The organism is Microbacterium sp. NPDC079176, from assembly GCF_040686675.1.
Taxonomy (GTDB): Bacteria; Actinomycetota; Actinomycetes; order Actinomycetales; family Microbacteriaceae; genus Microbacterium.
In genome coordinates this window covers 444,169-500,954 of the sequence record NZ_JBFBLM010000003.1, presented here as the reverse complement: position 1 = coordinate 500,954, position 56,786 = coordinate 444,169, and the positions used below count along the sequence as shown (strand labels likewise).

50 protein-coding genes and 1 tRNA gene (2 of these 51 only partly in view) are annotated in these 56,786 nt (G+C 68.1%); 13 read left to right on the top strand and 38 right to left on the bottom strand.

From position 1 onward, the window contains the following. Positions 1 to 1,043 carry the 3' portion of an NADP-dependent phosphogluconate dehydrogenase gene (gene gndA, locus AB0P11_RS09835; RefSeq protein ID WP_053097041.1) on the top strand. It extends 406 nt beyond the left edge of the window, so 1,043 of the gene's 1,449 nt are visible here — the last part of the coding sequence; the start codon falls outside the window, past its left edge; the stop codon is at positions 1,041 to 1,043. A 56-nt stretch (positions 1,044 to 1,099) separates the two neighbouring features. Here the strand turns inward: gndA and AB0P11_RS09830 are convergent, their stop codons facing one another. Together AB0P11_RS09830 and AB0P11_RS09825 are read right to left on the bottom strand one after the other, a co-directional pair. Beyond that, positions 1,100 to 1,825, bottom strand: a complete 726-nt coding sequence (locus AB0P11_RS09830) for an ABC transporter ATP-binding protein (protein ID WP_082586682.1) — start codon at positions 1,823 to 1,825, stop codon at positions 1,100 to 1,102. Positions 1,826 to 1,865: 40 nt separating this feature from the next. Continuing rightward, positions 1,866 to 3,338, bottom strand: a complete 1,473-nt coding sequence (locus AB0P11_RS09825; RefSeq protein WP_363521573.1) for an FtsX-like permease family protein — start codon at positions 3,336 to 3,338, stop codon at positions 1,866 to 1,868. Between the two features lie 163 nt (positions 3,339 to 3,501). On the opposite strand from AB0P11_RS09825, the gene AB0P11_RS09820 reads away from it, so the two are divergent. The 3 genes from AB0P11_RS09820 to AB0P11_RS09810 all read left to right on the top strand — a co-directional run bounded on the left by AB0P11_RS09820 (position 3,502) and on the right by AB0P11_RS09810 (position 7,021). Next, positions 3,502 to 4,230 (top strand): response regulator transcription factor, encoded by a 729-nt coding sequence (locus tag AB0P11_RS09820; protein WP_056280043.1) that lies wholly within the window; start codon positions 3,502 to 3,504, stop codon positions 4,228 to 4,230. Positions 4,231 to 4,277: 47 nt separating this feature from the next. After that, a complete protein-coding gene (locus AB0P11_RS09815; protein ID WP_230100332.1) occupies positions 4,278 to 5,726 on the top strand; it encodes an ATP-binding protein in 1,449 nt (482 codons plus the stop codon). 461 nt (positions 5,727 to 6,187) lie between these two features. Next, on the top strand, positions 6,188 to 7,021 hold the full coding sequence (locus tag AB0P11_RS09810) for a type IV toxin-antitoxin system AbiEi family antitoxin domain-containing protein (RefSeq protein WP_363521570.1): 834 nt from the start codon (positions 6,188 to 6,190) through the stop codon (positions 7,019 to 7,021). Positions 7,022 to 7,268: 247 nt separating this feature from the next. On the opposite strand, the gene AB0P11_RS09805 is transcribed toward AB0P11_RS09810, so the two are convergent. The 6 genes from AB0P11_RS09805 to AB0P11_RS09780 all read right to left on the bottom strand — a co-directional run bounded on the left by AB0P11_RS09805 (position 7,269) and on the right by AB0P11_RS09780 (position 12,846). Continuing rightward, a complete protein-coding gene (locus AB0P11_RS09805) occupies positions 7,269 to 8,843 on the bottom strand; it encodes a flavodoxin reductase (RefSeq protein ID WP_363521567.1) in 1,575 nt (524 codons plus the stop codon). Positions 8,844 to 8,870: 27 nt separating this feature from the next. Next, entirely contained in the window at positions 8,871 to 9,728 is an 858-nt protein-coding gene (locus AB0P11_RS09800) for an FAD:protein FMN transferase (RefSeq protein WP_056280036.1), read from the bottom strand. Between the two features lie 15 nt (positions 9,729 to 9,743). Beyond that, on the bottom strand, positions 9,744 to 10,214 hold the full coding sequence (locus tag AB0P11_RS09795; protein ID WP_363521564.1) for an FMN-binding protein: 471 nt from the start codon (positions 10,212 to 10,214) through the stop codon (positions 9,744 to 9,746). Between the two features lie 85 nt (positions 10,215 to 10,299). Beyond that, a complete protein-coding gene (locus tag AB0P11_RS09790; protein WP_053097056.1) occupies positions 10,300 to 11,334 on the bottom strand; it encodes a ribose-phosphate diphosphokinase in 1,035 nt (344 codons plus the stop codon). Between the two features lie 8 nt (positions 11,335 to 11,342). Next, on the bottom strand, positions 11,343 to 12,773 hold the full coding sequence (gene glmU / locus AB0P11_RS09785; protein ID WP_072591547.1) for a bifunctional UDP-N-acetylglucosamine diphosphorylase/glucosamine-1-phosphate N-acetyltransferase GlmU: 1,431 nt from the start codon (positions 12,771 to 12,773) through the stop codon (positions 11,343 to 11,345). Position 12,774: 1 nt separating this feature from the next. Continuing rightward, positions 12,775 to 12,846: transfer RNA gene (locus AB0P11_RS09780), tRNA-Gln, on the bottom strand. Positions 12,847 to 12,917: 71 nt separating this feature from the next. On the opposite strand from AB0P11_RS09780, the gene AB0P11_RS09775 reads away from it, so the two are divergent. After that, positions 12,918 to 13,412 carry a MarR family transcriptional regulator gene (locus tag AB0P11_RS09775; RefSeq protein ID WP_363521559.1) on the top strand — a complete coding sequence of 165 codons (495 nt, stop codon included), beginning with the start codon at positions 12,918 to 12,920 and terminating at the stop codon, positions 13,410 to 13,412. Between the two features lie 17 nt (positions 13,413 to 13,429). After that, positions 13,430 to 14,353, top strand: coding sequence for a pseudouridine synthase (locus AB0P11_RS09770; RefSeq protein ID WP_363521783.1), 924 nt, complete (start codon positions 13,430 to 13,432; stop codon positions 14,351 to 14,353). On the opposite strand, the gene AB0P11_RS09765 is transcribed toward AB0P11_RS09770, so the two are convergent. The 6 genes from AB0P11_RS09765 to AB0P11_RS09740 all read right to left on the bottom strand — a co-directional run bounded on the left by AB0P11_RS09765 (position 14,340) and on the right by AB0P11_RS09740 (position 21,695). Continuing rightward, complete coding sequence (locus tag AB0P11_RS09765) at positions 14,340 to 14,999, bottom strand: methionine ABC transporter permease (protein WP_053097064.1); 660 nt, start codon at positions 14,997 to 14,999, stop codon at positions 14,340 to 14,342. The genes AB0P11_RS09770 and AB0P11_RS09765 overlap by 14 nt on opposite strands. Then, positions 14,999 to 16,042 carry a methionine ABC transporter ATP-binding protein gene (locus AB0P11_RS09760; RefSeq protein WP_363521555.1) on the bottom strand — a complete coding sequence of 348 codons (1,044 nt, stop codon included), beginning with the start codon at positions 16,040 to 16,042 and terminating at the stop codon, positions 14,999 to 15,001. The genes AB0P11_RS09765 and AB0P11_RS09760 overlap by 1 nt, the downstream gene beginning before the upstream one ends. A 104-nt stretch (positions 16,043 to 16,146) precedes the next feature. Next, the gene (locus AB0P11_RS09755; RefSeq protein WP_053097067.1) at positions 16,147 to 17,061 is read right to left on the bottom strand and encodes a MetQ/NlpA family ABC transporter substrate-binding protein; all 915 of its coding nucleotides are present in this window, start codon (positions 17,059 to 17,061) and stop codon (positions 16,147 to 16,149) included. A gap of 91 nt (positions 17,062 to 17,152) precedes the next feature. Beyond that, positions 17,153 to 18,955: a Na+/H+ antiporter gene (locus tag AB0P11_RS09750; RefSeq protein ID WP_363521551.1), complete on the bottom strand. Its 1,803-nt coding sequence runs from the start codon at positions 18,953 to 18,955 to the stop codon at positions 17,153 to 17,155. Between the two features lie 123 nt (positions 18,956 to 19,078). Continuing rightward, positions 19,079 to 20,890 (bottom strand): ABC-F family ATP-binding cassette domain-containing protein, encoded by a 1,812-nt coding sequence (locus AB0P11_RS09745; protein ID WP_363521548.1) that lies wholly within the window; start codon positions 20,888 to 20,890, stop codon positions 19,079 to 19,081. 64 nt (positions 20,891 to 20,954) lie between these two features. Beyond that, positions 20,955 to 21,695, bottom strand: coding sequence for an alpha/beta hydrolase (locus AB0P11_RS09740; protein ID WP_053097073.1), 741 nt, complete (start codon positions 21,693 to 21,695; stop codon positions 20,955 to 20,957). 180 nt (positions 21,696 to 21,875) lie between these two features. On the opposite strand from AB0P11_RS09740, the gene AB0P11_RS09735 reads away from it, so the two are divergent. The 4 genes from AB0P11_RS09735 to AB0P11_RS09720 all read left to right on the top strand — a co-directional run bounded on the left by AB0P11_RS09735 (position 21,876) and on the right by AB0P11_RS09720 (position 25,776). After that, entirely contained in the window at positions 21,876 to 23,126 is a 1,251-nt protein-coding gene (locus AB0P11_RS09735) for a DUF222 domain-containing protein (RefSeq protein ID WP_363521545.1), read from the top strand. A 99-nt stretch (positions 23,127 to 23,225) separates the two neighbouring features. Further along, positions 23,226 to 23,801, top strand: coding sequence for a hypothetical protein (locus AB0P11_RS09730; RefSeq protein ID WP_363521542.1), 576 nt, complete (start codon positions 23,226 to 23,228; stop codon positions 23,799 to 23,801). Positions 23,802 to 23,872: 71 nt separating this feature from the next. Then, positions 23,873 to 24,643 (top strand): hypothetical protein, encoded by a 771-nt coding sequence (locus AB0P11_RS09725; RefSeq protein WP_363521539.1) that lies wholly within the window; start codon positions 23,873 to 23,875, stop codon positions 24,641 to 24,643. Between the two features lie 302 nt (positions 24,644 to 24,945). Continuing rightward, the gene (locus tag AB0P11_RS09720; RefSeq protein WP_157538293.1) at positions 24,946 to 25,776 is read left to right on the top strand and encodes a hypothetical protein; all 831 of its coding nucleotides are present in this window, start codon (positions 24,946 to 24,948) and stop codon (positions 25,774 to 25,776) included. 145 nt (positions 25,777 to 25,921) lie between these two features. Here the strand turns inward: AB0P11_RS09720 and AB0P11_RS09715 are convergent, their stop codons facing one another. The 7 genes from AB0P11_RS09715 to rsmA all read right to left on the bottom strand — a co-directional run bounded on the left by AB0P11_RS09715 (position 25,922) and on the right by rsmA (position 34,141). Next, entirely contained in the window at positions 25,922 to 27,043 is a 1,122-nt protein-coding gene (locus AB0P11_RS09715) for a sugar-binding protein (RefSeq protein WP_053097082.1), read from the bottom strand. 60 nt (positions 27,044 to 27,103) lie between these two features. Beyond that, positions 27,104 to 28,462, bottom strand: a complete 1,359-nt coding sequence (gene mmsB, locus AB0P11_RS09710; RefSeq protein WP_363521535.1) for a multiple monosaccharide ABC transporter permease — start codon at positions 28,460 to 28,462, stop codon at positions 27,104 to 27,106. Then, positions 28,459 to 29,979 carry a multiple monosaccharide ABC transporter ATP-binding protein gene (gene mmsA, locus AB0P11_RS09705; RefSeq protein ID WP_222839478.1) on the bottom strand — a complete coding sequence of 507 codons (1,521 nt, stop codon included), beginning with the start codon at positions 29,977 to 29,979 and terminating at the stop codon, positions 28,459 to 28,461. Before mmsA ends, mmsB begins: the two co-directional genes overlap by 4 nt. A gap of 155 nt (positions 29,980 to 30,134) precedes the next feature. Continuing rightward, positions 30,135 to 31,148 carry a LacI family DNA-binding transcriptional regulator gene (locus tag AB0P11_RS09700; protein WP_053097086.1) on the bottom strand — a complete coding sequence of 338 codons (1,014 nt, stop codon included), beginning with the start codon at positions 31,146 to 31,148 and terminating at the stop codon, positions 30,135 to 30,137. A gap of 100 nt (positions 31,149 to 31,248) precedes the next feature. After that, positions 31,249 to 32,181, bottom strand: a complete 933-nt coding sequence (locus AB0P11_RS09695) for a 4-(cytidine 5'-diphospho)-2-C-methyl-D-erythritol kinase (protein WP_056280016.1) — start codon at positions 32,179 to 32,181, stop codon at positions 31,249 to 31,251. Positions 32,182 to 32,194: 13 nt separating this feature from the next. Then, on the bottom strand, positions 32,195 to 33,262 hold the full coding sequence (gene mgrA, locus AB0P11_RS09690) for an L-glyceraldehyde 3-phosphate reductase (RefSeq protein WP_295105049.1): 1,068 nt from the start codon (positions 33,260 to 33,262) through the stop codon (positions 32,195 to 32,197). A gap of 9 nt (positions 33,263 to 33,271) precedes the next feature. Further along, positions 33,272 to 34,141: a 16S rRNA (adenine(1518)-N(6)/adenine(1519)-N(6))-dimethyltransferase RsmA gene (gene rsmA, locus AB0P11_RS09685; RefSeq protein ID WP_320489962.1), complete on the bottom strand. Its 870-nt coding sequence runs from the start codon at positions 34,139 to 34,141 to the stop codon at positions 33,272 to 33,274. A gap of 55 nt (positions 34,142 to 34,196) precedes the next feature. Here rsmA and AB0P11_RS09680 point away from each other — a divergent pair, with 55 nt between their 5' ends. Beyond that, the gene (locus tag AB0P11_RS09680) at positions 34,197 to 35,456 is read left to right on the top strand and encodes an MFS transporter (RefSeq protein ID WP_072591556.1); all 1,260 of its coding nucleotides are present in this window, start codon (positions 34,197 to 34,199) and stop codon (positions 35,454 to 35,456) included. Here AB0P11_RS09680 and AB0P11_RS09675 read toward each other — a convergent pair. From AB0P11_RS09675 to AB0P11_RS09635, 9 genes are all read right to left on the bottom strand, one after another. After that, on the bottom strand, positions 35,435 to 36,307 hold the full coding sequence (locus AB0P11_RS09675; protein ID WP_295102096.1) for a TatD family hydrolase: 873 nt from the start codon (positions 36,305 to 36,307) through the stop codon (positions 35,435 to 35,437). The two genes, AB0P11_RS09680 and AB0P11_RS09675, sit on opposite strands and share 22 nt — an antisense overlap. A gap of 2 nt (positions 36,308 to 36,309) precedes the next feature. Beyond that, positions 36,310 to 37,887 (bottom strand): methionine--tRNA ligase, encoded by a 1,578-nt coding sequence (gene metG, locus AB0P11_RS09670; RefSeq protein WP_056280006.1) that lies wholly within the window; start codon positions 37,885 to 37,887, stop codon positions 36,310 to 36,312. 38 nt (positions 37,888 to 37,925) lie between these two features. Continuing rightward, the gene (locus AB0P11_RS09665; RefSeq protein WP_363521528.1) at positions 37,926 to 39,467 is read right to left on the bottom strand and encodes a molybdopterin-dependent oxidoreductase; all 1,542 of its coding nucleotides are present in this window, start codon (positions 39,465 to 39,467) and stop codon (positions 37,926 to 37,928) included. Between the two features lie 43 nt (positions 39,468 to 39,510). After that, positions 39,511 to 40,680, bottom strand: coding sequence for a family 1 glycosylhydrolase (locus tag AB0P11_RS09660; RefSeq protein WP_363521525.1), 1,170 nt, complete (start codon positions 40,678 to 40,680; stop codon positions 39,511 to 39,513). A 12-nt stretch (positions 40,681 to 40,692) separates the two neighbouring features. After that, positions 40,693 to 42,417 (bottom strand): ABC transporter ATP-binding protein, encoded by a 1,725-nt coding sequence (locus tag AB0P11_RS09655; protein ID WP_363521522.1) that lies wholly within the window; start codon positions 42,415 to 42,417, stop codon positions 40,693 to 40,695. Beyond that, entirely contained in the window at positions 42,414 to 43,328 is a 915-nt protein-coding gene (locus AB0P11_RS09650; RefSeq protein WP_053097105.1) for an ABC transporter permease, read from the bottom strand. The genes AB0P11_RS09655 and AB0P11_RS09650 overlap by 4 nt, the downstream gene beginning before the upstream one ends. After that, the gene (locus AB0P11_RS09645; RefSeq protein WP_056280002.1) at positions 43,325 to 44,305 is read right to left on the bottom strand and encodes an ABC transporter permease; all 981 of its coding nucleotides are present in this window, start codon (positions 44,303 to 44,305) and stop codon (positions 43,325 to 43,327) included. Before AB0P11_RS09645 ends, AB0P11_RS09650 begins: the two co-directional genes overlap by 4 nt. Next, positions 44,302 to 45,966 carry an ABC transporter substrate-binding protein gene (locus tag AB0P11_RS09640; RefSeq protein ID WP_232224459.1) on the bottom strand — a complete coding sequence of 555 codons (1,665 nt, stop codon included), beginning with the start codon at positions 45,964 to 45,966 and terminating at the stop codon, positions 44,302 to 44,304. Before AB0P11_RS09640 ends, AB0P11_RS09645 begins: the two co-directional genes overlap by 4 nt. A gap of 178 nt (positions 45,967 to 46,144) precedes the next feature. Next, positions 46,145 to 46,597, bottom strand: coding sequence for a MarR family transcriptional regulator (locus AB0P11_RS09635; RefSeq protein ID WP_363521517.1), 453 nt, complete (start codon positions 46,595 to 46,597; stop codon positions 46,145 to 46,147). Positions 46,598 to 46,661: 64 nt separating this feature from the next. Here AB0P11_RS09635 and AB0P11_RS09630 point away from each other — a divergent pair, with 64 nt between their 5' ends. Next, positions 46,662 to 47,030, top strand: a complete 369-nt coding sequence (locus AB0P11_RS09630) for a VOC family protein (protein WP_053097114.1) — start codon at positions 46,662 to 46,664, stop codon at positions 47,028 to 47,030. A gap of 14 nt (positions 47,031 to 47,044) precedes the next feature. Here the strand turns inward: AB0P11_RS09630 and AB0P11_RS09625 are convergent, their stop codons facing one another. Genes AB0P11_RS09625 through rsmI form a run of 3 tightly spaced genes read right to left on the bottom strand, consistent with a single transcriptional unit; the run spans position 47,045 to position 49,639 of the window. Further along, entirely contained in the window at positions 47,045 to 48,151 is a 1,107-nt protein-coding gene (locus AB0P11_RS09625) for a LacI family DNA-binding transcriptional regulator (protein ID WP_363521514.1), read from the bottom strand. Between the two features lie 49 nt (positions 48,152 to 48,200). After that, positions 48,201 to 48,821 carry a class I SAM-dependent methyltransferase gene (locus AB0P11_RS09620; RefSeq protein ID WP_363521511.1) on the bottom strand — a complete coding sequence of 207 codons (621 nt, stop codon included), beginning with the start codon at positions 48,819 to 48,821 and terminating at the stop codon, positions 48,201 to 48,203. Continuing rightward, on the bottom strand, positions 48,821 to 49,639 hold the full coding sequence (gene rsmI, locus AB0P11_RS09615) for a 16S rRNA (cytidine(1402)-2'-O)-methyltransferase (protein ID WP_056279993.1): 819 nt from the start codon (positions 49,637 to 49,639) through the stop codon (positions 48,821 to 48,823). Before rsmI ends, AB0P11_RS09620 begins: the two co-directional genes overlap by 1 nt. 48 nt (positions 49,640 to 49,687) lie before the next feature. Here rsmI and AB0P11_RS09610 point away from each other — a divergent pair, with 48 nt between their 5' ends. Next, a complete protein-coding gene (locus tag AB0P11_RS09610) occupies positions 49,688 to 51,253 on the top strand; it encodes a phospholipid carrier-dependent glycosyltransferase (RefSeq protein ID WP_363521507.1) in 1,566 nt (521 codons plus the stop codon). Between the two features lie 28 nt (positions 51,254 to 51,281). Here AB0P11_RS09610 and AB0P11_RS09605 read toward each other — a convergent pair whose 3' ends face one another. The 5 genes from AB0P11_RS09605 to AB0P11_RS09585 all read right to left on the bottom strand — a co-directional run. After that, entirely contained in the window at positions 51,282 to 52,691 is a 1,410-nt protein-coding gene (locus AB0P11_RS09605) for an amino acid permease (protein WP_363521504.1), read from the bottom strand. 78 nt (positions 52,692 to 52,769) lie between these two features. Further along, complete coding sequence (locus tag AB0P11_RS09600; RefSeq protein WP_363521501.1) at positions 52,770 to 54,569, bottom strand: DUF255 domain-containing protein; 1,800 nt, start codon at positions 54,567 to 54,569, stop codon at positions 52,770 to 52,772. Between the two features lie 37 nt (positions 54,570 to 54,606). Next, positions 54,607 to 55,176 carry an FMN reductase gene (msuE, locus tag AB0P11_RS09595; protein WP_363521498.1) on the bottom strand — a complete coding sequence of 190 codons (570 nt, stop codon included), beginning with the start codon at positions 55,174 to 55,176 and terminating at the stop codon, positions 54,607 to 54,609. Between the two features lie 76 nt (positions 55,177 to 55,252). Next, complete coding sequence (locus AB0P11_RS09590) at positions 55,253 to 56,089, bottom strand: aldo/keto reductase (protein ID WP_363521495.1); 837 nt, start codon at positions 56,087 to 56,089, stop codon at positions 55,253 to 55,255. Then, positions 56,086 to 56,786: the 3' portion of a heparan-alpha-glucosaminide N-acetyltransferase domain-containing protein gene (locus AB0P11_RS09585; RefSeq protein WP_363521492.1), read on the bottom strand. The gene runs 487 nt beyond the window's last position; 701 of the gene's 1,188 nt are visible here — the last part of the coding sequence; its start codon lies beyond the right edge, outside the window; its stop codon occupies positions 56,086 to 56,088. The genes AB0P11_RS09590 and AB0P11_RS09585 overlap by 4 nt, the downstream gene beginning before the upstream one ends.

Below are 56,786 nucleotides of genomic sequence, written 5' to 3'. Positions count from 1 at the left end.
GCGCACTCACGGGCCCGTCGATCATGCCCGGCGGCTCGGACGAGTCGTGGATCACCCTCGGCCCGATCCTCAAGTCGATCGCCGCGATCGCCGAGGGCGAGCCGTGCGTCACGCACGTCGGACACGACGGTGCCGGACACTTCGTCAAGATGGTGCACAACGGCATCGAGTACGCCGACATGCAGCTCATCGCCGAGGCCTATGACCTCATCCGCCGCGGCACGGGCAAGTCGCCCGCCGAGATCGCCGAGATCTTCGCCGAATGGAACAAGGGCGAGCTCGAGTCGTACCTGATCGAGATCACCGCAGAGGTGCTGCGCCAGGTCGATGCCGAGACCGGCAAGCCGCTCGTCGACGTCATCCTCGACCAGGCCGGAGCCAAGGGCACCGGAGCGTGGACCGTCCAGACCGCGCTGTCGCTCGGCGTTCCCGTCTCCGGCATCGCCGAGGCCACGTTCGCCCGCTCGCTGTCGTCGCACCCCGAGCAGCGCGAGGTCGCCGGAGCCCTCCCGGGCCCGGACGAGGAGTTCGTCGTCGCCGACGAGGCCGCTTTCATCGAGGACGTCCGTCTCGCGCTCTACGCATCGAAGATCGTCGCGTACTCGCAGGGCTTCGACGAGATCCGCGCGGGCGCTGCCGAATACGGCTGGAACATCGACCTGGGCGCCATCAGCAAGATCTGGCGCGGCGGCTGCATCATCCGTGCGCAGTTCCTCAACCGCATCGCCGACGCATACGCGGCAGAGCCCGGTCTTCCCGTGCTGCTGACGGCTCCGTACTTCACCGAGGCGATCACGCGCGCTCAGGCGCCGTGGCGTCGCGTCGTGGTCGCGGCGGCACAGGCCGGCATCCCGGCTCCGGCGTTCTCGTCGTCGCTGTCGTACTACGACGGCATCCGCGCCGACCGCCTCCCCGCAGCCCTCGTGCAGGGCCAGCGCGACTTCTTCGGGGCGCACACCTACAAGCGCATCGACAAGCCGGGCACCTTCCACACGCAGTGGTCGGGCGACCGCACCGAGATCGAAGCCGAAGACACGCACTGAGCGCGTCGCAGACATGACGAAGGCCCCGGCGATTCCGCCGGGGCCTTCGTCATGTCTCACCGGGTGATGTCCTGCACCGTGCCCTTCGCCAGCCGAAGGCGTCTGGTGGCCCGGCGCGCCACCGCCGAGTCGTGAGTGACGACGATCATGGTGATCCCTTCCGCGCACAGCCCCTGGAGCAGCGTTAGGATCTCATCACGCATGCTCTCGTCGAGGTTGCCTGTGGGCTCGTCCGCGAGCAGCACGCGGGGTCGCTTCACGATCGCCCGCGCGATCGCCACACGCTGCTGCTGACCGCCCGACAGCTCGGTGGGCAGGTGGTCGCCGCGGTCGGCGAGCCCGACGTGAGCGAGAGCCTCGGCGACGCGAGCCGTCCGTTCGGTCCGGCTCAGGTCGGTGGGCTCGAGGGCCATGTCCACGTTCTCGGCCGCCGTCAGCGTGGGGATGAGGTTGAACCCTTGGAACACGAAGCCGATCTCTTGGGCACGGATGCGGCTGAGCTCCCTCGCGGATGCTGACGCCAGCTCGATGTCACCGAGCTTCAACGAGCCGGAGGAGGGCTTGTCGAGCGCGCCCAGCATCTGCAGGAGAGTCGACTTGCCCCCTCCGGTCGGCCCCTGGATGGTGACGAACTCACCGGGAAGGATCGTGAGGTCGACCCCCGTGAGCGCCTTCACCGTGCGTCCCTTCTGCGTGTACGTGCGAGTGACACCCTGCGCGCGGTACAGCGGCGCCGCGGCATCCGTGCCGCTCGCGGAAGGGGCGATGTCTGCGATGGTCATGTCGTATCTCCTTGTCGTGCGGTGGGTGATCGAGGGTCCGTCAGGCGACGGAGTGCAGTGCCTCTGCCGGGCTGAGGCGGGCCGCGCGCCAGCCTCCGAATGCTCCTGCCACGAGACCGCCGAGCACGGCGAGGCCGACCGCGGCGACCAGCACCCACGGTGTGAACGGTGCGTGCAGCACGATGTCGGCCGCCTGTTGCGTCTGGAACATGTCGCCACCTCCGGTGGGCCCGCCGCCCATCCCGCCGGGGCCACCTTCCGCGGTGCTCGCGGCAGCAGCCGCGACGGTCGGCTTCACGAGATCGACCACAACGATGCCGGCGATGCCGAGTGCGAGCCCCACGACGCCACCGATCAGCCCCTGGACCATCGACTCGCCCGCGACCTGGCGCACGACGCGACCGTTCGACCAGCCGATCGCCTTGAGCGTGCCGAACTCGCGGGTGCGGCGCGAGACGCCGGACAGCGTCAGCAGCACCGAGAGCAGCACGGCCACGGCGAGCACGATGATCGACAGCCAGGTGCCGAGGTTCGTGATCAGCGACGTGGCACTGGACAGCGAACCGGAGACGGTGGCGGCGAGCTCGGACTGCGAGGTGATCGTCGCGTCGGGCAGCTCTTCTGCGAGGGCCGCCTGCACCGCGTCGATCGACGATGCGGACTCGGCCTGCACGTACACCGTGGAGACGATGTCTCCGGCTGCGGAGAGATCCTGCGCCGTGTCGAGGGGCAGATAGACGTCGGCAGCGGTGTCGGCGGAGTCCGCGGTGGAAGCCACGATCCCCACGATCTCCACATCGGAGCCTGCGACGTCGATGGTGTCGCCGACGGCGATCTCGTTCGTGGTCGCGTACGTCGCGTCGACGAGCGCGACGAGTGCCCCGGCGTCTTCCGTGTCGAGAGCCCGGCCATCGCCGACCTCGACCGAGGCGAGCGGACCCACTGACGTCACGGCCGGGTCGATGCCGAGCACGGTGAATGAATCGACGCCGAACGAGCCGCCACCCGTGCCACCCGCTCCACCTTGCGGCGGCGCCTGACCCTCGGCCGGCGCAGTGCCCTCTGTCGTGGCGTCCTGCTCGCCGAACCCGCCGCTGGGCAGCTCGCCCGAGAACGTCGAGTTCGTGAGGCTGAGAGCAGCGGATGCCGCCATCACGCCATCCGTCGAGGTCACCGTGTCGAGCACGGACGCGTCGAGCGTGCCGCGCATGAAGTCCGTCATGAGAGTCGACTGGCTCAGTGTGGTCGTGTCGCCCTCGGTCGCGCCGTCCTCCGAGCCGAAGTCGAAGCGCTGCCCGCCGCCCTCCCCCGGTTCCGCCGCGGCACCGGTGACCGTGAGGTCGGTGCCCACGCCGTACACCGATTCCAGCGCCTGCGCCTGCGCATCCCGAACTCCTGCCGTGAGGGCGTTCACGATGATCACCAGGGCGATCGAGATCGCGAGCCCGATCGCGACGATCATGGTCTGCTTCTTGCGGCCCGCCAACTCGCGCCGCAGATATGTCCCGTACATGTGTCTCCTTCTGCCGCGCCGTTCGCGGGGCCGATGTCGACGCTAAAGACCGGACTTTTGCGATATCGAGGGACCGATGATGAGAAGGCTATGGGTGCTTTCTCACAGGCGACGCATAGCGCACTCCATAGAAACCCCATAGGTGATTCCGCAGAATGTACTCATGAGCACTGATCTTCCCGAACTGCGCCGCCCCGACGGCTCCCCCCTGCGCATCCTCGCCGTCGACGACGAGCAGATGCTCACCGACCTGCTCGCGATGGCTCTGCGGATGGAGGGCTGGGAGGTGCGCACGGCGTCGTCCGGCCTCGAAGCTCTGCAGGTCGCGCGCGAGTTCGAACCCGACGCTCTCGTACTCGACATCATGATGCCCGACCTCGACGGCATGGCCGTGCTGCGGCGCCTCCGCGAGTCGGGCAGCCTCGTGCCCGTGCTGTTCCTGACCGCGAAGGATGCCGTGGGCGACCGCGTCGCCGGCCTCACCGCCGGCGGCGACGACTATGTCACCAAGCCGTTCAGTCTCGAAGAGGTCATCGCACGTCTGCGCGCGATCATCCGTCGCACGGGACACGCGACCGCCGACGACGGTCAGTCGATCCTCCGCGTCGCCGACCTCACCCTCAATGAGGACAGCCACGAGGTCATGCGCGATGGCACCGAGATCGAGCTGACCGCGACCGAGTTCGAGCTGCTCCGCTACCTCATGCGCAACGAGCGCAGAGTGCTGTCGAAGGCGCAGATCCTCGATCGCGTGTGGAGCTACGACTTCGGCGGCAAGTCCTCGGTCGTCGAGCTGTACATCTCGTACCTCCGCAAGAAGATCGACGCCGGACGCACCCCGCTGCTGCACACCGTGCGCGGTGTCGGCTACATGATCAAGGCGCCTCAGTGAGCAGCACGGGGATGGCCAGACGGCCGATGAGTCTGCAGACACGGCTGATGACAGCCGTGATCGGCTTCGTCTCGCTCATCCTCGTGATCGTCGCCGTGATCACCAGTGCGCTGCTCGGCAGCACGCTCGAACGGCAGCTCGAGGATCGCCTGCACAGCTACTCGAATCAGGTGACGCAGTGGGTCAGCCGGGTACCGGCCCAGTTCGCGAACATGGACAACATCCTCGAGATCAACGATGCGCGGGTTCCGGGACTCCTGCTGGCGGTGTCCAGCACGGAGGGTGGCACCAGCGGCGTGCTCTTCCCCGACACCAAGGACGAGTGGGGCGGCGTCCCGCAGAAGTTGACCAGCGCGGACCTCGAACGGATCGACGCGGCACTTGCCGGCCAGCCCAGCGCCACCGTCGCCCTGGACGACTTCGGTTCGTACATGGTCTTCGCGAAGCAGGCGCCCAACGGTGTGAATGTGGTCACCGGTCTCCCCCGGACCGAGATCCAGAATCAGCTGGCCACACTGCTCACCGTGATCGCCCTCGCAACGATCGGCGGTCTGATCCTCCTCGCGCTCACGACGGCGATCACGATCCGCGTCGGGCTGAGACCGCTGCGTGCGGTCGCCGCGACGGCGACGCGGGTGGCGAACCAGCCCCTCGACCGCGGAGAGGTGCAGATCACAGAGCGGGTGCCTGCCGCGGAGGCCGATCCGCGGACCGAGACGGGTCTCGTCGGCTCCTCCCTCAACAAGCTGCTCGACCATGTCAACGCCTCTCTCGCCTCCCGTCAGAAGAATGAAGAGCGGATGCGTCGGTTCGTCGCCGACGCGAGCCACGAGCTGCGCACACCTCTGTCGTCGATCCGCGGCTACTCCGAGCTCTCTCTGCGTGCGCTGAAGCAGCAGGGCGGAGAGGCGGCCGTCGAGAGCACCACGACGTCGCTCGAGCGCATCCAGGCCCAGTCCCTGCGCATGACGCGTCTGGTGGAGGATCTGCTGCTGCTCGCCCGTCTCGACGAGGGGCGAGAACTCGTCTACGGCACCGTCGATCTGACACAGCTCGCGCTGGAGGGGCTCTCCGATGCGCGCCCGACCGCAGCCGACCACCACTGGAACATCGAGGCGCCGGACGAGCCCATCGTCATCGTCGGCGATGCGGGCCGCATGCACCAGGTCGTCGCGAACCTGCTCGCGAATGCGCGGACGCACACGCCTGCCGGTACGTCGATCACCCTCAGCGTGGCCCGCGAAGGCGACGAGGCCGTGCTGCGCGTGCACGACAACGGCCCGGGCATCGACCCCGGGGTGCGGGACGAGCTCTTCGCACGCTTCGCCCGCGGTGACAGCTCCCGCGCCCGCCAGACCGGCGGCACGGGGCTCGGACTGGCCATCGCGAAGGCGATCGTCGAAGGACACGGCGGTCACCTCACGGTCGACAGCGAGCCCGGAGACACGACCTTCAGCGTGCGGCTCCCGATCAACCCGGCGGCCGCCTCGGACTGACCGCGCCTTCGTCTCCCCTCGGTCCCGCAGAGCCGTCTGCGGGACCGAGGCACTTCTGCAAGGCGAACCGACGACTTCGGTCCTGCAACCGTGCTCTCATCCTGCAGACGGAACACGCCCCTCTCTGTGCCGGCCCTCCCCCCGGGCCGGTTGCGGGGGGACGGCACGCTTGCAGGACGAACCGACGACTTTGATCCTGCAACCGTGCTCTCATCCTGCAGACGGAACACGCTCCCCTCTGCGCCGGCCCTCCCCCAGGGCCGGTTGCGGGGCCGCGGCACGTTCGCAGGACGAACCGACGACTTCGATCCTGCAACCGTGCTCTCATCCTCCAGACGGTGAAGCAGACGACCGCACGGACCCACGATTTCTCTTCTGCACAGGTCGGGTTATCAGCCGATACCTTCCACGACCCTCGATTCCGATCCGTCCCCCGCCTCAGAACGGGCAGGATCGATCAGATGCCGACCGCCGCACACGTCCTCTCTCACCTGGGTGGTCTGGCCAGGGGTACGACTCTTCGCCAGTTCGGGCTGAGCAGACGGATGCTCTCATCAGCCGTTCGCGACGGCACGATCACTCGCGTCCGCAACGGCGTGTTCGCGACGCCATCCGCTCCCGCCGACGTTCTCACCGCTGCCGCGCACGGAGGCGCACTGACCTGTTCTCGTGCACTGCGGCTGCACGGCATCTGGACGCTCGAGGACGATACGAATCCGCATGTCTGGCTCGGCACTCACGGCCGAAACCACCACATCGCATGCACCTGCACCGGCCATTACTTCGACGGACGGACGGTTCTCGGCCTCGCTCCCCTCGAGGACGCCCTTGTGCACGTCTATCTCTGCAAGGGCGATGAGTCGTTCTTCGTCTCGATCGAGTCGGCCCTGCAGCTGCGCAAGATCGGAGCGGCAGGCCGCGCCCGCGTCCGATCCCGCCTGCCGGCGAAGGCTCGGTGGCTGGTCGATCTGGCTCGGACGGATGCCGACAGCGGCCTCGAGTCCCTGCTACGTCTTCGGCTTCACCTGCTCGGGATCCGTCTCGAATGTCAGGTCGACATACCTTCGGTCGGACGCGTGGACTTCGTGCTCCATGAGCTGCTCATCCTCGAAGCCGACGGGGCGGAGAATCACGACAGCGCATCGCACCGCCATCGAGATCTGCTGCGCGATGCGGAGGCATCCAGGCAGGGATATGAGACGTTGCGCTTCGACTACGCGATGATCGTCCACGACTGGCCGGTCGTGGAAGCCGCCATCCTTGCGGCCGTCGATCGCCTTCGCGCGCGCATCTGACCTACCGGTTGCAGGACCAAGGCACGAATGCAGGATGGAATCAGGAAAACCACCCCGCAGAACGTGCCTGGGTCCTGCAGGCGGCACAGGACGACCCACCCCCGCGATCTACGGCGCGCTTCGGCGACGCACAGCCTGTACCACTTGCAGGACCGAGGCACGAATGCAGGACGGAATCAGGAGAACCGGCCCGCAGAACGTGCTGGCGTCCTGCACGTGGCGCCGGGCGACACCGAACAGACCGGACTCAGTACCCGGCGAAGGCGTCTGTCGTGAGCGACCGCGCCTTCTGCAGGGCGGGAGCGAGGTCGGCGATCAGCCGCGGCGGGCCCGAGATGTAGGAATGCCGCTCGCCGATGTCCGGGACGTAGTGCTCGAGAGCCGCCGCGTCGAGGCGCACACCCTGGGCCCAGGTCCAGCGCGAGGGCAGGTCGACAGGCTCGTCCCGGGTGAACACGATCACGCGCGCACCGGTCGCGGCCAGCTCGTCGCGGAACGCGAGCTCCGAGCTGTCGGATGCCACGTAGACGAGAACCACGTCACGCTGCTGCTCGGTCAGCATCAGCTGTCGCAGCTGCGACACGAACGGCGTGACGCCGATGCCCGCGGCCACCATCAGCACCGGGGTCTCGGCGCGTGGAAGCAGGAAGTCGCCCCATGTGCCGGTCACCGCGAGCGCAGCACCCGGCTCGGCGGCCGCCAGCGCGCGCTTGTAGCTCGAGGGATGCTTCTGATCGCCGTCCTTGTAGGCGATGCGCAGCGTCGGGAGGTCGGCAGGCGCCGAGACGATGCTGAACTCGCGACGGGTTCCGCGCGCATCCGGGCGGGCGTGCGGCACGTCCAGCTCGAGGTACTGCCCCGGCAGGAACTTCAGCGTGCCCTTCGCATGGAACGTCAGCTCCTGAGCCGTCGGCGTGATGAACTGCCGCTTCTCGAGCACGAGACGCACGGATCCGCGCAGCGCGAAGGCGAAGGCCAGGAGGTTTCCGATGAGCAGAGCACGCTCCTGCCCGAGCGTGAAGAGGCCGCCGATCGCGATCGGCCAGCCGGCGAGCACGCCGACGAGAACTGCCACCGAGAACTGCTGCCACCGGCGCGGCGGCAGAGTCAACGGCTCCGACAGCATGAACGCACCGAGGAACAGGAACGGAGACTGCAGGATCGCGAACGAGAGGGCGGAGCCGGCGTCGAAGTCGATCGCGAACTCCTGCGCCTGCACGGCCTGACGAAGGACCGAGACGGCCATGGCGACGACGAGGAACACGACGACGATCCGCACCTTCTCGGTGCGCCACAGCACGGCGAGCCCGAGGATCAGGACGGGGATGAAGAGTGACGGGGTGCCCACCCACCAGGACGACGAGGTCCCGAGCCATTCGAACGCTCCGAACGACCCGAGGATCGACACGACGGCAGCGCCGAACGCCGCCGGGTTGAGGATGTGCCGACCCCGCCACGCGATCAGGTACTTGGAGAGGCTCGCGACGGCTCCGGCGATGGCGAGGCCGAGCAGGGCATTTGGCTCGATGCCGGGGCGGAGCACGAAGAGCAGGATCAGCGCGGTGACCAGCGACGACTCGATACGCCATGGAAGGCGCAGGATTCGCTGGGCCGCTGCGTCCACCAGCGAGATGACCATGGCCAGGACGACGAAGGATGCGAGGATCTCGACCGGCGTGGGTGAGACGATCACGCCGAGAGCTGAGAGCACCACAGCGATGAGCGCCAGCGTCAGCAGCGCGAACAGCACCAGGCGATACATCGAGATGCCGCCGAGCAACGCAAGGACCCGCTGCCGCAGTGCGGTGATGGAGGTGATCACAGGTCTACTCTTCCCTACTTCGTTGATTCAACGGCGGGTGGTGAACAGCTGAGCGGGGCAGCCGTTCGAGCGTTCCGCCCGCCCGTCGGTCGTCATCCGCACCCACTCCACGCCCCACGATGCGGCGATCTCTGGCCCGCCCTCGAAGAACAGGGCAGTCGCGACCGCGTCCGCTCGCATCGCGTCGGGGGCGATCGCCCACGTGGCCGCCCATGTCCGCACGGGCACGCCGGTGCGAGCGTCGAGGACGTGATGCAGTCCGTCGCCCCACGCACGGCGATTGACCGCCGAGGCGCACAGCGCGGCATCCTGCAGTTCGATCACTCCGATCGCCTTCGTCGGATCGTATGGATGCTCGAGGCCCACCCGAACGGCATCGCCGCGAACTCTCATGTCACCGCCGGCATCGACCACGACACTCCCGGGAACGTCGGAGAGCACCGCGGCGACGAGGTCGACGAGGCGTCCCTTGCCGAGGGCCCCGACATCGAGGAGGGCGGGAACGGATGCCGTGGCCTCCCCCGGCGTCCAGTCCAGCAGGGACGTCCAGTCGCCGGGCGCAGCGACGGGATCGTGCGCGACGAGCGAGTACGACGAGTCGTAGCCCAGGGCCGACAGGCTGTCGGCGACGAGCGGGTTGACCGCCCCGTGGGTCGCGCGGGACAGCTCGCGGAAGGCATCGAGCATCGTTCCCGTATCAGGCGAGGAGATCGAGCCGCCGTCACGGCCGACCCGCGTGACCGAGGAGTCGTCACGGAACCGCGACCACTCTCGGTCGAACCGCTCGATCTCGGCCCCGACTCGCTCACGGTCACGCTCGTCGAGCTCGTGCGACGTCTCGATCTCCCAGGCCGTGCCGATCGCGTCGAAACGCCAGATCGCCATACGTGGTCAGGCGCCTCAGGCGGCCGCCTGCTCCTTGATCGACTCGACGGCCTCGTTGAACCCGCCGCTGGTGAGCGACGATCCGGCCACTCGACTGACCTCGATCTCGTCGAGCGACTTGCCCACGACCTCATCCGAGATCCCGTCGATGAACTGCCCCTGGTACTGCTCGCTCTCGCGTGCCTGCGGGTCACCGGTCACCTCGACCTCGGTGACCAGGCCGTCGGCGACGGTGAGGGTCACGCTGATCTTCTCGACCGTCTCGGGGGTCTGGTACGAACCGTCGGCCGTGTACGTGCCGTCGGTGTAGTCGCCGCTCGTCGATGCGCCCGAATCCGTCGACTCGGTGCTCGTGTCGGTTCCGGAGTCGGTGGACTGGTCTTCGGCGTCCGCGGTGCCGGAGCAACCGGTGAGCACGAGGAGCCCGGCGACGCCGACCAGGGCGGCGCTCTTGCGAACAGAAGTCGGTACAGTCGTGCGGATCATGATGGTCCTCCCGGCCTTGATCGATGTGTTGATTCGACCGTAGGGAGCCCGTCTATGTGCAGGCTGTGCCCGATATATGAGTCGCTTACGCGTCTCCGCCGAACATGCTCGTGACGGATCCGTCTTCGAAGACCTCGTGGATCGCACGCGCGAGCATCGGGGCGATCGGGAGGACCGTCAGCTTGTCCCAGCGACGCGACTCGGTGAGCGGGATCGTGTCGGTGATCACGACCTCGTCGATCGAGGCGTCCTGCAGACGCTCCGAGGCCGGATCGCTGAAGATCGCGTGCGTCGCAGCGACGATCACGCGATGCGCGCCGTTGGCCTTGAGCGCCTGCGCGGCCTTCACGATGGTTCCACCGGTGTCGATCATGTCGTCGACGAGCAGGCAGGTGCGACCCTCGACCGCTCCGACGATCTCGTGCACCGAGACTTGGTTCGCGACCTTCGGGTCGCGTCGCTTGTGGATGATCGCCAGCGGGGCGCCGAGGCTGTCGGACCATGTGTCGGCCACGCGGACACGACCCATGTCGGGCGAGACGACCGTGAGGATCTCTCGGTCGGCGGGGCTCAGCGTGCGCTGGAAGTACTCGAGCAGCACGGGCTTGGCGAACAGGTGGTCGACGGGACCGTCGAAGAAGCCCTGGATCTGTGCGGCGTGCAGGTCGACGCTCATCACGCGGTCTGCGCCGGCGGTCTTCAGCAGGTCGGCGACGAGGCGGGCGCTGATCGGCTCACGGCCGCGGCCCTTCTTGTCCTGACGCGAATACGGATAGTACGGGGCGACGACGGTGATGCGCTTGGCGGACGCGCGCTTCGCGGCGTCGATCATGATGAGGGTCTCCATGAGCCACTCGTTGACCGGCTCACCGAAGGTCTGGATCAGGAAGAGGTCGCAGCCTCGGATCGACACCTCGAACCGGGCGTAGATCTCACCGGATGCGAAGGTGCGGTGCTCGGTCGGCACGACCTCTGTTCCGAGCGACGCGGCCACTGCCGCGGTGAGCTCGGGGTGCGATCGACCACCTGCGACCACGAGTCGCTTCTTGGTCTTGGCAACGAGACCCGGAGCGATGCCGTTGTCCCTGTCCAGATCGACCGTCTTCTTCTTGCGCGCCATCGTTCTGCCTACTCCGCCACTCGGGTTCGGGCTGCGGCGTCTGCCGCGCCCGTGCCTGCCCTGTTCTTCTCGACCCAACCCTCGATGTTGCGCTGAGGGGCGACGCTCATGGCAAGGGAGCCGGCGGGGACGTCCTTGCGGACGACAGCGCCAGCACCTGTCTTGGCGCCGGCTCCCAGCCTAACGGGCGCGACGAGGGTCGTGTGCGAGCCGGTGTGCACCTCGTCCTCGACCACCGTGCGGTGCTTGTTCACGTCGTCGTAGTTCGCGGTGATCGTGCTCGCACCGAGGTTGACGCCTCGGCCGATGGTCGCGTCTCCGACGTATGACAGGTGCGGCACCTTGCTGCCTTCGCCGATCTCGGCGTTCTTGGTCTCGACGTAGGCGCCGATCTTGCCTCTGGCCCCCAGGACGGTGCCCGGCCGCAGGAACGAGAACGGCCCGACCGTGGCCTCGGCACCGATCACCGCGAGCGTCGCATCGGTGCGGCGGACGATCGCGTCCTCTCCCACCTCGCAGTCGACGAGGGTGGTGTCCGGTCCGATGATGGCGCCCTCGGCGATCGTCGTCGCCCGCAGGATGTGCGTGTTCGGGAGGATCGTGACGTCGGGCGCGAGGGTCGCGTCGTCGTCGATCCACGTCGTCGCAGGATCGATCACGGTGACGCCCTCGAGCTGCCAGCGCCGCACGATGCGGCGGTTGAGCAGACGACCGACCTCCGCGAGCTGAGCGCGGTCGTTGACGCCGTAGGTGACGGTGACGTCGGAGACGACGGATGCCGCCACACGGCTGCCATCGCGGCGGAGGAGCCCCGGCACGTCGGTCAGATACATCTCACCCTGCGCGTTGTCGACGCCCACCGACGGCAGGTACTTGCGGAGCGTCGAGACGCGGAACACGTACATGCCTGCGTTGATCTCGCTGACGGCAGCCTCTTCGGTCGTCGCATCCTTCTGCTCGACGACGCGATCGACGCCGCCGTCGGCGTCGCGGATGACGCGGCCGTAGCCGGTCGGGTCCTCGACCACGGCGGTCATGAGGGTCGCCTCCGCCTGCGCGGCGCGGTGCGCGTCGAGGAACGAGCCCAGCGTGTCCGCATCCGCGAGAGGGCAGTCGCCCGAGAGCACGAGCACGTCGCCGTCGAAGTCGGCAGGGAGCGCGTCGACAGCCACCTGCACTGCGCGTCCGGTGCCGGGGACGTCGTCCTGATCGATGAAGACCGCGGTCGGGTAGTCCTTCTCGAGTGCGGCGACAACCTGGTCGCGTTCATGCCGCACGACGACCTCGATGTGATCGGCGCCGAGTCGCGTCGCGGTGGTCAGCACGTGGCCGACGAGCGGACGCCCGCCGATCGGATGCAGCACCTTCGGAAGACGCGAGCGCATGCGGGTGCCCTGGCCTGCGGCGAGGACGATGATCGCGAGATTGTTCCCAGTCATGCTCCGCCGCCAGGACTCGAACCTAGACCTAACAGCTCCAAAGGCTGTCGTGCTGCCATTACACCACGGCGGACCGCGGCCCCCGAGGGCGCCGCGGATCAAGTCTGCCACGTCCACCTGCGTGCTACCGGCGATAATGGACGGATGACTGAGGCGGATGAGGTTGATCGGATCGTCGGCGCCTGGAACACCCAGCGCCCCGACCTCGACTTCTCGCCTCTCGAGGTGCTGTCGCGGATGGATCGCCTGACCAGGCTGCTCGACCGGGCTCGCAGAGATGTGTTCCGACGCAGCGACCTGGAGGCCTGGGAATGGGACGTGCTGTCGGCTCTGCGCCGCGCGGGCGCGCCCTTCCAGCTCTCCCCCAAGCAGCTGCTGCAGCAGACGCTGGTGTCGAGCGGCACCATGACCAATCGCATCGACCGCCTGGTCGGCCGACGTTTCGTGCGACGGGAGAGCGACCCGGCCGACGGCCGCAGCGTGCTCGTGACGCTCACGGACGACGGACGCATCCGGGTGGATGCCGCGATCACGCGCCTCGTCGACGTCGAGGACGACCTGCTGCAGGCGCTGTCCCGCGGTGACCGCGATCGGCTCGCTGCACTGCTGCGCAAGCTGAGCCTGAGCTTCGACGCGTGAGGGGCTGACGGATGGGCATGCTCTCCCCTCTTCCGGTGCGCGACGGCGTCGGCGCGACGCGTCTGCACGTGCCGATGAGCGGCGAATGGCCGACCGTCGGCGCGTACATGATCGAGCGCTTCTTCCACCTCGATCCCGAGGGGCTGCTCAGCCGCTTCGATCGCGGTGAGATCGTCGCCCGCGACGGCACCCCTCTCGCACGGGACACGCCCTTGGGGGTCGAGGAGTTCATCTGGTACTACCGCGACCCGCCCGTCGAGACCCGTCTCCCCGTGGAGATCGAGGTCCTCCATCAGGACGACGATCTGGTGGTCATCGACAAGCCGCATTTCCTGCCCACCATCCCCGGCGGGAAGTTCCTGCAGAACTCGGCGCTGATCCGACTGCGCAACCTGCTCGACAACGACGAGCTCGCCCCCATCCACCGCTTGGACAGGGCCACGGCAGGAGTGCTGATGTTCTCGGCGCGACCGGCCACGAGAGGGCCGTATCAGCTGCTCTTCGAGACGCGGCAGGTGCAGAAGGTGTACGAGGCCGTGTCGGCTCGTCCGGCCGACTGGGATGCCTCACGATTCCCGCTCGTCTACCGCAACCACATCGTGAAGCTCCGCAATGAGCTGAAGGTCCAGGTCGACGACGAGCGGGAGCCGAACGCCGAGACGCAGATCGATGTGATCGATGCCGACGAGCGCGTCGTGCACACGCTCCTGCACCCGCACAGCGGCAAGATGCATCAGCTCCGCGTGCATCTCGCCGCGCTGGGGCTCGGCATCCTGAACGATCCGTTCTACCCCGAGTTGCGTGGCGAGAAGCCCGACGACTTCGAGAAGCCGATGCAGCTGCTCGCGCGCGAGCTGCACTTCGTCGATCCGCTGAGCGGCGCGCCGCGGGTCTTCACCACGACGCGCACGCTGCAGGAGGCTCCCGTCAGCGCCGCATGATCCTGCGCGCGAGCCACGTGCCGAGCATCTGCACGAGGTGGACGAAGACGACGATGAGGACGATCGCCGTCCACATGACGACCGGCTCGAACTGCCGGAAGCCGTAGATCTGGGCGAACGCGCCGAGGCCGCCGCCGCCGATGAGGCCTGCCATCGCGGTCATGTCGATCAGTGCCACCACGATGAACGTGTAGCCGAGGATCAGCGGTCCGAGCGACTCGGGGATCGCGACCGTGAACAGGATGCGCGCGGGACCTGCGCCCATGGCGCGCGCGGCTTCGATCACGCCGGGCGACACCGACACGAGGTGCTGCTCGACGATGCGGCCGATGGCGAACGCCGCGGCCAGACCGATCATGAACGCGCCGGCCGTGGTGCCGATGCCGGTGCCGACCACCGCGCGGGCGAACGGCTGCGCCACGGCGACGAAGAGCACGAACGGGATCGGGCGGAAGAAGTTCACCCCGAGGTTCGCGATGACCGACACGGCCCGGTTCTCGGCGAGCCCGCCCGGACGAGTGACATACAGGATGACGCCGATCGCGAGACCGAGGATGCCGCCCAGCACGAGTGCGAACGACGTCATGTACAGGGTCTCGAGGGCGGCCTTCCAGAGGTCGGGCCACAGTTCGTTCAGACGATCCATCAGCGTGCCTCCTCTTCTGCGATCTCGGTGACTTCGACGCGCTGGCCGATCTGCTCGAGCGTGCGGTCGATCACGGCGCTCTCACCCCGGATCGCGAGTGTGAGGTGGCCGAAGGCGCGCCCCCGGATGTCGTTGATCCCGCCGTACACGAGCTCGAAGTCGAGTCCGGCGCCGGCGAGGTCGAGGAAGACCTGAGCCTGCGACGAGTCGCCGTCGCGGAACGAGAACGTGACGAGGCGGCCCCGGTGGCGCTCCCGCAGCACGCCGAGCTCAGACGGCGACGGGACGCCCTTCACGACCGTTCCGACGAAGCGCTGCGAGGCCGGATTCTGCGGGGCGGAGAACACGTCGAAGACATCGCCCTGCTCGATCACCCGTCCGTTCTCCATGACCGCGACCTTGGTGGCGATCGTCTGGATGACGTCCATCTCGTGGGTGATGACGACGATCGTGACGCCCTGCTCCTGGTTGACCCGCTTGAGCAGGTCGAGCACCTCATGCGTGGTCTGCGGGTCGAGTGCGCTGGTGGCCTCGTCGGCGAGGAGGATGGCCGGGCCGGTGGCGAGGGCGCGGGCGATGCCGACGCGCTGCTTCTGGCCACCGGAGAGCTGTTCGGGGTACGCCTTCGCCTTGTCGGCCAGGCCCACGAAGCTCAGCAGCTCGGCGACCCGCTTCTCGATGTCCGGCTTCGACCATCCGGCCAGCTTGAGCGGGTAGGCGATGTTCGCCTTGACGCTGCGCGAGGAGAACAGGTTGAACTGCTGGAAGATCATCCCGATGCCGCCGCGGACCTTGCGCAGCTCGCTCTCCTTGAGAGCTGTGATGTCGACGTCGTCGACGGTGATGGTCCCGCTCGTCGCCGGCTCGAGCGCGTTGATCAGTCGTACGAGCGTGGACTTGCCTGCGCCCGAGTATCCGATGATCCCGAAGACGTCGCCCTTCTCGATCGACAGGGTCACGTCGTCCACGGCCACGACCTCGGACTCGTCGCGCGTGCGGGAGGGGTAGGTCTTCGAGACATTCGTCAGGGTGACGATCGGCATGCGGTGCTCCGGTCTGTCTGCTTCGGGAACGAAGAATCGGGTGACGCACGAAGCGCCACCCGATTCTCCCTCATCGGACGGGGGTGTCACCCACCCCGGTCGTCCTACTTGTTGGCCTCGGTGTCCTTCTGGACCTTCTCGAGCGAGGCGACGAGATCCTCGACCGGGGTCTGCAGCGGCACGGCGGTGTCACCCGACGACTCGAGCAGGCCGGCCTGGACGTCCTCATTGGTCTGGAAGATCTCGACGAGCTTGAGGTACGTCTCGTTGTCGGCGTCCTCGGCGCGGGCCGCGAAGATGTTCACGTACGGAAGCGCGTTCGGGTCTTCAGGGTCGTCCTGAGCGATCGCGTCCTCGAAGGTCAGACCCGCATCCTCGACGAAGTCGTTGTTGATGATCGCCGCCGCGACGTCGGGCAGCGACGTCGGGATCAGCGCGGCCTCGAGCGCGGTGACCTCGACCTTGGACTTGCCCGTGTCGATGTCGGAGAGGTCGGAGAAGATCGTGCCGCCGCTCTTGAGCTCGATGAGTCCGGCCGACTGCAGCACGAGCAGCGCGCGAGCCTGGTTCGATGCGTCGTCGGGAACCGCGACGGTCTCCCCCTCGGGGATGTCGTCGACATCGTCGTACTTCTGCGAGTACAGGCCCAGCGGGTAGATCGCCGTCGAGCCGACCGGCGTCAGGTCGGAGCCGGATGCCGTGTTGTACTCGGCGAGGTACACGATGTGCTGGAACTGGTTGAGGTCGATCTCACCCTCGGTCAGAGCGGGGTTCGGCTGCTCGTACGAGCCGAAGTCGACGAGCTCGACCGTGATGCCCTCGTCAGCGGCTGCCTCGACGAAAGGAGCCCACTGTGCGTCTCCCTTGCCGACGACACCGATCTTGACGGTCTCGTCCTCGGAGCCGCCGGAACCGGCGTCGGACGATGCGGTCGCGCAGCCTGCGAGTGCGACGAAGAGCGGGACCGCGGCGAGCGCGGCGATGACGGATGTGGTCCGACGGGATGCTGTGATGGACATGAGTGTTCGGGTTCCTCTCTTGGGGGACTCGAATACGTTAGGCAGGGCGACGCGCTGCGCGACAATCGAGTGTCACAGAGCGTCACAGCTCTCAGTCGTAGTCCTCGATGCCCTGCAGCCGGACCTGTTCGAGGTCGAGTCGTGCCGAGATCCGACGGACCACGAGGTCGTCGATCGTCCCGTCTCTGCGCAGCCCGAGCAGCACCTCGCGTTTGCGGTCGATGAGCGCGAGCTTGAGGCGCGCGTGCTCCTCGTGACGCAGCAGCGGCGACCGCTGCATGACGTCGACCTCGGCCGAGGTGGCGATCATCTGCAGAGTCCTGACCTCGCCGTCCGCGAGCTCACCGTCGTCGCCGACACGAGTCGCGTCCGGCAGTCGCAGCGCGACCGACGCCTCCGCGGCACCGGCATCCGCTCCCCCGCTCATCTGCTGGCCGCCGCCCAGCGGATCGGGCTCGTCGAGCATGACGTCGAGCGCCTGGGCCTCGGCATCGACGATCGCCTGCTCGCGCGCCAGCGCACGCGCGTTCGAGAACTCGAGCATCTGGTAGCCCTCGGCACGCACCTTGTCTCGGATCTCCTGACCGACGCCGTGCTCGACGGCGAGGTCGTCCAGGGCGGCCAGTGCCGCGCCCGAGATCGTCCGCTCGGCGAGCTCGTACTCCTCGGCCTCCATGTGATCGACCGGGAAACGTGCCCAGCGAACGATCGCCGGCAGCAGCGGCCCCTGTACGAGCAGACTGAGCAGGATCACTCCCGCCGTGACGAACACGATCTCGTCGCGTCCGGCGATCTCGCCCTCGGTCGCGCTGGCGGCCGGAACCGACAGCGCGATCGCGAGCGAGACGGCACCCCGCATGCCTGCGACCGTCGACACCGCCATCGATCGCGCCTTGGCACCACGGGACGGAAGCGCCGGATTGCGTCGCTGGAAGGGCGCGTTCAGCAGCTGGAAGAGATATCTGACGACGAGCAGCGTCCCCCACACCGCGAGGGTGATGAGCACGAGCCGACCGATCGCTGCCGCGGAGATCTCATGCGCGACGAACTGCACCTCGAGCCCGATCAGCACGAACAGCGCTCCGTTGAGCAGGAAGACGCCGAACGGCCATGCGGCGTCGGCCTGCCGCCGCGACGAGGCTGTCGTCACCCGGGGCGAGACATAGGCGACGATGAGACCGGCGACGACGACGGCCAGCACGCCGGAGGCGTGCACGATCTCCGCGAGGAGGAACGCGCTGAACGGGATGAGCAGCAGCGCGACGTTGATGACGATCGTCGAAGAGGTGCGACGCAGCAGCAGGTACCCGAGGCCTGCGATCACGACACCGGCCGCTATTCCTCCGACATAGGAGGTGAGCACCGACATCGTCACCGACAGGGGTGTGATGTTGCCGCCGAGAGCCAGCGAGACGGCGATCGCGTAGAGCACGAGCGCGGTTCCGTCGTTCGTGAGGCTCTCGGCCTTGAGCTTCATGAACATGCGCCGGGGCAGCAGCCTGCCGAGGGCTGCCACGGCCGTCGCATCCGGAGGGGCCACTGCCGCGCCGAGGATCAGCGCGGTCTCCCACGGCATCCCGAACAGCAGACCGATGCCCGCGACGGCGAATGCGGATGCCACGACGAGCACCGTGCTCATCGGGAGGATGTAGCGGAAGTCACGGCGGATCGATCGCAGCGAGGTCGTGAGGCTCTCCCAGAACAGCATCACCGGGAGGAACAGCAGCAGGACCGTCTCAGGGGGCAGCTGGATCTCGCGGAGCTGCGGGACGAAGCCGAGGAGGAGTCCGAAGATCACGAGGACGAGCGGCAGCGCGAGTCGAACGCGCGGCGCGATCAACGTGCCCACGAGGATCGTGAGTCCGATCAGGACGGTGACCTCGAGTCCTTCCATCTGAACCTCCCGGGTACCGCAGGATCAAGCTGTGCGATCCCGGCTGGCATCGAACCCCGCCCAGAGCACAGCGCATTCGACTGCCACCGTATTCCCGCGAGGGCGGAAGGGCCAGACCTCTCGTCAGTCGAGCTCTTCGGTCAGCTCGAACCAGCGGAGTTCGAGTTCCTCGATCTCGGCCTGCTGGTCGCTGATCGCCTTCATCTTGTCGCCGAGGCCGGCGAAGTCCGACTGGTCGTGATCCGCCAGAGCGGTCTTCGCCTTGTCGACCTGCTGCGTGAGCTTCTGGATGCGGCGCTCGAGCGACGAGACCTCTTTCTGGGCGGCGCGCAGTGCGGCACCGTCGAGGCTGGGGGCCTTCTTCTCAGTGTTGACGGCCGTCTGCGACCTGCCCGGTGCCGAGGTCTGCAACTGGCGCAGGCGCAGGTACTCGTCGACGCCGCCGGGCAGGTGCCGCAGGTGGCCGTCGAGGATCGCGAACTGCTGATCGGTGACGCGCTCGAGGAAGTACCGGTCGTGGCTGACCACCAGCAGGGTCCCCGACCACGAATCGAGCAGATCCTCGATGGCCGCGAGCATGTCGGTGTCCAGGTCGTTGGTGGGCTCGTCGAGGATCAGCACGTTGGGCTGGTCGAGGAGCACGAGAAGCAGTTGCAGGCGGCGCTGCTGACCTCCGGAGAGATCCTTCACGGGGGTGGAGAGCTGCGCCGAATCGAAGCCGAGCCGCTCGAGGAGCTGGCCCGGCGTGAGCTCCTGCGCCTTCGAGCCGGATCCCATCGTGTACGAGGTGCGCAGTCGCGAGATCACGACACGCACCGGCTCGCGTCGGACGTCCTCGAGTTCGTCGAGGCGCTGCGTGAGCGTCTTCACCTTCACGGTCGTGCCGCGCTTCACACGGCCGACGGTGGGCTCGACGGTTCCCGAGATCAGGCCGAGCAGCGTCGATTTGCCGGCGCCGTTCACACCGAGGATGCCGGTGCGCTCCCCCGGTGCGATGCGCCACTCGACGTCGCGGAGGACTTCGCGGGTGCCGCCGTCGGCGGTCGGATAGGTCACTCCGACGTCGAGCAGGTCGACGACGTCCTTGCCGAGACGAGAGACGGCGAGCGACTGCAGGGAGACCTTGTCGCGGATCTCCGGCACGTCGGCGATGAGCTCGTTGGCCGCATCGATGCGGAACTTCGGCTTCGCGGTTCGCGCGGGCGCCCCTCGACGGAGCCACGCGAGCTCCTTCTTGGCGAGGTTCTGGCGCTTGGCCTCGGTCGCCGCCGCCATGCGGTCGCGCTCGACGCGCTGCAGGATGTACGCCGCATAGCCGCCCTCGAAGGGCTCGACGATGCGGTCGTGCACCTCCCAGGTCTCGGTGCAGATCTCGTCGAGGAACCACCGGTCGTGAGTCACGACCATGAGCGCTCCGGAGTTCGGGCTCCACCGCTTCTTGAGGTGTCCGGCGAGCCAGGTGATGGCCTCGACGTCGAGGTGGTTGGTGGGCTCGTCGAGGGCGATGACGTCCCAGTCCCCCGTCAGCAGCTTGGCGAGTGACACGCGTCGGCGCTGGCCTCCGCTGAGGGAGCCGATCTCCGCATCCCAGGGCAGGTCCTTCAGCAGTCCCTCGATCACGTCGCGGATGCGCGGGTCGCCAGCCCACTCGTACTCCGGAGTGTCACCGACGACCGCCGCGCTGATGGTCAGGTCGTCGCTGAGGGTGTCGGCCTGGTCGAGGACGCCGATGGTCATGCCGCCTCGCACCGTGACGCGGCCCGAGTTCGGCTCCTTGATGCCGGCGAGCATTCCGAGGAGGCTCGACTTGCCGTCGCCGTTGCGGCCGACGATGCCGATGCGGTCACCTTCTTCGATGCCGAGGGTCACGGAGTCGAAGACGACCCTCGTCGGATATTCGAGATGAAGGGCTTCTGCCCCGAGAAGATGTGCCATGTCACTCCCCAGGGTAGTCGCGCGGTCTGGGTGACCCGGTCAGCCTCCTGTCACGGCTGCCTCGTCATCCGGCACCCTGCGCACGAGCGCGCCGGCCGAACAGCTCCGGGAGCGACGCCGTGAACTCCTCGAAGTGGCTGTACCAGACAGTGTGCGCGGCTCCGGGGATGCTGCGCACGTCGATGCCGTTCGCCTCGAACCGGGCGACGTCGGCGGCGGTCACCCAGTCGCTCGGGTCGGCGCGGACGATGATCGACCCCGGGTCGGGAAGCCACATGTGATCGCGGCCGCAGGAGACGGATGCCATCGTCGTCGGGTCGAAGCGGCGGGCGGCGAGTGCCTCGATCTCGGCATCCTTCTCCGAGTAGAACGGACGCGAGGCACGGAGGTTCTCCGGCGACTGTCGCGCTTCGCGATCGCGGGCGTACCGCTCGATGAGATCGTCACGGTCGCTGCCGCCGGGGAGGACGAGTGCGGCATCGACATAGATGCCCGGTTCAGGTCGGAGAAGCGGGGCCGCCTGTGCGAGCACGCTCGCACCGAAGGAGTGTCCGACGGCCGCGAGCGGCCGCCCCGGGGCGAGACTTCGGACGGTCTCGACCACCGACGATGCGGCCCGCTCGATCGTCAGACGCGGGTCTCGCGGGGACAGACCGTGACCGGGGAGATCGATCGCCAGCACACGGAAGCCCTGTGCAGCGAGCACCGGCATCACACGCCACCAGCTGTCGGCCGAGCCCATCATCCCGTGGAGCAGAACCACCGCACGAGGGCCGTCGCCGACGTCGACGGCGTGAAGGAGCATGACCTCAGTGTCGCATGAGTCATCACTCTTCCGGGATCATGTCGGTTCGGGAATGTCTCGAAGCTTCGTTCGAATGTCGGTGGTCCGTGATCTACTCGGAGACATGACAGCACTGCTCGACGCGACGGACACGCCGATCTCGTCACCGCGTTGCAAGTCGCAGAGGCGACATTGAGCAGCATGAGCGCCGCGCGCGACGGGCTACTGGCGATCGCCGGTCGGCTCGCGGTCGACATCGCGAAGCAGGGGGATCACCCGGACCGGGGAGACCATTCGATCAGGACCATCGCGGCCGAGATCGGAGCCGTGCAGCATGTCAGCGATCGCACCATCGAGCGCCGGATGGCGGCGGCGGAGCTGCTGGTCGATCGGTTCCCCGCCGTCTGGGCAGCACAGGGAGCGGGGCGGATCAGCGCCGCGCACTCCCGTGTCATTGTCGACGCAGGTTCGGGCCTCGAGTCGCCCGATCACCGCGAGGCATATTCCGCGGTGATCCTTCCGCTGGCGGAGGTGGAATCGCCGAACCGACTGCGCGCGCTGGCGCGCCGTGTGGCCGAGCGCTTCGCTCCGACGACAGTGTCGGAGCGGCATCGTCGCGCCAGATCTCAGCGGCGAGTCTGGGCGACGGATGGCGAAGACGGGATGGCAACGCTGCACTCGCACGCGCCTGCCGCGCTCGTCCACGGCATGTTCGACCGTCTCTCGCAGATGGCGCACGCACTGCGCGTCGAGAACCTTCGCGCGAAGCGGCGGGCGGCTCGCGACGGCGATGAGTTCGAGGCGGATGATCGGACGGTCGACGAGATCCGCGCCGACCTGCTCGCCGACCTCGTGCTCAGCGGCCAGCCGACCGGGCACGACAGCGAAGACGGACTGCTGGCGGCCATCAGTGCGCGCATTGAGATCACCGTTCCGGTGACGACCCTGATGGACGACGATGCGCACGAGGGGTCGGGTGCTCCGGATGCCGAGGCGGCGCCGCCCGCCGAGCTCGACGGCGTGATTCCGATCGACGTCGATACCGCGCGCCGATTGGCCGGGCAGACGAAGGGATGGGAACGGGTGCTGACGCATCCGATCACCGGTCGCGTCCTCGCCGTCGACCGATACCGACCGAGCCGCCACCTGCGCAGGCACCTACGGGCAAGAGATCAGCGATGTCGCTTCCCGGCGTGCGGAGTGGCGGCGCGGAAATGCGACCTCGACCACCACCATGCTGCCTCGACGGGTGGCGCGACCTGCGAATCGAACCTGGCATCGTTCTGTCGCCGACATCATGTTCTGAAACATCACACGCCATGGCAGGTCGGGCAGAAGCCCGGCGGGGTCATGGAGTGGACGAGTCCCATCGGGCGGACGTACATCGACACTCCCCCTGCACCGAACACGGTGATCTTCACCGAATCGGATGCCGTGCGCGCGCCGTTCTGAGCGGAGACGTTCGCGCTGGCGCGGACCTGTGGAGAAACGCGACGCGAGCCTGGCCGATTTCACTACGGTGGCGCGGTGACTCCTCCTCCATTGCGCCCCTTGTCCGTTCTTGCGATTCGTCACGGCAGAGGCCGTGGTGCGGCAGTTCCACGGTTGGGGGCGCGCATAGTTGCTGTCGCCGTAGTGGCGTTGGGGGTTGGCGCTCTCGCGGGATGCACCACTGAACCCGAGCCCGCCCCTACGCCCACCGCGGCCTTCGCCAACGAGGAGGAGGCGTTCGCTGCAGCGGAGAAGGTGTACCGGGCGTACAACGAGGCGTTGAACGACCGGCGCAAAGGAGTATCCGGCGCTGATCCGCAGCAGTACCTCACCGGAGTCGCACTGGAGAGCGATATCGACGGGCAAAACGTCCTACGCGCGGAGGGCCTTCGAATTGAAGGCACTGCCGAGGTGACTTCGTTCGCAGAGGAATCCGCCGAGCTTCAGACCGACCATCCGCGTGTAGTAGGTCTGGTCTGCATTGACGTTTCTGGGGTCTCGCTCATGAGCGAGGCCGGTGTGAACGTGACTCCGCCCGAGCGTGGCGACATAGTCGCCCAGAGGGTTGAGTTTGTTGTTTCGACAATGTCTCTCGTTATTGCGCACGAGGCGACCGCGGAGACGACGACGTGCTGACAGCCGGAGCAGCATTGTGCATGGCCACCGTGATCTGCGTTTCGGTCTCAGTCCCCGCGCCTCGGGTCGACATGAGCTCATGCACCGGCGAACTGGCCTCCGTCGGAGTATGCGGCTCGACTGATGGTTCCTCCCTCACCATCTCCGGCACCCAGCAGCAGCCGAGCACTGATCCCGGCACCGACTCGAATTGGAGTGATGGCGGTCCGGGCGACGGCACGGGTCCGGGTGAACCGTCGGGTCCGAGCCAGGAGGCGATCGACCTCGCGGCATGCATGGACGACTCGGGCACCACGCGCTGTGCGCCGCGCCCGAACCGGCCCGCTCCCCCGGACTCCGCTCCGTCGACGCCGGGCGCGCCGACGATCACCATCTCTGACCTGGCGCGATTCGCACCGGCATCAATCCGCGCGACCGCCGAACCCGGCAACGTCGGGATCGCCGGGATGCCGACGAACTTCACGGCCGCAGCATCCACGCAGATCCAAGACGGCGAGCTGTTCGGCGTGCCACTGCGCGCGCGGTTTGTCCCGGCCGGATACGACTACACCTACGGCGACGGGAGCTCGGCGACCGTGACCACGCCGGGTCAGACGTGGGAGGCGCTCGGTCAGGCGCAGTTCACGCCGACCCCGACCAGCCACGTCTACCGCGAACCCGGCGTGTACCCGGCCCGCGTGGACATCCGATTCACCGCGCAGGTGGACCTCGGCGGCGGATGGATCGACATTCCCGGGCAGCTCACGACCAGCGGCGCCACGCAGGAGATCCGCATCCTCGAGGCCCGCACCGCGCTCGTCGCCCACACCTGCCACGAGAACCCGGCCGGCGTCGGCTGCTGAAGAACGCACCACAGCAGCACGCCAACAAGAAAGAGCCCCCGGCCCCGAAGGTCCGAGCGGCCCTCTTCTGCCAGATGGCTGATCGCTTTCTCGTACGACTCGTACGATCTCGAGGAGGCTCGGCCTTCCGAGAGCGACTTCGCCTACGGCGCTCTGCTCCTCCAGAGGCAGCCGCCGACCGATCCCCTCCGGCTTAAACTAGACAGGTGCCATGGAGTCGCCGAGTGTTCTCGCTCTCACTAGCCGACCGCACGGCAAAGCTGGTGCAGTCGAGAAGGCGACCCGGTCGCTTCGAGCTCAGCGTGGATGGAATTGCGCAGTCCGTCGTCTCGATGACCGAGCCGACCGACCTCGAGTACAGCTACACCCAACACATCGCCCGCGCAATGGATGCCGCCGCCGAGCCTGGTGCGCCGCTGTTCACCGTGCATCTGGGGGCCGGAGCACTCACGCTGGCACGCTACGTCCAGGCGACGCGCGCCGGATCACCTCAGCTGGTGGTGGAGTTCGAACCCGCGCTCTACGCCGCCGTCATCGACGCGCTGCCGTTGCCTCCCGGGTCTGACATACGAGTCATCCTCGGTGACGCTCGAACGGTCGCGGACGCCGCTTTTCCGAATGAGAAGACATCGCCGGTGCAGTCATCTCCGTCCCCCGGACTTGACGACGCCGCGAGTTATCGCACCGCAATCGACACCGATTGGGTGGAGGCGTGCTTCACCGTCGTCGATCTCTGGGATGCCGCCGTCATCCGGCATCGTGTGGCCAGCCAGGAGTTCTATCGCCGGGTCGCCGCGCGCTCCGCAGCAGCGGGCGTGGTCGCCGTGAACCTGCTCGACGGGCATCCGTTCGAATACTCACGACGACAGGCCGCGACCCTGAGCACCGTGTTCGATCACGTCGCTGTCGTGCTCGACGCAGAGCCGGAAGATGCGGAAGGGCCACTCGGCAACGTCGTCATTTTCGCGAGCGATGAGCCGCTGGACAAGGTCACCGCCTCCGTTTTGCTCGACACACCGCGGCCTCATCTCCTCCGCGATGGCCCTCTGACGTCGTGGATCGCTGAAGCGCGCATCATGACGGATGCCGACGGCACAGACTCTCCCGATCCCGACGACCCCGTCTGGGGCTAGCGCCGTGTGCGGACGTCCTCCGACAGGACGTCCGCTTCCGGCCAGCGGCTCGTCCGCGCGCGGTGTGAAAAGTCGACCCGACATGGCGAAGAGCCGCCCGGACCCGAAGGTCCGGACGGCTCGTCTGCGGTGAGTGCGATGTCGCTTACTGGTACGACTTCACGATCTCGAGGAGGCTCGGCACGTTGGCGTACGCCTCAGCAGCGTTCTCCTTGGTGACGATGATCGGGTCGAGCAGGTACGCCGGAACGACCTTGGCGCCGTTGTCGTACGACTCCTCGTCGTTGACATCGACGGTCTCGCCCTTCTGCAGCTGGCCGACCATCTTGATCGACTGCTCGACGAGCAGTGCGGTGTCCTTGTTGATCGTGGAGTACTGGATGCCCTCCATGATCGACTTCACCGACTCGACCTCGGAGTCCTGACCCGTGACGACCGGAACCGGCTTGCCGGCCTGCTGCACCGAGGTGATGATGGCGCGAGCAAGGGTGTCGTTCGGCGACAGCACGCCGTCGACCACGGTGTCACCGCTGTACGACGAGGTGAGCAGCGTGTCCATACGGTTCTGCGCGTTCTCCGGAAGCCATCCCTCGGTCGCGGTCTGCGCGATCTCGGTCTGCTTCGACACGACCACCAGGTTGCCGTTGTCGATCTCCGGCTGGAGCACGTCCATGGCGCCGTCGAAGAAGACCTTCGAGTTGGCGTCATCCGGCGAGCCGGAGAAGAGCTCGATGTTGTACGGAGCCTCGTGGCCCGCACGCTCGGCGAGACCGTCGAGCAGGGCCTGGCCCTGCAGCTGGCCGACCTTGAAGTTGTCGAACGCGACGTAGTAGTCGACTGCCTCGGTGTTCTCGATGAGACGGTCGTACGCGATCACGTATGCGCCGGCATCCTTGGCCGCCTGCACCTGGGTGGCGAGCTGCTTGCCATCCTTCGCGCCGATGATGATGACCTTGGCGCCGTTGGTGACCATGGCCTGGATCTGGTTCTGCTGCTCGGCGACCGTGTTGCTCGCCGGAGCGTACTGCACGTCTGCCTTGAAGCCGGCCTCTTCCAGGCCGTCCGTGAAGAGCTGACCCGCGAGGACCCAGTTCTCACTGGTCTTGTCGGGAAGGGCGACACCGATCGAGGAGTCGGCGGCGAAGCCTGCTTCGGCCTCTTCGCCGGATCCCGTGTCGGTTCCGCCGCCGCGCTCACCGGAGCAGCCCGTGAGTGCGAAGGCAGCCGTCGCGACGAGCGCTGTCGCTGTGACGATGATCTTCTTCATGTGATCTCTTTCTGTGTGATGTGACGGATTCTGCGTGCGAGCACTGCGCGGAGAGTCCGCTTACTCGGCCCTCGTCTTGTCGACGGGAGGGGCTTGGTAAGTCCTGTTGGGCTCGAAGGTCGTGGTGGCCTCCGGGTCGCTCCTGCGGCCCGACCGGCGGGTCAGGAGACCGATGAGCGACGGACGGCCCTGCTGCTTGTTCCAGACGTCGATGCCGACCGCGAGCAGCAGCACGAGGCCCTTGATCATCGAGACGACGTCGGCACCCTGGCCGAGCAGAGCGAGACCGTTGTTGAGGAACGCCATGACCAGACCACCGATGATCGAGCCGATCACGGTACCGATACCACCGGCGACCGCAGCACCACCGATGAACACCGACGCGATCGCGTCGAGCTCCCAGCCGGTGCCGTCGTTCGGTCCGGATGCCTGCGAACGGGCGACGAAGATCATGCCGGCGAGTGCGGCCATCATCGACATGTTCATCATGACGAAGAAGTCGACCCAGCGGTCCTTCACGCCGGAGAGGCGTGCGGCCTGGCGGTTGCCACCCACGGCGTAGATGTGGCGACCGAAGACGGTGTTCCGCGTGATGAACGAGTAGATGATCACGAGGGCGAGCAGGATCAGACCCGGAACCGGGAAGCTCGTGCCCGGGCGACCCGTCGCGAACATCCACGCAGCGGCGAGCACGACGACCGAGAGCAGCACGACCTTGACGACGCTGACCCACAGGGGCGCACTGTCGGAGCCCATCTTGTGCTGCTGGCGACGGGTGCGGATCTCCCAGAAGACCAGCCACGCCACCGCGACCAGTGCGAGGATCATGGTCGGCACGTTGAAGTCCAGCGGGAGCCCGACCTCAGGAAGGTAGCCGGTGCCGATCACCTGGAAGCCCTTGGGCACCGGGATCGTCTGAGCGTCACCGATCCACTGCTGCGCGCCACGGAAGAAGAGCATGCCGGCGAGCGTCACGATGAACGCGGGCACCCCGACGTAGGCGACCCAGAACCCCTGCCAGGCGCCCACCAGGGCACCGACGCCGAGGCCGAGCAGGATCGCCAGCGGCCAAGGGAGGTTCCAGTCGGCCATCGACTTCGCGACGATGATGCCGGTGAAGGCCGCCACGGAGCCGACCGACAGGTCGATGTGCCCCATGATGATGACCATCACCATGCCGATCGCGAGGATCAGGATGAACGAGTACTGGTTGATGACGTTGATCAGGTTGCCCGACGTCAGCGTCGCGCCGTTCGGTCCGTTGCGCAGCAGCGTCAGCACCTCGAAGAGGACGATGATGACGATGAGGCTGCCCAGGATGCCGAACTGGCGCAGTGACGAGGTGCCGTTGCTTCCGAACATCTTGCGGATGTCGCCGAAGTGGAAGCCGCGCTTCGTTGTCGTGAGGTCGGTGGTCATGCGGATGCTTTCTGAGTCGCGGAGGTCATGCTGCGCATGAGAGCCTCGGGTGTCGCCTGGTCGGCCGGGATGCAGTCGGTGACCCGACCTTCGAAGACTGTGTAGATGCGGTCCGAGATGCCGAGCAGCTCGGGCAGCTCGCTGGAGATGACGATGACGCCCTTGCCCTGGGAGGCGAGCTCGTTGATGATCGCGTAGATCTCGTACTTCGCGCCGACGTCGATGCCGCGCGTGGGCTCATCGAGGATCAGCAGGTCGGGGTCGGTGAACATCCACCGGGCCAGCACGACCTTCTGCTGGTTTCCTCCCGAGAGCTTGCCGACGCCCTCTTCGACGCTGGGCGTCTTGATGCGCAGCGCCTTGCGGTAGCGCTCGGCGACCGAGTACTCCTCGCGCTCGTCGACGACGCCGCGCTTCGAGATCTTCGACAGCTTCGCCGCCACGACAGACCGCTTGATGGTGTCGAGCAGGTTGAGCCCCAGCACCTTGCGGTCCTCGCTGACGTACGCGAGTCCGTGCTTGATCGCCGAGGAGACGTCGGGGATGGTGATCTCCTGGCCGTCCTTGACGATCTGTCCGCCGAGGAACGTGCCGTAGGAGCGACCGAAGATGCTCATCATGAACTCGGTGCGGCCCGCGCCCATCAGACCGGCGATGCCGACGACCTCGCCACGACGCACGTTGAGGTTCGACCCCTTGACGACCATCCGCTCAGACACGGTCGGGTGCTGCACCCACCAGTCCTTGACCTCGAAGAACACGTCGCCGATCTCGGGGGTGCGGTCGGGGTAGCGGCTCTCGAGCGAGCGGCCGACCATGCCGCGGATGATGCGGTCCTCGTTGATCTCGCCGCGCGAGATGTCGAGCGTCTCGACCGTGCGACCGTCGCGGATGATCGTGATCTCGTCGGCGATCTGCTCGATCTCGTTGAGCTTGTGGCTGATCATGATCGACGCGATGCCCTTGGCCTTCAGACCCAGGATCAGGTCGAGGAGGTGCTGCGAGTCGTTCTCGTTCAGTGCCGCGGTGGGCTCGTCGAGGATGAGGAGCTTGACGTCCTTGTTGAGGGCCTTCGCGATCTCGATCAGCTGCTGCTTTCCGACACCGAGCGTCTTGATGGCGACGTCGGGGTCTTCGCGCAGGCCGACGCGGGCCAGCAGCTCGACCGTGCGCTGACGCTGGGCGCGCCAGTCGATCGCGCCGAAGTGGCGGATCTCGTTGCCGAGGAAGATGTTCTCGGTGATCGAGAGCTCAGGGATCAGCGCGAGCTCCTGGTGGATGATCGCGATCCCGGCCTGCTCGCTCGCCGCGATGTCGCGGTAGCGCTGCTCCTCGCCGTAGAGCAGGATCTCCCCCTCGTACGTGCCGTAGGGGTACACGCCGGAGAGGACCTTCATCAGGGTCGACTTCCCGGCGCCGTTCTCGCCGCAGATCGCATGGATCTCTCCGGCCCGGACGGTGATGGACACGTCGGACAGCGCCTTGACACCCGGGAACTCCTTGGTGATGCTGCGCATCTCCAGGATGGGGCCTGACACGACCGGCAACGTTGCTGTGGTGCTCACAAGATCTTCCTCGCGACGGGCGGTCACCTTCGATGTGACCGTTCACATTGGATTACATAGTCTACGCTCGCTGAGACGGTGTCAAGACCACTCGCGAAAATGTGGCCTTATCGAGGCGCGGACGATTCCCGCGTTCGAAGGGTCGTCTGCAGGGGCCCGAACTGCGGCACCTGCTCACCACGGATCTGCGCGAGCAGGATGCGCACGGCGCGGCGACCCAGCTCGGGGAAGTCCTGATGCACCGTGCTCAGCGTCGGTGCGACATGCGCCGCGACCGGGATGTCGTCGAACCCGACGACGCTCACGTCCTCGGGCACGCGGATGCCGGCATCCCTGAACCCGTGCAGCAGCCCGATCGCCATCTGGTCGTTCGCGACGAACACGGCCGTGAAGTCACGCCGTCGGGCGAGCTCCTGCCCCGCGAAATAGCCGAAGTCGGCCGTCCAGTCTCCGCGGATAGGCGGGAAGGTGGGCAGATCGGCCTCCCGCAGAGCATCGAGGTATCCGCGCATGCGCGACTCGGCCTCGATCCAGTCCTGCGGCCCGGCGATGTGGATGATGTCGCTGTGTCCGAGCCCGATCAGATGCTCGGTGGCGGTGCGCGCGCCCGCGACCTGGTCGGCCGACAGGGTCACCCCGTCGGAGCCGGAGGCCGTCTGCAGCGAGACGAACGGCATCTCGACGGCCATGCCCTTCAGCACATGGAACGCCCGGACCTGCGGGGCGAGCACCACGATGCCGTCGACCTGCTCGCGTGCCAGCTGCCGCAGGGCGTTGCCGATCGCCTCGGGCGTCGTGGCCGAGAGGTTCAGGGTCGAGACCGAGTACCCCTCCTCGCGAGCGGCGTCCTCGATGCCGACGATCGACGACGTCGGTCCGAACTCCCCCACCGTGGCCGAGAGGATGCCGAGCATGTTGGACTTGCTCGTCACGAGCGCCCGCGCCGCGAGGTTGGGGCGGTAGTCCAGCACGGCGATGGCGTCGAGGACTTTCGCCTTCGTCTCGGGACGGATGCTGGGGTGGTCGTTCAGCACCCGCGACACGGTCTGGTGCGATACCCCCGCGAGTCTCGCGACGTCGCGGATGCTCGGCATCCGGGCACGCTCGGAGGCAGTCGACATCACAGACCTCCTTGTATGTGCACGGTCACATCGTCTCTTCATTATGTATGCCAGGCGCGCGGAGCGCACCTCGCCGAGGCGAGGATGCGGGCGGGCCGGGTCAGGCGAGGATGCGCGCGCCGGGCACAGGCCCGTGCACGTGCAGCGACTCCAGTCCGTGCTCACGCAGCAGCGACTGGACCTCCTGCGCACCCTCGGGGCTCGGGCAGAGGAGAGCGACGGTGGGTCCCGAACCCGACACGATGCCCTGCAGAGCGCCGGCGTGGATGCCGCGCAGGATCGTGGTCTCCAGCTCGGGCCGCTCGTACAGGGCGGCCTCCTGCAGGTCGTTGTAGATGCTCTCGGACAGCAGCTCGGGATCGCCGGAACGCAGCGCCTGCAGCACGGGAGCCGGCACCTCGAGCGACAGCGGCGGATCGTCGGCGAGCGAGCCCTCAGCGTCTCGCAGCGCATCGAGTCGCGCATACACGACGGGCGTGGACAGCCCGTCATCGCTCGGGACGAGCACCCAGTCGAACCGCCCCCTCGCCAGCGCGGGATTCAGCTGATCTCCTCGGCCGGTTCCGACGGCGGTGCCGCCGTGCAACGCGAACGGGACGTCCGCGCCGAGCCGGGCGGCCAGCTCATGCAGGCGGGCGGTCGAGAACCCGGTACCCCACAGTGCGTCGCACGCGACGAGAGCGGCCGCGGCATCCGCCGACCCGCCGCCCATGCCTCCGGCGACAGGCACGCTCTTGCGGATCTCCAGCGCCACCCCGCCGTCGTACTCGGCCGCAGTCGCGAGCAGCTTGGCGGCGCGCATCGCGAGGTTGCGATCGTCCAGCGGCACGGTGTCGGGGTCGTCGACGCCCGAGACGGTGATCGAGAAGTCGTCGGCGTGCCGGGCGATCACGTCCTCATAGAGCGAGACCGCCTGGAACACCGTGGCCAGCGCGTGATACCCGTCGTCGTGGCGGCCGCCCACACCGAGATAGACGTTGATCTTGCCGGGCGCGCGCACGTGCACGGAGTCGACGGGGGCGGCGAAGCTCATGTCGGTGTTCCCGTCACAGCTCCGTCGACGTCGCCCACAGGTCGACGTCGATGGCACCGGCCGCCTCGTCGATGCGGCCGAGCTCGTCGTCGGTGAATGCCGGACCGTTGACGGCGGCGATGTTCTCGTCGAGCTGCTCGGGACGCGATGCCCCGACCAGCGCGGAGGCGACGACCGGGTTGCGCAGCGTCCATTGGATCGCCATCTGCGCCAGGGACTGCCCGCGCTGCTCGGCGATGGCGTTGAGCGAGCGGAGGGTCTGAACGGCGGCATCCGACAGCGGCGCATCCGGCAGCGAACCGCGCTTCTGCGCACGGGCGGCCGTGCCGTCGCCGAGGTACTTGTCGGTGAGGAGCCCCTGCGCGAGAGGTGTGAACGCGATCGCGCCGACGCCGGACTGCTCGAGGGTGTCGGTGAGGCCGTCTTCGACCCAGCGGTTGAGGATCGAGTAGGCGGGCTGGTGGATGACGAGCGGGGTGCCGAGGTCGGTGGCGACGGCGACGGCCTCGGCCGTGCGCTCGGCGCTGTACGACGAGATGCCGACGTAGAGAGCCTTGCCCTGGCGCACGAGCGTGTCGAGCGCCCCGATGGTCTCGGCGACCGGCGTCACGGGATCGGCGCGGTGCGAGTAGAAGATGTCGACGTGGTCGAGGCCCATGCGGGTCAGCGACTGCTCGGCGCTCGCGAGGATGTACTTGCGGCTGCCGAAGTCTCCGTACGGACCCGGCCACATGTCCCAGCCCGCCTTCGACGAGATGATCAGCTCGTCGCGGTAGGGGCGGAAGTCCTCGGCGAAGATGCGACCGAAGTTCTTCTCGGCCGAGCCGTAGGGCGGGCCGTAGTTGTTCGCGAGATCGAAGTGCGTGATGCCGCGGTCGAAGGCGTGACGCAGCAGCGCGCGCTGGTTGTCGAGCGGGATGTTGTCGCCGAAGTTCCACCACAGGCCCAGCGAGATGGGCGGCAGGAACAGCCCCGAGGTGCCCACCTGGCGGTACTCGAACTGCTGGTAGCGGCTCTCGTCGGCGGCGTACGGCCGGTGCAGCTCGGGGATGTTCGGACGGAAGCGAGGAGAGTCGGTCACGGTGCCAGGTTAGTCGGTGACGACGGCGTCTTCGATCTGAGCGACGTGCCGCGCAATACGGTGATAGTCATCGACCGTGAGGTCCTCGCCACGAGCGGTCGGCGCGACTCCGGCCGCGATCAGGATCTCGGATGCCGCGGCGGAGCTGCCGAAGAGCTCGGACAGCGCCTGTCGCAGCATCTTGCGGCGCTGGTTGAAGGCGGCATCCACGATCTTGAAGGTGAGTCGGCGTTCGTCCTCTGTGCCGCGCTCGCCCTCCGACCGGTCGAAGCCGACGAGGAGGCTGTCGACGTTGGGCACCGGCCAGAAGACCTGACGGGACACGGTGCCCGACAGCTTCCACTCGCCGTACCAGGCGGCCTTGACACTCGGGGTGCCGTAGATCTTGGAGCCCGGCTTGGCCGCGATGCGCTCGGCGACCTCGGCCTGCACCATCACGACACCGCGCTTCAGGTAGGAGAAGTTCTCGAGGAAGTGCAGCAGCACGGGGACCGAGACGTTGTAGGGCAGGTTCGCGACCAGCACGGTCGGCTCGCCCGGCAGCTCCGTGATGCGCAGCGCGTCGGCGTCGACGACCGTGAGCATGTCGGCGGGAACGCCGTGCTCCTCGGCGGTCTGGGCGAGCCGGGCGGCGAGCCGGTGATCGATCTCGACAGCGGTGACGGATGCGCCGGCCTCGAGGATCGCGAGGGTGAGGGAGCCGAGCCCCGGGCCCACCTCGACGACCCGCTCCCCCGGCTGGACGCGGGCGGCGTGCACGATCTTGCGCACGGTGTTCGCGTCGACGACGAAGTTCTGTCCGAGCTTCTTGGTCGGGGTGACGTCGAGCTCAGCGGCGAGGCGGCGGATCTCGGTGGCGCCGAGCAGGGTGACTGTCATTGCTCCATTGTCCCCCACCCCCGCCGGTGTCCGAGCCGCCCAGTAGTCTGCTGTGATGCCCTCCCTCGGCGAACTGATCGCACCACGGCGCATGGGCAGGGATTTCCGCTGGCTGCTCGCATCATCGTGGACGAGCAACGTCGGAGACGGCGTCGCCCTCGCGGCCGCTCCCCTGCTCATCGCGTCGATGACGTCGTCGCCCATCCTCGTCGCGTCCGGGGCGATCCTGCAGTTCCTCCCGTGGCTGCTGTTCGGGCTGCACGCCGGAGCCATCGCCGACCGGTTCGACCGTCGGCGCCTCGTGATGTTCGCCAACGCGGCACGGGCCGTGGTGCTCGCGGGGCTCTGTGCGTTCCTGCTCACCGGCACCGCGAACATCTGGATCGTGCTCGCCGTGGCCTTCCTCTACGGCACGGCGGAGGTCTTCGTCGACACCGCCGGCAGCACGCTGCTGCCGATGCTCGTGAAGCCGGCCGACCTCGGCATCGGCAACGCTCGACTGCAGGCCGGGTATCTCGTCGCGAACCAGTTCGCCGGGCCGCCGCTCGGCGCGTTCCTCTTCGCCGCCGGCGCGGCGTGGCCGTTCCTGCTCGAGATCCTCTGCGTCCTCCTCGCGGTCGTGCTGATCTCGCGCATGGCCCGCACCCCCGTGCCGCCCCGGTCAACGGGAGACGGCGTGAAGTCGCACGTGCACACCGACATCGGCGAAGGACTCCGCTGGCTGTGGCAGAACCCGCCGGTGCGGATGCTGGTGCTGATCATCCTCGTCTTCAACGTCACCTGGGCGGCCCCGTGGGGCGTGCTCGTGCTCTATGCCACGGAGTATCTGAACATGGGCGCGGTCGGCTACGGCGCCCTGACGACCGCCTCGGCGGCCGGAGGAATCCTCGCCACCCTCTGCTTCGGCTGGCTCGAACGCCACGTGTCGTTCGCGACGCTGATGCGCGTCGTCCTCTCGCTCGAGGTGCTGATGCACCTCGCGTTCGCACTCACCACCGCGGGCTGGGTGGCGCTCGTGATCATGTTCGTGTTCGGCGCCTACGCGTTCGTGTGGGGCACGATCTCGACGACCGTCCGTCAGCGTCTGGTCCCCGCCGAGCTGCAGGGCCGCGTGGCCTCGGTCAACATGGTCGGCGTGTTCGGCGGAATGGTCATCGGCCAGGCCCTCGGCGGGGTGATCGCCCAGGTCTGGGGTCTCACGGCTCCGTGGTGGTTCGCCTTCGTGGGCGCCGCGCTGACCCTTGTCCTGGTCTGGAAGCCGATCTCGCAGATCGTCAGTGCCGCACCGGCGGATCAGTCGGTGAACGAGCCGTAGACCCGCAGGGTGTTCGCGGCGAGTCGGGTCGACAGCTCGTCGACCTCGATGCCGAGCTCCGCCGCCATGAACCGCACCGTGATCGGCACGAGATAGGGGGCGTTCGGACGACCGCGCAGCGGCGTCGGGGTGAGGAACGGCGCATCGGTCTCGACGAGGATGCGGTCCAGGGGCGTCACCTTCAGCGCGTCGCGCAGGTTCTGCGCGTTCTTGAACGTGACGTTGCCGGCGAAGGACAGGTGGTAACCCGCATCCGCGCAGATCCTCGCCATCGCATCGTCGCCGGAGAAGCAGTGGAAGACCGTCCGCTCGGGCGCCCCGACGCGACTCAGCGTCTCGAGCACCGCGTCATGCGCGTCACGGTCGTGGATCTGCATCGCGATGCCGTGCTTCTTCGCCAGCGCGATGTGCGCCTCGAACGACTCGAACTGCGGCGCTCGGCGCTCGGGCTCGGTGCGGAAGAAGTCGAGACCCGTCTCGCCGATCGCCCGCGTTCGCGGGTGCGCCGCGAGCTCGTCGATCACCGCGATGGCCTCATCGAGACGACCCTCCTCGGCGTAGGCGGGCGCATCATTCGGGTGGATCGCGACAGCCGCGAGCACGCGCGGGTCCGACTCGGCGGCCTCGACCGCCCACCGGGACGACTCGATGTCACCCGATGCCTGCACCACCCCGGCGATGCCCACGGCCGCCGCACGATCGAGCTGCTCGGTCAACGAGAGCGGCTCATCGCCGTCGAGGATCTCGAGATGCGCGTGATTGTCGTAGACGGGCACGGCAAGGGGCTCCGGAGCCGCGGGGTACCGGAGATCCTTGCGCCCGTCGCCGTCTCGCTGCTGCACGTACGTCATGCTCAGGCGGTGGACTCCACGCGCGGGAACAGCGGGGTGAGACCGTCGACGCTGGTGCCGGGACGCAGCACGCCCCAGGCTCCGGCCTCGCGGATCGGCTGGTCCTGCAGACGTCCGAGGCTCTCTGCGGCGCCGAGAGCGACCCAGAGCTTCTCCGTCGACTGCGGCATCACGGGCGAGAGCAGCACGGCGAGCGCGCGAAGTCCCTCGGCGCACGTGTAGAGAACGGTGCCGAGACGGCCGCGCTGAGACTCGTCGCGTGCCAGTGCCCACGGCTCGTTCTCCGTGATGTAGCCGTTGAGAGCGTCGACGATCGTCCAGATCGACGAGATGGCCTCGTCGATGCGAAACTGCTCGATCGCGGCATCTGCATTCGAGGCGGCATCCGCGACGATCCTCTGGATCTCGAGATCCTTCTCGGTGTAGTCGGCGGGCGGCGGCACGATGCCCTCGAAGTACTTCTCGATCATCGCCGTGGTGCGCGAGGCGAGGTTGCCGAAGCCGTTGGCGAGCTCCGCCTGGTAGCGGGCCGAGAGGTCCTCCCACGAGAACGAGCCGTCCTGGCCGAACGCGATCGCCGAGAGGAAGTAGTAGCGGTAGGCGTCGGATCCGAAGACGTCGGTGATCTCGGTCGGCGCGATGCCGGTGAGCTTCGACTTCGACATCTTCTCGCCGCCGACGAGCAGCCAGCCGTGCGCGAACACGCCCTTGGGCACATCGAGCCCTGCGGCCATCAGCAGAGCCGGCCAGATCACCGCGTGGAAGCGCAGGATGTCTTTTCCGACCACGTGATAGGCGGGCCAGCGGCGGTCGAAGGTCTCCTGATCGGAGCCGTAGCCGACGGCGGTGGCGTAGTTGAGCAGCGCATCGACCCAGACGTAGATGACGTGCGACTCGTCCCACGGCAGCGGGATGCCCCAGTCGAACGTCGAGCGCGAGATCGAGAGGTCCTTGAGACCCTGACTGACGAAGGAGACGACCTCGTTGCGCGCCGAATCGGGGCGCACGAAGTCGGGCTGGGTCTTGTAGAGCTCGAGCAGACGGTCCTGGAACTCGCTCAGCTTGAAGAAGTAGTTCTTCTCCTGCAGCAGCTCGAGCGGCTTCGAGTGGATGGCGCAGACCTTGAGGCCCTCGAACGGACCGGTGCCGTCGACGATCTCGGACTCGGGCTTGAACTCCTCACAGCCCACGCAGTACAGCGCCTCGTACTCGCCCGCATAGATGTAGCCACGGTCGTAGAGACGCTGGAAGAACGTCTGCACGTTGGTCTCGTGGCGCTCCTGCGTCGTGCGGATGAAGTCGTCGTTCGCGACATCGAGCGTCTCGAGCAGGGGGAACCACGCCTCGGTGACGAGCTTGTCGACCCACTCCTGCGGAGTGACGTTGTTCGCGGCCGCGGCACGGAGCATCTTCTGGCCGTGCTCGTCGGTGCCCGTCAGCATCCAGGTGTCATCGCCGCCCTGCCGGTGCCAGCGCGCGAGCGCGTCGACCGCCACCGAGGTGTACCCGTGACCGATGTGGGGCACATCGGAGGGGTAGTAGATGGGCGTGGTGATGTAGAACGATTCGCCTGCGGGCATGGGGACAATTCTAGGTGGGATGCAGGGGGTCGTTACGCTCAGGCGACAGACACCTCGATGCGGTGCCACCCCTGGGCGCCGTCGGGGACGACATCGGCCGGATCCGAGGTCTGCGTCTCCCCGTCGGCGCTGATCGCGCGACACTCGATCGTGTGCGCTCCACTCTCGGCCGCCCAGTCGAGACGCCACTGCACCCAGGTGTCGTCGGAGATCGCGGCGCCGAGCTCGGCGCGTCGCCACTCACCGTCGTCGATCCGCACCTCCACACCCTCGACGCCCACGTGCTGCTGCCACGCCATGCCCGCGATGACGGCGTCGCCGGCCTCGATCCTGGTCCCCCGCCGGGGCACGTCGATGCGCGACTGCAGCTTCACCGGTCCGCGCTCCGACCATCCGCGGTCGGTCCAGTAGGCGGTCGTGCGGTCGAACCGGGTGACCTCGAGGTCCGTCACCCATTTGGTCGCCGACACATAGCCGTAGAGGCCCGGCACCACCATGCGCACCGGGAAGCCGTGTTCGAGAGGCAGCGCATCGCCGTTCATGCCGACCGCGAGCAGGGCATCGCGCTCGTCGGTGAGCGCCTCGATCGGCGTCGAGGCCGTGAACCCGTCGGATGAGGTCGACAGCACCATGTCGGCGTCGGGATCGACTCCCGCTCTCGCGAGCAGATCGCGCACCGGATGCCCGAGCCAGAGGGCGTTGCCGATCAGGTCCCCGCCGACCTGGTTCGACACGCAGGCGAGGGTGACGTGCGACTCCTGCATCGGCAGCGCGACCAGTTCGTCCCACGTGATCACGATCTCGCGATCGACCATCCCGTGGATGCGCAGCGACCAGTCGGCCGGGTCGATGCGCGGCACGATCAGTGCGGTGTCGATGCGGTAGAAGTCGGCGCTGGGGGTCACGACAGGAGCCAGGCCGGGGATGTCGAGCTCTGCACCGGCCGGCACCATCGGCGCGGGGGCGGCAGCCTTCGGTAGCCGCAACGTCGAGCGGATCGCCTCGATCGACCTCGTCGCGCCGCGGGCTGCGCTGCCGATGACGAGCGCCACGACGCCGGTCGCGGCGACGCCGACGGTCCACAGCAGGAACTGGCGGCGTTCCTCATGCTCGGCGCGGAGATAGGGGATCGGATGCACCTTGCGCATGAGCAGCCGCAGCGCGACGACCGCGGTCGCGCCGGCGACGAGACCGGGGAGCCAGGCGAAGGGGCCCGCGCCCGGACGGATCATCGCGGCCACCAGCGCCAGCACGCCGAGAGCGGCGAGGATCGCGGATCCCACGCCCGCGCGGCGGGATTCCAGGATGCCGGCGAGCGCGGCGACCCCGACGAGGACCACCGCTATCCCGGTGATCAGCGCCACCTTGTCGCCGGTGCCGAACAGTGCGATCGCCGCATCCTTCGCCCAGCTGGGGGCGAGATCGATGAGACCGCTGCCGATCACGGCGAAGGGGCTCGCGCTCGGCTCGACGATCGCTGCGACCAGCTCTGCCAGGCCGACCGCGACGACGGCCGCGCTCAAGCCGGCGGCCGCCGATCGAAGCCTGTCTCCGCGCTTCGCGCGGACTGCGTGGGTCATGATCAGAGCGTAACCCCGGGGCTGGGCCCCGGGGTCGTGCGGCTCAGAGCCCGTTGCGGCGTGCGACCTCTCCGAGCCAGGCGAGCGAGGGCTTCGGCGAACGCTCGTACGTCTCGTGATCGAAGCCGATCAGGCCGAAGGTCGGGCGGAATCCGCTCGCCCACTCGTAGTTGTCGAGTGCGCTCCAGTGCTGGTAGGCCTTGACTTCGATGCCGTCGGAGATGGCGCGGTGGAGTCCCTCGAGAGCGCCCTGGGTATAGGCGATGCGCCGCGTGTCGTCGCCGGTCGCGATGCCGTTCTCCGTGACGAGCACCGGCACGCCGCCGCTGCGCTCCCACGCGCTGCGCACGCCCATCTCGAGCGCCTCGGGGAAGAACTCCCAGCCGGTGAGCGTGGTCTCGACGTCGTCGGCGACCGGACGCGGACCCTCGGGGCCGATGAAGGTGCGGGTGTAGGCCTGCACGCCGACGAAGTCGTCACCGGCCGACTGATCGAGGTACCAGTGGTCGCGGGGGTCGCCGTACTCGGCCAGCATCTCGTCCGCCCCCGGCTCACCGGTGGAGTGGAAGGCCTGCGTCGCGATCGTCCATCCGGCCTGCACGCCCGAGACGGAATGCAGGATCTCGGAGGCCCGGTGGTGCGCGTCGAGCAGCGTGTCCGCGACGGCGAGGTCGGGGTTCGGCAGTCCGAAGGCGACGAGGTTCGAGGCGTCCTCTCCCCCGGCGAGCATCGCCGCGATGTTCGGCTCGTTGATCGTGCAGACGTAGGTCACGCCCTCGAGGATCGGCAGCACGGTCTCGACGTAGCGGGAGAACAGGTCGACCGCGTCGTCCGCACGCCAGAAGCCGTCCTTCTGGAACCACTGCGGCACCGTGAAGTGCATCAGCGTCACCGTCGGGTCCAGACCGTTCTCCCGGGCCGTGTCGATCATGCGGCGGTAGTGATCCAGCATCGCCCGCGACACGAAGCCGCGCTCGGGCTCGATGCGCGCCCACTCCATCGAGAAGCGGTACGAGTTCAGACCGGCATCCGCCAGCAGCCGCATGTCCTCCGGGTACCGGTGGAAGTGGTCGGCGGCATCGCCCGAGGGCTCCACCATCGTCGAGCCCGGAGCATGCTCCATGGCCCACCAGTTGCTGGTCGTGTTGTTCCCCTCCACCTGATGGGCTGCGGTCGCAGCGCCCCAGAGAAAGCCGTCAGGGAATGTGAGCACGAGTGCTCCTCTCTATCTCGAGATTCGGGATGGGTTGGGCACGGCGTCGAGCAGCTGCACCGTGTACGGGTCCTCCGGATGCTGGAGGACCTGAGAGGTCTCACCGCGCTCGACGACGCGACCGCCGTTGAGCACGAGGATGTTCTCGGTGACGAGCCGCGCGCTGAGCAGGTCGTGCGTGATGTAGAGCATGCTGATGCCCCACCTCTCGCGCAGGTCTTCGAGCAGCGCGAGCACTCCGGCACGCAGCGACACGTCGAGCATCGACACCGGCTCGTCGGCGATCAGCACCTGCGGATCGCTCGCGAGCGCCCGGGCGATGACCACGCGCTGACGCTGACCGCCTGAGAGCTGATGCGGCAGCTTGGCCGCGAACTGCTCGACAGGTGTCAGGCCCACGGTCTCGAGGAGCTCGAGCACGCGGGCTCTCGCCTCGTCACCGCGCAACGGCGTGTAGTTGCGGATCGGTCGGCTCAGCGCGTACTCCACCGTGTGCAGCGGGTTGAGCGCGGCATACGGATCCTGGAACACCATCTGCACGTCCTTGCGCAGGTCGCGCAGGCCCGCACGGCGCAGGGCCGCGACGTCGACATCGCCGAAGCGCACCGTGCCCTCGGTCGGCTTCTCGACACCGGTGATCAGCTTCGCGATCGTCGACTTGCCCGAACCGGAGGCGCCGACGAGTGCCAGGGCCTCGCCGGGTTCGAGTCGGAACGACACATCGTCGACCGCGGTGACGGGCTGCTCGCCCCGACGCGGAGCCGGATACCGCTTCGACACGCCCTCGACCACGATCGCGGCGTCCGCCCGGCGCGTGTCGCGCTGCGACACGGTGGGCAGGGTCTCGGTCAGGTCGGTGCGTGAGCGCCCCTCGCGACGGCGCGTGCCGAGGTCGACGAACCCGGGGATCGAGATCGACTCGGCCCGAGGATCGGCGTAGTGGCTCAGCAGCATCCGCGTGTACTCGTCCTGAGGACGCTGCAGGATGTCGAGGCTCGGCGCGTCTTCGACGATCCGACCCTCATGCATGACCATCACCCGATCGGTCGCCTCGAGCACGATGCCCAGGTCGTGGCTGATGAGGATCGCGGTGAAGTGCTCGGTGCGCTGGAGATCCTTGATGGTGTCTATGACGGCGTGCTGCACGAGCACGTCGAGCGCCGTGGTCGGCTCGTCGAACACCATCAATTGCGGCTCGAGCGACAGTGCCAGCGCGATCGAGGTGCGCTGCCGCATGCCGCCCGAGAGCTCGCTCGGGTATCTGGCCAGCACTGCGGGGTCGAGACCGACCTTGCCGATCAGCTCGCGCGCCCTCGCATCCCGATCGCCGCGGGCCACGTGTCCGTGCGCGGCGAAGATGTCGCGGAAGTGGTTGCCGATCGTGCGCACCGGGTTCAGCGCGTTCATGCCCGACTGCAGCACCATCGCGAACCCGCCCTGGCGCTGACGGCGCAGCTCCTCGGCGTCGAGCTCGCGGATGTCGCGCCCGTCGAACAGGATGCGCCCGCCGCTGATGCGAGCCGGCGGCTTCTGGAGCCGTGTCAGCGCGAAGCCGAGCGTCGACTTGCCCGAGCCGGACTCGCCGACGAGACCGACGAACTCGCCGCGACGCAGCGTGAACGAGACGTCCTCGACGGCGGTGACCGGCGTGGTGCCGGGCGAGGCGTACTCGACCGACAGGCCCTGGACATCGAGCAGCACGTCATCCGTGGGGATGTTCGCTTCCATGGCGCTCATCGGCCCTTCCCCTCTCGCAGGCGCGGATTGGAGATCCCATCCACGCCGAAGTTGATCAGTGTCAGGCTCAGGGCGAGCAGGGCGATGCAGAGACCAGGGGCGAACAGCAGCAGCCACTGCCCGGTGAGCAGCGAGTTGGAGTTCTGCGCCCAGTAGAGCATGGTGCCCCAGCTGACGATGCTCGAGTCGCCGAGCCCGAGGAACTCGAGGCCCGCCTCTGCGAGGATCGCCGCGGTCGCCGCTCCGAAGAGCGTGCCCGCGATGATCGAGGTCATGTTCGGCAGGATCTCGCGGAACACGATGCGCGCCCTGCTGTCACCCGAGAACTGCGCCGAGGTGACGAAGTCGTTGCCTCGCAGCGACTGCGTCTGGCTGCGCAGCACGCGCGCACCCCAGGCCCAGCCGGTGACGACGATCACCGCGATGATCATCAGGATGCCGCCGTTCTGCAGGTACGCGGCGATCACGATCATCAGCGGCAGACCGGGGATCACCAGGAAGAGGTTGACGATGAAGCCGACCACCTCGCCCAGGAATCCGCGCATGTAGCCCCAGCTGAGCCCGATCAGCACGGCGACGATCGTCGAGAGGATGCCGGCGGCCATGCCGACCAGGAGGCTGATCTGCGAGCCGTAGATCAGCTGACTCAGGACGTCTTCGCCGGCGGCGGTGGTGCCGAGCCAGTGCGCGGCCGACGCGTCGGCGTTGCGCTCGAAGGTGTTCTCCTTCGGTCCGTACGGGGCGAGCAGCGGAGCGAACACCGCCACCAGCACGAACAGACCGAGGATGATGAGGCCCAGACGGGCCTTGCCGTTGGACCAGAGGGTGCCCACCATCCGGGCGAACGAGCGCCACGGGCTGGGAGCCGCGATCCGGTCGGAGGGAACCTTGACATTCATGGTGGAGGTCATCGGCGGGTCCTTGGATCCAGCACGCCGTACAGGATGTCGACGAGGAAGTTGGCGACGAGCACGCTGACGGTGATCATCAGGAAGAGCGCCTGCATGAGCGGGTAGTCCTGCCCGATCACGGCGTTGAAGAGGAGGTATCCGATGCCGGGATAGCCGAACACCTGCTCCACGAGGATCGATCCGCCGACCACGCCGCCGAGCGTGAGCCCGAAGCCGGTGAGGTTCGGCAGGATCGCGTTTCGTGCGGCATAGCGGAGGGCGATGGTGCGACCGTGCAGGCCGTTCGCCTCGGCGAACGTCACGTAGTCGTCACCCAGGGTGTTGATCATCGCGTTGCGCATGCCGATGATCCATCCGCCGAGAGAGGTCAACAGGATCGTGACCGCCGGGAGGATCGCATGCTGCACGAGATCGATGAAGAAGTCCCAGGTGAAGCCCGGCGTGGTCGTCGCCGAATACGCGCCGGTGGTGGGGAACCAGTGCAGCACGTACCCGAAGAAGAACAGCAGCAGCAGCGCTGTCCAGAAGTAGGGGAAGGTGCTGAGGAAGGAGCCGGTCAGCGTCGGCAGCGAGTCCAGCCACGTGCCGCGGCGCCAGGCGGCGGCGGTGCCGATCAGGGTGCCGATCACGAACGCGAGGATCGTGACGATGCCGACGAGGCCGATCGTGTACGGCAGCGCGGTCGAGACCATGCTCGACACGGTCTGAGGGTAGAACGTGTACGAGACACCGAAGTCGAGTCGTGCGACCTGACCGAGGTAGGCGACGTACTGATCCCAGATCGAGCCGGTCGGCACACCGAGCTGCGCCTCGATCGCGGCTCGCGTCGCATCGGACACCGGGCCGTTCTGCGAGAGCTTGGCGATGGCGGCGTCGGCAGGCGAGCCGGGCATCAGCCGCGGAAGGAAGAAGTTCAGGGTGATGGCCGCCCACAGCGTGAGGACGAACAGCCCGATCTTCTGGAAGACGTACTTCATCGGTCGTCCTCCTTCACGCGCTCGAGCCGGGTGAAGATGCCCAGCGGTGCCGAGTCGTAGTTCTGCGGGATCATGTACGGGTCATCCTCTGAGGGCCAGCCGGTGAACTTGGAGTCGTTGAACAGGCCCCAGATGCCGCCGTAGTAGAGGCCGATGACCGGCATCTCCTCGTAGACGATGGCCTGCAGCTCCTGCACGATCTCGGTCTGGCGGGCGGGGTCGACCGTCTCGCGATACTCGGCGAGCAGCGCGTCGGCCTCATCCGACCGATACCGCTCGAAGTTGTTCGCGGTCGTCTCGCCGGACGGCACGTAGAACTCGCTCGAGAGCAGGTTGTTGTATGCCTGGTAGACGTCGCCGTTGCCCATGCCGCCGATGGCCATCTCGAAGTCGCCGTTGCTGATGGCGCTCTGGTATCCGGCCGGCTGCGGGAGCTTGAGCGTCACCTTGACGCCGACGTCGGCGAGTTGGCTCTGCACGGTCTGCGCCGCACGGGTCCAGTCGGAGAATCCGTTGGCCGTCGTGAGCGCGAACTCGAGCTGCTCGCCGTCTGCACTCACCAGCCGGTCGCCGTCGAGGGTGTACCCCGCCTCGGCGAAGGCCGCGAGTGCGGCATCCCTGTCCTGCGTGATCATGCCCTGATCGGGGATGCCGGGGTCGAGGAACTCCTCCTGGTTCGGGAGCACGAGGCCGGTCTGCCCTGCGGGCTCCATGTAGCCCTCGGAGGCGGTCTCGGCGATCTCCTCGCGGTCGAGCGAGAGGGCGATGCCGCGGCGCACGTTCACGTCGTCGAACGGCGCGACCTCGAGGTTGGGCATCAGCGCGATCACGCCTCCCGGCGGGAACCACCAGTCGTTGTTCTCACTGGCCGCACCCCAGGTGCCCTCGACGTCGGAGATGAACGAGTACGCCCAGTCGTAGCCGCGGGTGACGGTGTCGAGCTGCGAGTTCGTCGACGGCAGGATGATGTGCTCGATCTCGATCTTGTCGGCCTGCCAGTAGTCGGGGTTCTTGTCCATCGAGTACTGCTGGTCGTTGTAGTTGCCCAGCACGAACGGGCCGGTGCCGACCGGGTTCTCATTGCGGTACGTGCCCGGGTCCTTCACGTCCGACCAGAGGTGCTCCGGCACGATCATGGTCTGGCCGAGGATCGGCAGCGAGGGCGCGTCATCGGTCTGCAGGTGCATGATGACGTCGTCGCCGTCGACCTCGACGGTCTCGAGGTGCTGCCAGGCGCCCTTGATGTCGAGGGAGGGGTTGTCCTTCAGCAGCTGGAACGTGAACGCCACGTCGTCGGGTGTCAGCTTCTCGCCGTCGCTCCACTCGACGTCATCGCGGATCGTCATCACGACCGTCCGGGCATCGGGCTGCGACCATTCGCTCGCGAGCCACGGGTTCTCGGTTCCGTCGAGCGGGTTCACCAGGATCAGGGGCTCATAGATCCACCGCGACGCGGTGCGCGTGTTGGTGAGATACGGGTTGAAGTTCCGCGTGAAGAACGGGTTCCCCTTGTCCGCGTTGATGAGCATTGTGTCGTCGCCGATCGATGGATCGGGCTGCGAACTGATCTGGATGCTGCAACCGCTGAGCACGACGGCCGCTGCCGCCAGTCCCACGATCGCGGCTCTCCGCCAGCGCCGGAGCATGTGCGTCTTCGCCACACTGCCACCTCATGTCGTCTGTGTCATGAAGGGGGTCCCACGGGTCGGGGCGCCCCGCGACCGAAGCCGCATCAGCAATTGTAAGCGCATACATTTGACCGCTGCAACCCCCTCGCATGACTCCGAGAGCCCCCACTCCCCTGCGACGACCGGCGTGGGAGCGGTGTCAAATCCCGTCTCAGTCGGGGGCGCGGCGCAGCGAGTCGATCATGCTGCGCAGAGCGCGGAGCGCGGCGGACTGCTCTGCCGGGGTCATCCCGGTCAGCATCCTGACCTCGACCGAGCGGACGGCGGCCGTCGCCGCGGCGAGGCTCTTCCGCCCCTTCGGCGTCAGGCTGGTCGGCAGCGCCTTGCCGACCGGAGCCTCGTCGGCCCGCGAGACGAATCCGTCACGCTCGAGAGACTGGAGGAGCACGTTCATCGACTGACGCGTGACGAACGCACCTCGGGCGAGTTCCGAGTTCGAGAGCCCAGGTCGCTGAGCGAGGAGTTCGAGACACGAGTAGTGGGTGATCGTCATGCCGAGGGGCTTCAGCACCTCCTCCATCGCGATGCGGAGAGCGCTCGACGCCTCCTTCAGCAGGTAGCCCAGCGAGGTGTCGAGGTCGATGCCGGCTCGGTCTTGACTCATGTCAGTATTCTGACATAGATTCAGACATGTCAGATAACTGACACGACAAGGAAAGAGCACGATCATGCCCGTCACCGGACCCGACTTCATCTCCCTGCAGGTGCGCGACCTCGACGCCTCACAGGCGTTCTACGAGCGCTATCTCGGACTCGTCAGATCGCCGGCGGGTCCGCCTCACGCCGTGGTCTTCGAGACGACGCCGATCGCCTTCGCGCTGCGCGACCTCGCCCCGGGAACCGACCTCGACTCCGTCGACCAGCCCGGGATCGGCACGGCGGTCTGGCTGCACGCCACGGATGTCCAGGCGATCCATGACGCCCTCCTCGCCGACGGCCGCGCGATCGTGTCCGAGCCGATCGACGGCCCGTTCGGTCGCACGTTCACTTTCGCCGACCCCGATGGCTACCGCATCACCCTGCACGACCGCACCTGAACGCCGCCAGCCGTTCACTCGGGGCGCTGGGAGCTCTCGCGGACGAGGATCTGCACGGGCAGGCGCACCGTCATCGGCTCGCCGTCCGGGTTCTCGAGACGTCGCGAGAGCAGCTGCACGGCGGCCCGCCCGAGATCGATCATCGGCTGGCGGACGGTGGTGAGGGCGGGACGCGACAGCGCCGCCGCCTCGATGCCGTCGAAGCCCGTGACCCGGACATCGTGGGGCACGCGGATGCCGGCCGATCGGAACGCGTCGATCGCCCCGAGGGCCATCTGGTCGTTCGCGGCGATGAGTGCGGCGGGGACGCCGTCGGCGATCAGCTGTTCGGCCGCCCGCCGCCCGGATGCGCGGGTGAAGTCGCCGCGCAGCACCGTCACGGCATCCGTCGCGATGCCCGCCTCGGCGACCGCCGCGGCGAAACCCTCCCAGCGCTGGGCGCCGTCGGGCGAGTCCTCGGGGCCGGCGAGAAAAGCGAGCGTCCCCTGATCGGCCTGCGCGAGCACCAGTCTGGTCAGCTCCGACATCGCCTCGGCGTTGCTGACGGTCACGTGGTCGTAGCTGTCGCCGCGCGCCGGCCCCGAGAGCACCACCACGGGGATCCGCTGAGCGAGCCGGGCGAGCACGTCGTCGGGCACGCTCTGCGCCAGCACCATCAGCCCGTCGACGCGTCCGGCGATGTCCCGCACGGTCTCGCGCGTCGGATCGTCACGGCCGACGCCGATCATGAGCACGAAACCCTGCTTCCAGGCTTCGAGCTCCGCTCCGCGCAGCACCTCGTCGAGGAACAGCATGGTCGGATGCGGTGCGCCCGCGTCGGCGGACGCCTGCTCGACCGTGAACGGCGGCGCCTCGCCCTGGTCCTCGGCCAGCACGTCGAGGACGGGCGCGTCCTCCGAGGCATCGAAACCGGGGAAGTACAGCCCGAGCACGCCGGTGCGGCGCTCGGCCAGACCGCGCGCGCTGCCGCTGGGCACGTAGCCGAGCGCCGAGACGGAGTCGAGCACGCGCTCGCGCGTGGCGGGGCGCACGGCATCCGGCTGCCGCAGCACGCGGGAGACCGTCGCGATCGACACTCCGGCGCGGTCTGCGACGTCGTAGACGGTCGCCCTATTGCTCACGCTCGGTCCTCCTCCGCTTGCGTGTGCACCAGGCTACCCGGCGAGCGAGTCACCGCATGCGTGCTTCGAGTGAGCCGTGAGGGCGGGCGCTGATCTCGCCGGGTTCGCGGCCCCGGGTGTCACTCGACACGACCTCGAAGCCCGCGTCGGCGAGAAGACCGGCGAGCGCATCGGCAGACCAGAAGTACGCCGGCGCGACGGCATGCGCGAACGGCTTACGCGGCTCGCCGTCGAAGAAGCCGATCAGGATGCTGCCTCCGGGAGCCAGCACGCGGGCGAACTCTTCGAGGATCCCGGGGATGTCAGCCGGCGAGGTGTGGATCAGTGAGTACCAGGCGAGGATGCCTCCGACCGACCCCGCCGCGAACGGCAGGTCGCGGAACGAGCCGACGTCGAAGGAGATGCCCGGATGCCGTTTCCTCGCCGTCGCGATGAACTCCTCCGACAGGTCGATCCCCTGCGCCACGCGTTCGCCGAGACTCAGGAGCTGGGTCCAGTGCCCGGGCCCGCAGCCGGCATCCAGCAGCAGGCCGGAGGCCGTGTCACGCCAGGCCTCGATGACCGCAGCATCCCGGGCATCCATCTGCTCGATCGCACCGGCGAGTTTCACGTACTCCGCGGCCCGCTCGTCGTAGGCAGCGGCGACGCCCGCGTCCGAGGCGCCTTCCATCAGCTGCGCGCGGCGAGCGCTGCCTGATACAGGTCGCGCGACGACAGGCCCGTCGCCGCGGCGACCTCGGCGCAGGCCTCCTTGAGACGCACGCCGGATGCCACGAGTCGCTGCACCTGCGCGAGAGCGTCTTCCGCCGACGCCTCACGAGGCGCTGCACCCTCGACCACCACGACGATCTCGCCCTTGACGCCCGCCGTCGCCCACTCGACGAGCTCGGCGGAGGTGCCGCGGCGCACCTCTTCGTAGAACTTGGTCAGCTCGCGGCAGACGGCGATGCGGCGGTCGTCGCCGAAGGCTGCGCCCATATCGGCGAGCGACGACGCCAGGCGGGCGGGAGATTCGAAGAAGACCATGGTGCGTGGCTCTGCGGCGAGCGCCCGCAGCGTCGAGCGCCGATCCCCGGGCTTGCGCGGCAGGAACCCCTCGAACGTGAATCGGTCGGTCGGCAGTCCCGAGATGGAGAGCGCCATCAGCACTGCGCTCGGCCCCGGGATCGCCGTCACCGTCACTCCCTGAGCGACCGCCTCGGCGACGAGCCCGTACCCGGGGTCGCTGATGGCCGGCATCCCCGCGTCGCTCACGACGACGACATCCGTCTCGACCGCGAGTGCGGCGAGCTCCGCCGCTCTCTGCTTCTCGTTGTGATCATGCAGTGCGATCAGCCGGGGGCGGTTCGAGATCTGCAGAGCCTGCATGAGCCGCTGCGTGGTGCGCGTGTCCTCCGCGACGACGACCTCGGCGTTCTCCAGCACCTCGACGAGGCGACGCGAGACATCCCCGAGGTTTCCGATCGGTGTTGCGGCGAGGATGATCACCCGCCCAGCTTAGGCGGCGCCCATCGGCGGAGTGTCTAGGCTGGTGCGGTGACCGCGCCCCTGCCTCTGCTGCCTCCGCCCGAGCAGCGACTGACGCGCTACGAGCGACTGCGCGACCGCGTGCTGCAGGACCCCGACTGGGGGCGCATGGTGCGCTGGTTCGCGCCGCTCGTGGTGACGGCCCTGGCCGCCGTGCTGCGCCTGGTCAACCTCGGCCATCCGCACCAGCTCGCCTTCGACGAGACCTACTACGTCAAGGACGCCTGGTCGCTGTGGACTCTCGGATACGAAGGCACCTGGGGCAAGGATGCGAACGAGGCGTTCATCACACTGCAGCAGCTGCCGCTGTCGGATGCCGGGTCGTTCGTCGTGCATCCGCCCCTGGGCAAATGGCTGATCGCCCTGGGGATGGCCATCGGAGGACCCGACAACACGGTGGGCTGGCGCATCGCGACGGCACTGCTGGGCGCCGCCACCGTGCTGCTCGTCTATCTGGTCGCCCGCCGCCTGACCGGCTCGATCGTGGTGGCGACGGTCGCCGGCACCCTGCTGGCGATCGACGGCCTCAGCATCGTGATGAGTCGCACGGCCCTGCTCGACGGCCCTCTGACGTTCTTCCTCATGCTCGGCGCGCTCTTCATCCTGATCGACCGCGACCGGGTGATCCCCGTGCTGGAACGCGCAGACCCCGATACCGACCCCGACTCCCCCGCGCCGATGTGGGGTCCTGTGCTCTGGCGGCGTCCGTGGCTGATCGCCGCAGGTGTCGCGCTCGGCGCCGCCTGCGCCGTGAAGTGGTCGGGGCTCTATGCGCTCGCGGCCTTCGGCCTGTACGTCGTGGTGACGGATGCCCTGGCACGACGCCGCGCGGGCGTCGTGCTCTGGCCCACCGCGGCGGCCTTCCGTCAGGGACCGGTCTCCTTCGTGCTGCTCGTGCTGCCGGCGCTCGCCACCTACCTCGCCAGCTGGACGGGGTGGCTCGTCACCGCCGGCGGCTATGCCCGGCAGAGCGATCCGAATCCGCTGATCGCGCTGTGGAACTACCACGAGGCGATCCTGAACTTCCACGTCGGTCTCAGCAAGGGCCACCCGTACGCGAGCCCCGCGTGGGAGTGGCCTCTGCTGCTGCGCCCCACAGCCGTCTGGGTGGGCAGCGAACCCGGGCCCTGCGGCGTCGATCACTGCATCGCGGTGATCTCGACGATCCCCAACCCGCTGATCTGGTACGCCGGTGTCGCCGCGGCTCTCTACCTGCTCTACCGCCTCGTGCGCGGGTGGGCCGAACGTCGCCCCGTCGGTCCAGCCCTCACGTTCCCCCTGGTCGGGCTCGCGGCGACGTACGTGCCCTGGCTGCTGTTCCCTGAGCGGACGATCTTCCAGTTCTACACGGTCGCGATGGCGCCGTTCCTCGTGCTCGCACTCGCGGTCGTTCTCCGCCAGATCGCGGGACGCCGGGAGGATCCGCTGCACCGCCGGCAGTCGGGCGAGCGCACCGTGATCGTCTTCCTCGCCGTCGTGGTGCTGGTCTCCGCGTTCTTCTACCCGGTGTGGACCGGCATGAGTGTGCCCTACCAGTTCTGGCTCCTGCACAACTGGCTGCCCGGCTGGATCTGACCCGACCAGCGGCAGCACGTGCGCGCGGTCAGCCCTCGACCACTCCGTCGCGCTCGCCGGCCACCCCCGGGCGAGAGACACCGCGTGTCAGGCGGGCGACGACCAGCAGCACCGCAGTGAGGCCGATCGTGAGAAGCAGCTGCACACGCGCAGCCTCGTCGATCATGGTGAGCGCGATCACTCCGGCGAGCAGCGCCAGGCAGAGCCAGGACAGCCAGGGGAAGCCCCACATGCGCATCGGCATCGCCGCACCCTCACGATCGGCATGGCGGCGGAGGATGATCTGCGAGACCGCCGTCGCCGTCCAGATGATGAGCAGCGTCGATCCGACCACGTTGAGCAGCGCCGGCAGCACCACATCGGGGAACGCCCAGTTCAGCCCGACCGTGATGAAGCCGAACGCGACGGAGGCGAGCACGGCCACGACCGGCACGCCCGTCGACGTCGTGCGCGTCGCCGCGAGAGGTGCGAGCCCGCGCTCACCGAGCGAGTACGCCATCCGCGACGCGCCGTAGATGTTCGCGTTCATCGCCGACAGCAGCGCGATCACGACGATGAGGTCCATCACGAGGCCGACGCCCGGCAGCTGCAGAGTGTCGAGCACTGCGGAGAAGGGACCGTCCTTGACGGCGGGATCGTTCCACGGGAGCACCGACACGATCACGAAGATCGAGCCGACGTAGAAGATCAGGATGCGCACGAGGACCTCGCGCACGATCCGGCGGATGTTGCGTGCGGGGTCGTCGGACTCCGCCGCCGCGATCGCGACGACCTCGGTGCCGCCGAACGCGAAGACCACGATGAGGAGCGCCGCCGCGATGCCCGTGAGGCCGTTCGGGGCGAAGCCGCCGTTGTCGACGAGATTGCCGATGCCGGTCGCGGGCACGCCGGGGATGAAGCCCAGGATCGCGCACACGCCGACCACGAGGAACACGATGATCGCCGCGACCTTGATCGCCGCGAACCAGAACTCGAACGTGCCGTAATTGCGCACCCCGAAGAGGTTGACCGCGGTCAGGGCGACGACGAAGACGAGCACCCATACCCAAGCCGGGATGCCGGGGATCCAGGCCGCGATGATCCCGGCGGCGCCGGTGGCCTCGGCGGCGATCACGACGACGAGCTGGATCCAGTAGAGCCACCCGACCGCGCTGCCGGCGCTGCGGCCCATCGCCTTCTGCGCGTATGAGCTGAAGGCTCCTGAGCTCGGGCGGGCGGCGACCATCTCGGCGAGCATCGCCATGATCAGCACGACGATGCCGCCGGCGACGAGGTACGAGATGAGCACGGCAGGACCGGCGATGCTGATCGCCTGTCCCGACCCGACGAACAGTCCGGCGCCGATCGCCCCGCCGAGTCCCATCATCGAGATCTGCCGACGGGTCAGCCCGGGGTGCAGACCTTTGGTCGTGGTCGTCGTGGTGGGAACCTCGGTCATGCGCGTGCCTCCTGCGTGCGATGAGCAGACTGCTCAGCCTACGCGGCTCCGCCCGCCGTCCAGGATCGCAGCCTGAGCTCACCGCGCGAGCGGGAGGTCTGCGGGGTCGCGCACCGGGAGCCGGCACACGAACGAGCGGCAGTCGAACGCCTGCTCCATCGCGTCGCCCTTGCCGTCGAACAGCTCGAAGCCGGCATCCGCGAATGCCTGGGCCTGCACCGGGGTGACGATCGCGACGACGTCCGCGTCGGCCCTGCGGGCTGCCGAGGCGAGTGCACCCTCGGGCGTCTCGGTGACGACGACGAGCTGCCTCGGCGCATCGACGAGCCCCGCTGCCACACGCAGCAGGCTGCCGTGCGCGAAAGGCTGTGCAATGGCGGGCGCGGCATGCTCGCGCACGCGTTCCGCGGCTGCCTCGCGATACCGATCCCCCGCGCCGAGACGCCAGGCGGTGAGGGATGCCGCAGCCACGGCCGCCGAATCCGACGGCAGATCGCCGTCGGTCTGATCGGGCGCTGTGGCGATCCCGTGCTCGGCGAGCAGCGGGTCGCCCACGAGGCCCTCGATCGCCGCGTCGAGCAGTGTGCGTGCCTCCACCGCCCACGCCGCCTCACCTGTGGCCGCGGCGAGCGCGAACAGCCCGTCGGCCAGGAGAGCGACATCGGCCGCGGTGGCGACCGCACCCGAGGCGACCCCGTCGAGCGAGGCCCGCACGAGAGCCCCGGTCGCATCCCTGTTGACTCGCAGCACGTACTCGGCAGCCTCGGCCGCGGCCCGCACCCAGGACCCTTCCGCCAGAGAAGCTCCCGCGCGGGTGAGACCGGTGATGGCCAGACCGTTCCATCCCGTGATGACCTTGCCGTCGACGGCAGGGAGCTCGAGACCGGTCCTCTCGGAGGGCGGTCGCAGGTAGTAGCCGCCCTCGCTGCGTTCGCCGTCGATCCACGACTCCGAGTCCTGAGCCGCGCCGAACCCGCCGCCCGCCCTGCGCAGCGTGCCCAGGAGGAAGTCGGCGATGCCGCGTGCGGTCGCGTCGTCACCCGCGTCGAGCGCCACGTCGAGCAGCTGCGCGTTGTCGGTCAGCATCCGCTCGTAGTGCGGCACGCTCCAGTCGCGTCGGGTCGCGTAGCGGAAGAATCCCCCGTCGGCATCGCGCAGATCGGAGGCGGCCATCGCGGCGAGCGCCCGGTCGGCCGACTCGGCGGCATCCGGGGCCTCTCTGCGCACGAGCGGTGTCTGCAGCATCCTCAGGGTCGTCGCGACCGGGAACTTCGGCGCATCGCCGTAACCGCCGAACCGGCGATCCTCCCGAGCCGCGATCGTCCGCGCCGCGCCTGCGAGAGCATCGGCGTCCGGAAGATCGGAGGGGGTCGAGGCGCCTGCGCGGGCGAGGGCGTCCGTGACGGCATCCGCAGACTCCTCGGCCTGGGCACGGCGCTGGGTCCACGCCTCCTGCACCGCGGCGAGCACGTCACGGAACGCGGGCATCGGCTGTCGCGCCTCGGGCGGCCAGTAGGTTCCGGCGTAGAACGTGCGGCCCCGCGGCGTCGTGAAGACGGTGAGGGGCCAACCGAGATTCTGCGTGAACGCCGAGGCAGCTGCCATGTAGGCGCCGTCGACGTCGGGATGCTCCTCGCGGTCGACCTTCACCGCGACGAAGTCGCGATTGATCAGCACAGCCGTGTCGGGGTCGGCGAACGACTCCCTGGCCATCACATGACACCAGTGGCAGGTCGAATACCCGATCGAGATCAGCAGCGGCACATCGCGGCGCTGCGCCTCGGCGAAGGCCTCCGGGCCCCAGGGATACCAGTCGACAGGATTGTCGGCGTGGGCGCGGAGGTACGGGCTGAGCGTGTCGGCGAGCCGGTTCGTCATACGTCCACGCTACGCCGATCGGCGTCTGACGAGACGGTCAGGAGACGAGCAGCTCCGCCGGCCGGGATGCCGCATAGCCGACGAGCGGCAGCGCACGCTCGGCCGCGAGGGCGATGCGCGCGTGGAGCACGTCGGAGGCGATCACGTAGCCGTCGAAGTCGGTGTCGCTGGCGTAGACGCCCAGGGGCAGCGTCAGCGCCTGGAAGAACGCGAACAGCGGCCGCAGCTGGTGCTCGATGATGAGCGCGTGGCGTTCGCCGCCGCCGGTCGCCGCGAGCAGCACCGGCTTGCCGACGAGCTCGTACTGACCCACGAAGTCGAACAGGTGCTTGAAGAGGCCGGTGAAGGATGCGCGGTAGACGGGGCTGCCCACGATCAGCAGGTCTGCCGCCTCGATCGCCACCAGCTTCTCCTCGACGCGCGCCGGAAGCTGGTCGCGACGCAGCGCTCCTGCGAGCGACGGGCCGATGTCGGTGAGCTCGATGACCTCGATCTCGACCTCGGCGCGCTCGGCGATCGCCCCGGCGATCGCACGGACGAGCGCCGTGGTCTTGCTGGGCTCGTGCAGAGATCCGGAGACGGCGACGACGCGGTAGGGAGCTGTCATGCGGACGACGCTACTCACGACGACGCCCCGTGTCGCGGGAAGCGACACGGGGCGTCATCTGTCGACACGGAGCGTGTCAGTTCACGTCGTCGGGGTGCGATCCGACCCGACCAGAGCCGTCGAGCGGGTCGAGGGCGTCGATCGCCGCGACCTCGGCGTCGGTGAGCTCGAACCCGAACACGTCGAGGTTCTCGCGCAGGCGCTCGGCGCGCACCGACTTCGGGAAGACGATGAATCCGCGCTGCAGGTGCCAGCGCAGCACCGCCTGCGCGGGGGTGACGCCGTGCGCCGCCGCCGCCTCGGCCACCGCCGGCGTGCCGAACAGGTCGTACTTGCCCTGGCCGAGCGGGCCCCACGACTCGATGCGGATGCCGTGCTCGGTCGCCCAGTCGACGACGTCGCGCTGCTGGTAGGCCGGGTGCAGCTCGATCTGGTTGACCGCCGGCGTCACGCCGGTCTCGGCCACCACGCGCTCGAGGTGCGGAACGAGGAAGTTCGAGACGCCGATGCTGCGTGTCAGTCCTGCCTCGCGCAGCTCGATGAGCCGAGCGAAGGCGTGCACGTAGTCGTCCTTCGCCGGAGTGGGCCAGTGCACGAGGTAGAGGTCGACGGCATCCAGCCCGAGCTTCTCGAGGCTCTCGCCGATCGCCGCACGCGGCTCATCGTCGTGGTGGCGGTCGTTCCAGAGCTTGGTCGTGATGAACAGGTCGTCGCGCGGGATGCCGGAAGAGGCGATCGCCGCCCCGACGCCCTCTTCGTTGCCGTAGATGGCGGCCGTGTCGATGTGGCGGTAGCCGATCTCGAGCGCCTCGCTCACGGCTCGCTCGGTCTCGTCGGCCGGAACCTTGAACACCCCGTAGCCGAGCTGCGGGATGGAATGGCCGTCGTTCAGTTCGAGTGCAGGAATCGTCATGAATCCACCCTACGACCTGTGATGACAGGTCGACCAGGAGGAACCGCCGCCATCCTCGAGGCGACCCAGCCGACCAGTCTCTCGAGCGGGCCCCTCCCGAACAGGATCGACCACAGCGTGGTCGCGAGAAGCAGCGCGACGGCCGTCGCCAACCAGAAGGCGTTGCTCGAGAAGAAGCCGCCGGGTCCTGCCACGAGCGCGACCGAGACGACGTGCACGCTGTAGGCCGACAGGGGCATCGACCCCAACGCCCCGAGCGGAAGGAGCACCGCACGCAACGGCCCGCTGAGCAGCACGCACAGCGCGATGACCGACAGTGCGAACCCGCCCGAGCCGAGGATCTCGGCCGTTCCGCCGGAGTGCGGTTCGACGGCGAAGATCGCCCGGACGACGGCCCCTGCCGGATCCGCTGCGGCCAGCGCGTCGGAGTATGTGCTCCACCCCGCGGCGGGCTCGCCGCCGAAGATCGCCGAGCCGGAGCCGAGGCGGGTGACTCCTCCGACGAGGCCCAGTCCGTAGCCGACGACCATGAGTCCGACGCCCGCGCCCAGCGTGATCGCCGCGGTCTCGAGCTTCTCGACACGCAGGCGTCCGAGCGCCATGCCGGCGAAGACGAACGCGAGCCACGCGGTGATCGGATACGAGCCGTACAGCACGAGGCTGACGCCCGCGCCGGTGGGGTTCAGGGTGAGTGCGG

Excerpts from the sequence above, each read along its gene's own strand:
- AB0P11_RS09830 (WP_082586682.1), bottom strand. The coding sequence starts at position 1,825 with ATGACCATCGCAGACATCGCCCCTTCCGCGAGCGGCACGGATGCCGCG.
- AB0P11_RS09825 (WP_363521573.1), bottom strand. The coding sequence starts at position 3,338 with ATGTACGGGACATATCTGCGGCGCGAGTTGGCGGGCCGCAAGAAGCAG.
- AB0P11_RS09820 (WP_056280043.1), top strand. The coding sequence starts at position 3,502 with ATGAGCACTGATCTTCCCGAACTGCGCCGCCCCGACGGCTCCCCCCTG.
- AB0P11_RS09815 (WP_230100332.1), top strand. The coding sequence starts at position 4,278 with ATGACAGCCGTGATCGGCTTCGTCTCGCTCATCCTCGTGATCGTCGCC.
- AB0P11_RS09810 (WP_363521570.1), top strand. The coding sequence starts at position 6,188 with ATGCCGACCGCCGCACACGTCCTCTCTCACCTGGGTGGTCTGGCCAGG.
- AB0P11_RS09800 (WP_056280036.1), bottom strand. The coding sequence starts at position 9,728 with ATGGCGATCTGGCGTTTCGACGCGATCGGCACGGCCTGGGAGATCGAG.
- AB0P11_RS09795 (WP_363521564.1), bottom strand. The coding sequence starts at position 10,214 with ATGATCCGCACGACTGTACCGACTTCTGTTCGCAAGAGCGCCGCCCTG.
- AB0P11_RS09790 (WP_053097056.1), bottom strand. The coding sequence starts at position 11,334 with ATGGCGCGCAAGAAGAAGACGGTCGATCTGGACAGGGACAACGGCATC.
- glmU (WP_072591547.1), bottom strand. The coding sequence starts at position 12,773 with ATGACTGGGAACAATCTCGCGATCATCGTCCTCGCCGCAGGCCAGGGC.
- AB0P11_RS09775 (WP_363521559.1), top strand. The coding sequence starts at position 12,918 with ATGACTGAGGCGGATGAGGTTGATCGGATCGTCGGCGCCTGGAACACC.
- AB0P11_RS09770 (WP_363521783.1), top strand. The coding sequence starts at position 13,430 with ATGCTCTCCCCTCTTCCGGTGCGCGACGGCGTCGGCGCGACGCGTCTG.
- AB0P11_RS09765 (WP_053097064.1), bottom strand. The coding sequence starts at position 14,999 with ATGGATCGTCTGAACGAACTGTGGCCCGACCTCTGGAAGGCCGCCCTC.
- AB0P11_RS09760 (WP_363521555.1), bottom strand. The coding sequence starts at position 16,042 with ATGCCGATCGTCACCCTGACGAATGTCTCGAAGACCTACCCCTCCCGC.
- AB0P11_RS09755 (WP_053097067.1), bottom strand. The coding sequence starts at position 17,061 with ATGTCCATCACAGCATCCCGTCGGACCACATCCGTCATCGCCGCGCTC.
- AB0P11_RS09750 (WP_363521551.1), bottom strand. The coding sequence starts at position 18,955 with ATGGAAGGACTCGAGGTCACCGTCCTGATCGGACTCACGATCCTCGTG.
- AB0P11_RS09745 (WP_363521548.1), bottom strand. The coding sequence starts at position 20,890 with ATGGCACATCTTCTCGGGGCAGAAGCCCTTCATCTCGAATATCCGACG.
- AB0P11_RS09740 (WP_053097073.1), bottom strand. The coding sequence starts at position 21,695 with ATGCTCCTTCACGCCGTCGACGTCGGCGACGGCCCTCGTGCGGTGGTT.
- AB0P11_RS09735 (WP_363521545.1), top strand. The coding sequence starts at position 21,876 with ATGAGCGCCGCGCGCGACGGGCTACTGGCGATCGCCGGTCGGCTCGCG.
- AB0P11_RS09725 (WP_363521539.1), top strand. The coding sequence starts at position 23,873 with ATGAGCTCATGCACCGGCGAACTGGCCTCCGTCGGAGTATGCGGCTCG.
- AB0P11_RS09715 (WP_053097082.1), bottom strand. The coding sequence starts at position 27,043 with ATGAAGAAGATCATCGTCACAGCGACAGCGCTCGTCGCGACGGCTGCC.
- mmsB (WP_363521535.1), bottom strand. The coding sequence starts at position 28,462 with ATGACCACCGACCTCACGACAACGAAGCGCGGCTTCCACTTCGGCGAC.
- mmsA (WP_222839478.1), bottom strand. The coding sequence starts at position 29,979 with ATGCGCAGCATCACCAAGGAGTTCCCGGGTGTCAAGGCGCTGTCCGAC.
- AB0P11_RS09700 (WP_053097086.1), bottom strand. The coding sequence starts at position 31,148 with ATGTCGACTGCCTCCGAGCGTGCCCGGATGCCGAGCATCCGCGACGTC.
- AB0P11_RS09695 (WP_056280016.1), bottom strand. The coding sequence starts at position 32,181 with ATGAGCTTCGCCGCCCCCGTCGACTCCGTGCACGTGCGCGCGCCCGGC.
- rsmA (WP_320489962.1), bottom strand. The coding sequence starts at position 34,141 with ATGACAGTCACCCTGCTCGGCGCCACCGAGATCCGCCGCCTCGCCGCT.
- AB0P11_RS09680 (WP_072591556.1), top strand. The coding sequence starts at position 34,197 with ATGCCCTCCCTCGGCGAACTGATCGCACCACGGCGCATGGGCAGGGAT.
- AB0P11_RS09675 (WP_295102096.1), bottom strand. The coding sequence starts at position 36,307 with ATGACGTACGTGCAGCAGCGAGACGGCGACGGGCGCAAGGATCTCCGG.
- metG (WP_056280006.1), bottom strand. The coding sequence starts at position 37,887 with ATGCCCGCAGGCGAATCGTTCTACATCACCACGCCCATCTACTACCCC.
- AB0P11_RS09665 (WP_363521528.1), bottom strand. The coding sequence starts at position 39,467 with ATGACCCACGCAGTCCGCGCGAAGCGCGGAGACAGGCTTCGATCGGCG.
- AB0P11_RS09655 (WP_363521522.1), bottom strand. The coding sequence starts at position 42,417 with ATGAGCGCCATGGAAGCGAACATCCCCACGGATGACGTGCTGCTCGAT.
- AB0P11_RS09650 (WP_053097105.1), bottom strand. The coding sequence starts at position 43,328 with ATGACCTCCACCATGAATGTCAAGGTTCCCTCCGACCGGATCGCGGCT.
- AB0P11_RS09645 (WP_056280002.1), bottom strand. The coding sequence starts at position 44,305 with ATGAAGTACGTCTTCCAGAAGATCGGGCTGTTCGTCCTCACGCTGTGG.
- AB0P11_RS09635 (WP_363521517.1), bottom strand. The coding sequence starts at position 46,597 with ATGAGTCAAGACCGAGCCGGCATCGACCTCGACACCTCGCTGGGCTAC.
- AB0P11_RS09630 (WP_053097114.1), top strand. The coding sequence starts at position 46,662 with ATGCCCGTCACCGGACCCGACTTCATCTCCCTGCAGGTGCGCGACCTC.
- AB0P11_RS09620 (WP_363521511.1), bottom strand. The coding sequence starts at position 48,821 with ATGGAAGGCGCCTCGGACGCGGGCGTCGCCGCTGCCTACGACGAGCGG.
- AB0P11_RS09605 (WP_363521504.1), bottom strand. The coding sequence starts at position 52,691 with ATGACCGAGGTTCCCACCACGACGACCACGACCAAAGGTCTGCACCCC.
- AB0P11_RS09600 (WP_363521501.1), bottom strand. The coding sequence starts at position 54,569 with ATGACGAACCGGCTCGCCGACACGCTCAGCCCGTACCTCCGCGCCCAC.
- msuE (WP_363521498.1), bottom strand. The coding sequence starts at position 55,176 with ATGACAGCTCCCTACCGCGTCGTCGCCGTCTCCGGATCTCTGCACGAG.
- AB0P11_RS09590 (WP_363521495.1), bottom strand. The coding sequence starts at position 56,089 with ATGACGATTCCTGCACTCGAACTGAACGACGGCCATTCCATCCCGCAG.